A 55827-nucleotide genomic window follows, 5' to 3' on the forward strand; every position below is an offset into this window, starting at 1 on the left:
TGGGCCTCGTCCCGGTCCGGGACAGCAAGGCCCCGTGCGCGCGCCCGCTGGTCTTCGCGGCGGCGTCCTGGTCCGTGTTCGTGGAGCGGGCCAAAGGTGAGCCCGGAGTGAACACCATCGGGTGAAGAAGGCGGGAAACCGGGCCGGGACGGGGAGCGATCCGGTCACGGTGACGTCATGGCAGAGATCACGATCACCAACCCTTTGGCAGCTCAGCAGCTCGCCGAACCGTCCTGGGTGCGTCGACAATCCGCGTGGGGACGGTGAGCGCGGCTAAGGTCGTAGACACGACGCGTCGAAGGAGGACATCGATCATGGTTGCCCACGCTGCGGAAACCGATGCGGTCGTCCCCCCCATGCCCGAGCGGACCCCGAAAGCGCTGCGCGGAGCCATTGCCCAGCACGCTCCCGTGCTTCTCCCTGATTTCGACGCCCACTGGAAGTGGGCGATCGCTGACGCGTACGACCCCGGTCCGGTGCCTGCGTTCCTGGCCCGCTGGTGGTGCGAGTACGCGATCGCCCGTGATCCGCAGCTCGACGCCCACGTGACCGAGCTCCAGCATCGTGCCGCAGAGGCAACCGACATTACTGAGGCCAAAGCCCTGATCGACGAGGTGGCGAAGATTCGCTACGGCACGCGGAAGCTGGAGCCCGGCGAGTGACCGATGAGTTCATGGGGCCGCCTTGGCAGATGGACTGGCGGCTCGATGCCCTCGTCGGCCGTGATGCGCTGCCCGAGAATGCGCGGATTCTGGTTGACGAGGCTCGCGCTGAGCTGGTTACCGCAAAGGACCCGTATTTCCGGGGAGTCGACGCTGACGGCGATCTACCGGAGGGCATGCGCGTTGAGCCGGTGCGGTCCAGCGACCCCAAGGGGCCGCGCATCCTGTACTTCGACATGGGCTACGGCTGGCTGGTCTACAGCTTCGACCGGCGCTGCCAGGATCCGCAGATCCTTGTCTACGAGGTCTTCTGGCAGGAAGCCGACCCGCTTGAGTTCCCTACACCGCCTCCGGCGGCGGAGTAGCCGCCCCAGGCAGCCGTACCGTGGCCACCGTGCCGCCGCCCGCCGCGCGGGCCAACGTGACCTCTCCGCCCGCCTGTTGGACCGTACGGGCGACGATCGACAGGCCCAGGCCGGAACCGGGGAGCGCGCGCGCCGAAGGTGAGCGCCAGAAGCGGTCGAAGACGTGGGCGATCTCGTCGGCCGGGATGCCGGGGCCGTGATCGCGGACCGTGAGTACGCCGGACGCGAGCTGGACCTCGATCGTGCCGCCCTCGGGGCTGAACTTCACCGCGTTGTCGAGGATGTTGACCACCGCCCGCTCCAGGGCCGACGGTTCCCCCCGGACGAACCAGGGTTGGACATCCGCCGTGATCGTCAGCTCGGGGCCTCGCAGACGGGCCCGGCGCAGGGCCGACTCCACCGTGTCCTCCAGAGCGACCACCTGGACGCGCTCACCTCGCTGCCCCTCCGAGCGGGACAGCTCCTGCAAGTCGCCGATCAGGGCGGCCAGTTCGGTCATCTGAGCCTTCACCGACGCGAGCAGCGCCTTTCGGTCCGCCTCGGGGAGGGGGCGGCCTGTCTCCTCGCTGCGGGTGAGGAGTTCGATGTTCGTACGGAGAGAGGTCAGGGGGGTGCGGAGTTCGTGGCCGGCGTCCGCGATCAACTGCTGTTGCAGCTCACGGGCGTTGGCGAGGGCGGATGTCATGGAGTTGAAGGAGCGCGAGAGGCGGGCCACCTCGTCGTCGCTCTCGTCCTCCACCGGGATGCGGACGCTCAGGTCCTCGGTGCGGGCGACGTGTTCGACGGCCTCCGTGAGCTTGTCCACGGGGCGCAGGCCCGCTCGGGCCACCGCCAGACCGGCCGCACCGGCGCCCACGACTCCGATGCCGGAGACGAGGAGGAGGATCAGGGCCAGCTCGTTCAGGGTGGACTCGGTTCCCTTGAGGGAGACCGCGATGACGAGGGCGGCGTGATACGGGTCCGTGCCGGGTTCACTGACCACCACGGGCAGGGCCATCACCCGTACCGAGTCGCCGTCTTTGTCAGTGCCGTTGTGGAGGATGCCGTTGGTGGCGCTGGTGTCCTTGATCAGCTCTTTTTCGGCACTGGTCACTTTGACCGCACCCTCGGAGAACCCGGCGACGCAGATGGTTCCGTCCGGCTTGACCAGCTGGAGGTAGTTGGTCGGGGCCCGGAAGTCATTGCTGTTCTGCTGCGGAGTCTCGCTGCAGTTGGCGACGAGCTGGCGGAGGCCGTTGTCGTCGAACCCGCGCTGGGTCATCTTCTGGAGGTCGTTGTCGACCTGGTCGTACAACTTCCCCTGCACGATGAACCAACAAGTCACCGAAACCGCCGCCACCGCGAACGCCACAGCGGCAGCGACCAGCATCGACAGTCGCGCCCGGATCGGCAGGGTACGGAACCGGCGTCCCACTCTGCTCATTCCGCGCCGCCCTGTCGAAGTACGTACCCCACACCCCGGACCGTGTGGACGAGGCGGGGCTCGCCGCCCGCCTCCGTTTTGCGGCGGAGGTACATGACGTACACGTCGAGGGAGTTGGAGGACGGTTCGAAGTCGAAGCCCCAGACCGCCTTCAGGATCTGCTCACGGGTGAGGACCTGGCGCGGGTGGGCCAGGAACATCTCCAGGAGGGTGAACTCCGTGCGGGTCAGTTCCACCGCCCGGGCGGAGCGTGTCACCTCGCGCGTCGCGAGGTCCATGCGCAGGTCGGCGAAGGTGAGGGCCTCGTCCTCGGGGAGGCTGCCCGCCACCGCCGCTGCCGCGTAGGAGCTGCGGCGCAGCAGGGCCCGTACCCGGGCGAAGAGTTCGTCCAGTTCGAAGGGCTTGACCAGGTAGTCGTCCGCTCCCGCGTCCAGGCCTGTGACCCGGTCGCCGACCGTGTCCCGGGCCGTGAGCATCAGGATGGGCGTGGTCGTGCCCGCGCCGCGCATCCGTCGGGCCGCCGTCAGGCCGTCCATCCTCGGCATCTGGATGTCGAGAACGACCAGGTCGGGCTGGTACGCGGTCGCCTTCTCCAGGGCGTCCGCGCCGTCGACCGCGACCTCCGTGTCGTACCCCTCGAAGGCGAGGCTGCGCTGGAGTGCTTCGCGCACAGCCGGCTCGTCGTCGACGATCAGGATGCGCTGGGTGTCACGGTCGCCTTCGGCGGGGCTCATGGGCGTGGATTCCTCGGGTGCGGTGGGACGTGTCGGGGCTCCTTCAGCCTCGCACGTTTCCGGTCTGCTGCGGAGAGAAAGGATCAGCCGTGCAGAGGATCAGCTGAGTGCGGGACGGCGACTGCGCGTCGTCACCCTGCGGGCGGCGGCCGTATGCGTGACCGTGGCGACCTCTGCGGCCCGGGTCTTCGCCGTCGCCGTCGGCGGGTGCAGGGCGAAGGCCACGCCGAGGGCGAGGTCCAGGGCGGCCGGGCCGGTGGCCGCCGTACCGACGGTCAGCTTGTGCGAAACCTGCTTGATCATGACGTACCCCTGTCTCTGTACTTCTGCTTCGGAAGTTCTCGAAGTTCTCGAACTTCTCCGCGTCAGGTGGTGGAGCCCGAGCGCAGTGTCGCCAGGTCGGACTTGACGGTGTTGATCGGGATGGCGAAGCCGAGGCCCGCGCTGCCCGCGTCCGACGAGGACGAACTCGCCGAGTACATCGCGGAGTTGATGCCGATGATGTTGCCGTTCATGTCGATGAGCGCGCCGCCGGAGTTGCCCGGGTTGAGGGACGCGTCCGTCTGGAGGGCCTTGTACGTCGTGGTGGACGTACCGGTGTCGCCGTTGAACTGCTGGCCGCCGAACTCGAAGGGCCAGCTGCCGCTGCCGCCGCCCTGCTGTTGCTGCTGGCCCTGACTCTGGCTCTCCTCCGTGGCGACGGTGACGTCACGGTTGAGGGCGGACACGATGCCGCTGGTGACCGTGCCGGTCAGGCCCTCGGGAGAGCCGATCGCCACGACCTCGTCGCCGACCTGGACGCCGGCGGAGTCGCCGAGGGTCGCCGTCTTCAGACCGGAGGCGTTCTCCAGCTTGATGAGGGCCAGGTCCTTCTTGCTGTCGGTGCCGACGACCTTCGCGGTGTACGTCTTGCCGTCGCTCGTCGACACCTTGATCGACGAGGCACCGGTGATGACGTGGTTGTTGGTGATGATCTCGCCGTCGGACGTGATGATCACGCCGGAGCCGGTCGACGAACCCGCGTTCGAGGTCGCGTTGATCTCGACGATGCTCGGGCTGACCGCCGCGGCGACCCCGGAGACCGTGCCCTTGGCGCTCGACGGCACCACGTTGGTGCTGGTGCTGCTGGAGGTGACGGCGGAGTTCGAGTTGGTGAGCTCCTGGATGCCGTACGCCGTGCCGCCGCCTATCGCCGCGGCCACGATCGCCACGGCGGCGAGGAGGGCGAAGGGGCCCTTCGCACGCTTCTTGCGCCCGGCGGGAACCTCGTCGGCCGGAGCCTCGGCGAGCAGGGTGGCGGTGGCCGCGGGCTGCTCGTACGGCGCCTGTTGGCCGTACGGAGCCTGCTGGGCCTGCGGAGCCTGGGGCTGGATCTCGGCCGGTTCCCGGTACGCGGGCTGCTGGACCGTCGGCGGCTCGTACGCCGGCGGGGGCGGCCACTCGGGGTTCACCGGAGAGGAAGTCTGGGGGGTGGGGGCGGAAGCGTACTGCTGCTGGGGGTACGCCGACTGCGGCTCGTGGCCCTGGGGGGTCTCGTACTCGCCGCTGCGGCGGAAGCTCTCGGTCATGGAAGAGAGCTTGTCCCGTCAGCATGAGAGCTGGCTGAGTGCTCCCTGAGAAGCCCGACAGAAGCTCGTATGCCCGAAATAAAGAGGTCAGGGACCTGCGACCTGCGTACTGGTGCGTACCGGCTACTCGCAGCCGCAGGAGCGCCGGGTCACCAGCCGTGACGGGAACAGCTTCAGCCGCTCGCGCCGCGCCCCCGCCACCCGTACCCCGTCGTCGAGGACCAGGTCGACGGCCGCGCGGGCCATGCCCGGGCGGTCGGAGGCGACGGTGGTGAGGGGCGGGTCGGCCAGGGCCGCTTCCTTGATGTCGTCGAAGCCGGCCACCGCCAGCTCGCCGGGGACGTCGATGCGCAGCTCGCGCGCCGCGCGCAGCAGGCCGATCGCCTGGTCGTCGGTGGAGCAGAAGATGGCCGGGGGACGGCGGGCCGGGTCGGCGAGGATCTCCAGGGCGGCCTTGTAGGCGTCGTACCGGTTGTAGAGGGCCTCGAAGAGGCGGCCCTCCGTGGAGACACCGGCCTCGTCCATCGCGCGCCGCCAGCCCTGGACGTGGTCCGAGACGGGGTCGCCGACCGCCGGGGTCTCGGCGATGCCGCCCATACAGGCGACGTACTCGTAGCCGTGCTCCAGCAGGTGGCGGACGGCGAGGTGGGCGCCGCCGAGGTCGTCGATGACGACGGCGGCGTCGTCTATCGCCTCGGGGCGTTCGTGCAGGAGGACGACCCGGGCGTCCCAGGCCTCGATCTCCGCCGCCGCGTTGTCGTTCAGGGCGTGGCTGACGAGGATCAGCCCGGAGACCCGCATACCGAGGAAGGCCCGCAGATAGTGGACCTCGCGCTCGGCGATGTAGTCGGAGTTGCCGACCAGCACCATCTTTCCGCGCTCGGACGCCGCCTGTTCGACCGCGTGCGCCATCTCCCCGAAGAAGGGCTGGCGCGCGTCCGGCACGATCAGGCCTATGAGGTCCGTGCGCCGCGACGCCATCGCCTGGGCTACCCGGTCGGGCCGGTAGCTCAGTTCCTTGATCGCGGCGAGGACACGCTCGCGCGTGGCCGGGGCAACCGGCCGGGGTCCGTTGTTGATGACATAGCTGACGACGGCGGTGGAAGTACCCGCCAGCCGAGCCACATCATCCCTAGTCACCTTGGCCACGCGCGGAGTCTACGCGGATGGACCCGCTCTGGGCAGGGCGTAAGGAATTCGTTCCACCCGCCCGGAGCGCGGACCATGCCGTGCGCCGTCACCCGGCCACCGAGGTCACGCCTCGGCGGTGACCTCGGACGACTCCGTGACCGCGTCCAGGGCCGCCGTATCGCCCGTACCGCCCGCATCGTCCGACTTTGCGAGGGCCGCCTTGGCCTTCGCCTCGTCGCTCGTGCGGTCGCCCTTCTCCGGCGTAACGAATCGATAACCGACGTTGCGGACGGTCCCGATCAGCGACTCGTGCTCGACGCCGAGCTTCGCGCGCAGCCGTCGTACGTGCACGTCGACCGTCCGGGTGCCACCGAAGTAGTCGTAGCCCCAGACCTCCTGGAGGAGCTGTGCGCGCGTGAAGACACGGCCCGGGTGCTGGGCGAGGTACTTCAGGAGCTCGAACTCCTTGAAGGTGAGGTCGAGGACCCGGCCCTTCAGCTTCGCGCTGTACGTCGCCTCGTCGACCGAGAGGTCGCCGTTGCGGATCTCCATGGGGGAGTCGTCGTTGACGATCTGCTGCCGGCCCATGGCGAGCCGCAGTCGCGCCTCGACCTCGGCCGGACCGGCCGTGTCGAGGAGCACGTCGTCGATACCCCAGTCGGCGGTGACGGCCGCGAGGCCGCCCTCGGTGACGACGAGGATGAGCGGACAGCCGGGCCCGGTGGAGCGCAGGAGCTGACACAGGCTGCGCACCTGGGGCAGATCCCGCCGGCCGTCGATGAGGATGACGTCGGCACCTGGGGTGTCGACGAGAGCGGGGCCCTCGGCCGGAGCCACGCGCACGTTGTGCAGCAGCAGGCCGAGGGCGGGAAGTACCTCCGTCGACGGCTGGAGGGCATTGGTCAGGAGGAGAAGTGAACTCATCGAGTCCCACCTACCCGGATAGTCGTCGCCATACGGTCGTGCACGTTTAGCTCGCCCATAACGTCTGGTTCCTCCTCGGTCCCTGCGAGGACGTTGCGGCACTGCTGTACTGCTGCGCGATCTGCGTGGCGTACACCTGCGGTTTCCTTCAGCGTTCCGCTTCGTAACCCGCTTCGTATACAGCGCCACCGAAAGCACAAAAGGACTCGGGGGCTGCGCTGCCCGAGTCCTCTGCCCAGCAGAATAGCCCACATGAGCACTGGTTCGGCAGGTCATGTGACGCGATCTTTCACCGTCCCGAACTCTGAGACGGCCGATCGCACCCCTCTGCGGAGGTTTCTGACCACCGACGACGGGGTGACGATCGATGCCGTATACGAGCCGGGAGGCGTTGTATACGACACCTCGACGCCACTTTCCGATCACCTTTCCGATCATCTCGTGTTCGTCGTCGCACACGGTTTCACGGGGGATGTGGACCGGCCGCACGTTCGACGGGTGGCGGAGGCGTTCGCGCAGTACGGGGCCGTGCTGACGTTCTCCTTCCGAGGGCATGGGGCGTCCGGCGGACGCTCGACGGTCGGCGACCGCGAGGTCCTCGATCTGGCCGCCGCGGTCCGCTGGGCACGTGAGCTCGGGCACACCCGGGTGGCCACGGTCGGCTTCTCGATGGGTGGCTCGGTGGTCCTGCGGCACGCGGCGCTGTACGGGAGCTCCGGGGAGCGGAAGCGTGGGGGGCGCACGGGGGCGGCGTCGGACGTGGTGGTTTCGGTGAGTGCGCCGGCCCGTTGGTACTACCGGGGCACGGCCCCCATGCGGCGCGTGCACTGGCTGATCACCCGCCCCGAGGGCCGCCTGGTGAGCCGCTACGGACTCCGTACGCGGATCCACGACCGGGACTGGAACCCCGTACCCCTCTCCCCGGTGGAGGCGGCGGCGCGGATAACACCGACCCCGCTGCTGATCGTGCACGGCGACCGGGACGGTTACTTCCCGGTGGACCACCCGCGGATGCTCGCGGAAGCGGCGGGCGACACGGCCGAACTGTGGCTGGAGCCGGGCATGGGCCACGCGGAGCACGCGGCGGACGACGAACTGCTGCGGCGCATAGGGGACTGGGCTGTCGCACAAGCGGGCTAGCCTTGGCGGCGTCACAGACAACAGCGACAGGCAACAGCAGCAGACAATTGACTGCCGGCCGATCGAGGAAGCAGAGAACAGGCAGATGCCAAAGGTCACGGTGCGCTACTGGGCCGCCGCGAAGGCCGCGGCCGGGATCGCCGAGGAGCCGTACGACGCGGCCACCCTCGCCGAGGCGCTGGACCAGGTCCGCGAGCGGCACCCCGGTGAACTCGTCCGCGTCCTGCGCCGATGCTCGTTCCTCATCGACGGTGACCCCGTGGGCACCCGCGAACATGAGACGGTACGGCTGGCCGAGGGCGGCACGGTCGAGGTGCTCCCGCCGTTCGCAGGAGGGTGAGCGCAGCGCTATGAGCGACCAGCAGCGACATGGGCAGCAGTACGGCGAGTCGTACGAGGGTTACGAGGGGTACGACCCGTATCAGCAGCCCCAGCGACAGCAGCAACAGCAGCAGTACGGGGGACAGCAGCCTCAGGCTCAGCCCCAGACTCCGGCCTGGCCCGGGCAGCAGCAGCCGGCCTACGACGACGGGCAGGCGCAGCAGTACACGCAGCAGTGGCAGGGCCAGACCTGGGAGACGCAGATGCAGGCCCCGGTGACGGCCGCACCGGTCGCCCCGGCCGCGGTGGCGCAGGTGCCGGAGACTCCGTACCTGCCGCCGCAGGGGACGGGGGCCGGGGCAGGTACGGCCGGCGCCGGGTACGGGCCCGCCACGGTCGCGGGCAACACCCGGGTCACCGATGCGCAGCGGGCCCGGCTCGAGGGACGTTCGCCGATCATCGAGCCGGGAATGCAGCCCGCCGCCCTCACGGCACTGCTCGGGCTGCTGCTGTCCGGTACGGCGGCCATCGGTACGTACGCGCTGGTGGTCCCCCTCGTCATCCTCCAGGCGGTCACGGCGGCGGGCTGGTTCCGGCTGAACGGTATGTGGCCCGCCCGGCAGGGCATCGTCCTCGCCTTCGCGGGCGCGGTGACGGCTGACGTGGCGCTGCTGGCGGCGGGGCGCGAGAACGCGCCGGCGGCGATCGTCGGCACGCTCGGGGTCTGGGTCGTGCTGACCCTGTTCCTGCAGCTCCGGTCCCACGCGGACCCGGACACCCGGATGTCCGGCCTGATGGCGACGATCGCCTCGGCGGCGCTGGCGATCATCGCGGCGGGTCACCTCGCGGCGGAGCCGGACGCGGTGAGCGTCGGGGCGGCCGCTGTCGCCGCGGCGGTGCTCGCACGGGCGTTGCCGTTGCCGACGGCGGCGTCGGTGGTCGTTGCCCTGCTGGCGGCTGCGGGGGCCGGGATCGCGGTCGGGGGGATGACCGAGCTGGGAAGCGACGGTGCGTTGCTGGGGCTGTCGGCGGGGGTCTGTGCGCTCGTCGGACACCGGGTGGCGAGCTACGACTACCCGTCGAGGTTCGTCCACTTCACGGCGGGCGTCGCGCTGCCGCTGGCGGCGGCCGCACCGGCGGTGTACCTGGTGGGACGGGCGTTGATCTGAGGGCGGGATCGGCCCGTCCGGCGTTTGAGGACCGGTAGGGGCGGCAGGGGCGGCAGGGGCGAGAAATCGCCCCGCCTGTCACAGACGATCCACAACCACCCCCACCCCGGCCCCTGTCGAAGCCCCGCCGGGTACCGTCGCGAACATGCGTGCACTCCGAATACTCCTCATCGTCGCCGTCATCCTCGGCGGCCTCTTCGTGATCGCCGACCGCGTCGCCGTCGGCTTCGCGGAGGACGAGGTCGCGGACCGACTCAGGGCCAACGAGGGCCTGGCCACCGCACCCGACGTGTCGATCAACGGCTTCCCCTTCCTCACCCAGGTCGTCGGCGGCGAACTCGACGACGTCAAGGTCGGCATCAAGGACTACGAGGCCGCCACCGGAACCTCGGGCCAGAACATCCGCATCGACGACCTCAACGCCCGGATGCGCGACGTCCAGTTCTCCGGCGACTACAGCTCCGCCACCGCGGCCACCGCCACCGGCAGCGCGACCATCACGTACGCCGAACTGCTGAAGGCGGCCAAGTCGGCCGAGTCGGGGCCCACGGAGGTGGTCCCCGGTGTGACCGCCACGGTCGTGGGCCTGTCGGACGGCGGCAACGGCAAGATCAAGGTCGAGGTCGAGGCGACGGTGCTCGGCAAGAAGCTGCCGAAGCCGGTGTCGGTCCTCAGCACGGTCACGATCGACGCCGACACGGTGAAGGTGAAGGCGGACTCCCTGCCCAACCTGGGCATCGACCTCGCCGACGGCAGGCTGCGCACGGTGACGGACTTCCAGCAGAGGATCGACGGTCTGCCCGGCGGTATCCAGCTGGACTCGGTCGAGGCGGCGAAGACGGGTGTGGACATCACGGTGAAGGGTTCGAACGTCAGCCTGGCGGGGTAGGACGCGTCTGGCCGAGGCCCCGCACCGGGCGGGTGTCCAACTGGCGAGACAGCTCCGTCCGTACAGCAGATGTGACGACGGACGCACCCTTCACATCCTCACCCGCACCCCGGCTGTCAGCACCCTTTTCTCACTCGCGTCTCACATTGTGGACGATCGCATCTCATAATGCGACACGCCGGTGACATCCCCGGCAATCCGTCCCTACGATCGACGCTATGCAGCGACAGGCGGATCTCACGAAGCGGCGGGCAGTAGACCTGTGCCGCGTGGCCGCCATGCTCTGTCGCCCTTTCTGAGCGGGAGCGCGCGGCGTCCAGCGGCGCACCACCTCCCGCGGCCCCCGGCGCCCTGCCCCACAGGGCCCCGTGCCCGAGTCGCAGCAGGCCTGACCGCACACGACGGGGTACGACCGACATATACGCACCCCTCTGCTCACGCACTACGCACCACCCCGCCGTAACTGCCCCGGAGGAGAAAAAGCATGAGCCGCAGCGACGTACTGGTAGACGCCGACTGGGTCGAGGCCAACCTCGACAACGCCGACATCGCCATCGTCGAGGTGGACGAGGACACGTCCGCCTACGAGAAGAACCACATCCGCAACGCCATCCGGATCGACTGGACCAAGGACCTCCAGGACCCGGTCCGCCGTGACTTCATCGACGAGGAGGGCTTCGAGAAGCTCCTCTCGGCCAAGGGCATCGGCAACGACACCCTGGTGATCCTCTACGGCGGCAACAACAACTGGTTCGCCTCGTACGCCTACTGGTACTTCAAGCTGTACGGCCACGACAGCGTCAAGCTGCTCGACGGCGGCCGCAAGAAGTGGGAGCTCGACGCCCGCGAGCTGGTCGAGGAGGTCCCCGAGCGGACCGCCACCGCCTACCAGGCCAAGCCGCAGAACAAGTCCATCCGCGCCTTCCGCGACGACGTCGTGGCGGCCATCGGCTCGCAGAACCTGGTCGACGTGCGCTCGCCCGACGAGTTCAGCGGCAAGCTGCTCGCCCCTGCCCACCTCCCGCAGGAGCAGTCGCAGCGTCCGGGCCACGTCCCGTCCGCCCGCAACATCCCGTGGTCGAAGAACGCCAACGACGACGGCACCTTCAAGTCGGACGACGAGCTCAAGGAGCTCTACGCCGACGAGCAGGTCGACCTGGCCAAGGACACCATCGCGTACTGCCGCATCGGCGAGCGCTCGGCCCTGACCTGGTTCGTCCTGCACGAGCTGCTGGGCGTGGAGAACGTCAAGAACTACGACGGCTCCTGGACCGAGTACGGCTCCCTGGTCGGCGTTCCGATCGAGCTCGGCGCCAACAAGTAACCCTCGAAGTCAAGTCAGTCAAGTCAAGGCCTGAAGGACGGAAACGACATGTGTGGAGCGAAGGCCGGCGGCCCGGACGCCTCGACGATCAAGCCCGGTGAGACCACGATCCAGGGTCAGGTGACCCGCGACGGCGAGCCGGTGGTCGGATACGTCCGCCTCCTCGACTCGACCGGCGAGTTCACCGCCGAGGTCCCCACCTCGGCGACCGGGCAGTTCCGCTTCTACGCGGCCGAGGGCACCTGGACCGTCCGCGCCCTCGTCCCGGGCGGCACGGCCGACCGCACGGTCGTCGCCCAGACGGGCGGCCTCTCCGAGGTCGCCATCGCCGTCTGACGGCACCAGCAGCAGTAACCGAAGGGCCGTACTCCTCGATTCGGGGGTACGGCCCTTCGCCGTGCACGGCGAACTACCCTTGACCCATGTACGCGCGACGGCGCCACGCCTACTTCGCCATGATGGGGACGTGCATCGGCCTCTTCGTCCTGGCCTGGTCGGTCGTACGTCTCTGGTCGATGCCGGTGGCGGTCGGTATGTGCGTGGTCGCGATGGTGATCCCGCCCGTGGCGGCGATGGTCGCCAACCGCCGGGGCCCGGACGACCGCTGGTGGGACGACCCGTCCGGCGACACCAGGTCCGACGAGTGGTGGGACGAGCTGGACGGCAAGAAGCGCCGGCAGTAGCCGCGACCAGGAACCCGACTGGGTCCTCGTCGGCCCCCGCCCGGCACGGAGGGCATCTCCCTCGCCTTCCAGACGGAACGCCTGTACGTCCCGCCGGTCTGGCCCGCCCGCGATCCCGGTGTCCAGCAGATGATGCTCCACCTGGAAAAGAGCGGGAAGATACCCGACTCGCCCTCTCGGTATCAGTAGACGAGCGCCTGCGTCCCGTCCGCCATCGCTTCCTGGACGAAGAGCTGAGCTCCCGCGATCCGTACGCCCTCGATGACGTCCTTCTCGGTGATGTCCCGCCGGGCCGCGCACTGGGTGCAGAGGGTGAGGCGGCCTGCCGCGAGGATCGAGTCGATCAGGTCGGGCAGCGGCGCGGCGTGCGGCAGCTCGAACTCGGCGGCCCGTCCCGGCAGTGCGAACCAGGCCGACTCCCCGGTCAGCCACAGGGACACCTCGACCCCGCTGGCCACGGCCACCGCCGCCACCGTGAACGCCTGCGAGCAGCGCTCGGGGGCATCGGCCCCAGCCGTCACCTTGATCACGAGCTTCTTCGCCATGGCGGCATCGTAGGCCGTGGTACGGACCCACGGGGCGGCGCGTGACCGGCGACCGCGAGCCGGGGTCCGGCCGCGGCCGTCATGTAGTCCGAATCGTGATCAACTCTGTTACAACTCTGGGCGTTCGCCATGGGTCTTCTGTGCGCGCGGATAGGGAATCCGTGCGTCACGTTGCATGGGGGACGTCTTGGAAGTGTCGGAAGTACCCGAAGCGCCGAAGACCCTGGAGGCCGTCGAGGGCGTGGAGGAACCGGCTGTGGAGAAACCGGCTGTGGCGGAGGCCGCAGAAGCGCCGCAGGAGCCGCCCACCCCGCCGCGGGCGCGTCGGCGCGGGCGTACGACGCTGCTGATCGCCGGGGCCGCAGTGCTCGGGCTGCTCGCCGGAACCTGCGCCGGTTATCTCGTACAGGCCGATCGCGAGCCCACCAAGCTGCCCTCGCTCTCGCAGCCGGCGCTCGCGCAGGCCAAGGGTGAAGGGCCCGAGCCGCTGTCGGCTGCGCAGGACCGCCGGGTGAAGACCGACGGGGACCTGCGGAAGCTGCTGATCAAGCGGCCGAAGGGGGCGAAGGACTGGGAGTTCCCGCCGGGCGAGGACGGCTGGCTGGACGCCGCCGACTACGCGGATTGGGTCGAGGACTCGAAGACCTTCTTCGGCGACCTCGTCACGGACGAGTTCCGGCGCACGGCCACCACAACCTGGCGGGTGGGCAGCGCGCACAGCGTCGAGATCCGGCTCGTCCAGTACCGCCAGGAGGAGTACCTCGCCGCCGCGGAGGCCGCCGCCGACTGGAACGTGGAGGGCACCCGCAGCTGGCCCATCCCCGGCACGGGCGACGGCATGGTGTTCGTCACCACCAAGCCCGAGACCGAGGCCGGTTATCAGCCGATGTACAGAGCCCAGGCCCACGCCTGGCGCGGTGACATCGCCATGGAGGTCTGGCTCTACGACACCAGGCCGATCTCCAAGGCGAAGATCATGGACCTCGCCAAGCGGCAGATGGAGCGGCTGTGAACGAGAACGAGAACGAGAACGAGAACGCGGACACTCCTGACGTTCAGAAGAGCCCCGAAGTTCCGGCGACGCCCGAAGTTCCGGAGACGTCCGAGCCTCAGAACGGCACATCTGTCACACCTGTCATACCTGCCCCGGACCTCGCATCTCCGAAGAAGCCGGTGCGCCGAGGCCGTATCGCCGCCATCGCCACCTCCGTCCTCCTGGCCGGCGCCGTCGTCGCGGGCACCGGCTACACCGTCGTGACCGTGGACGGCGCCGACCGGGGCGCGGGTGCCCCCGTCTGGAAGTTCTCGGAGGCCACGGCAGACGAGAAGCGGAAGACGACCCCGTCCGGGCTCGCCGGCATGCTCGTGCCGTACGAGACCGATACCTGGGAGCGCGGCCCGGACATCGGGGAGTTCGGCTCCGACTCCCTGCTCAGCGGGGACCAGGCCACCGCCCTGCGCAAGGAGTCGCTGCGCGACCTGCCCCGCACCCAGCGCAGGCGGCTGGAGAAGCAGATCGACAAGCAGGCCATCAAGGGCATGGCGATGCGCAGCTACGTGGGCTGGGGCGCTGCACCCTCCGATTACTCGGAGGAGCCTTTCACGGTGAGCATCGTGCTGTCCCAGATGGCGAACAAGGCGGCTGTCCGGGACACGTCCCGGTTCCAGAGCGAGTTCATGGCCGCCCTGGACGTCTTCCGCAAGGGTCCGAGGATCGAGGGCCACAAGAACGCCAAGTGCTTCCTGCCGCCCAAGACCGACGAGGCGGAGCTCGACGCGATGTACTGCTCCGCGTACGTCGGTGACGTGCTGGTCAGCGCCACGGCGTACGCGGCCGAGCCACTGAACACCAAGGAAGTCGCGGTGCTGCTGCGCGAGCAGCTCGACCGCATCGCGGAGCCGGGGGAGGCGGTATGACCGAGCAGCAGACCGAGGGGCAGCAGACCGAGCCGGAGCAGAAGGACGCGCCGACGACTTCCCTGCCCGAAGCACCGACAGCGCCACCACTCATACCGGCCCCGGCGCCCCCGGCTGACCCCGTGCCGCCGGTCAGGAAGGATCGTCGTGTCCTGCGTGCCGCCCTCCGCTGGACCGCCGTCGTGGCCGTCTTCGCGGCGGTGGGCGCGTCTGCCGCGTACGGCATCACCCGGATGGAGCGGACCGACGTACCAGGACTGGCGACCGAGCCTGACGGACGGTGGGAGTACCCGGTGCTCGTCCGGCCGCCGTTGCCGTCCGGCAGCCCCGCGCCCTTCGCCGACGTGAACCCGGTCGGCGCCCACTACGCGGACCTGCGCGCACTGGTGCTGCCCGCGCCCAAGGGCGCCGAGGCCGACGAGGGGCTGGCCGGTGAGGACGGCTGGCTGGCGAAGAAGGACTTTCTTTCGGAGTACGCGGACGGGGAGGACCGCGACGAGTTCAGCCAGGTACTCACCGACAACGGTCTGCGGCACATCGCCGCCCGCGGCTGGCGGACGCAGGACGGCACGCACACGCGGACCTACCTGCTGCAGTTCGACACAGCGGCCGTCGCCGAAAGGCTGTTCACGGACATCGCCCACTACGACAGCCCCGAATACCCGATCCGCGGCGGCGAGGAGGCCGCCCCGGACGCGGGCTTCTCGACCGCGTCCCTGCTCAGGGACATCAGACGTTCGCTGTACGTCGAGCCCAAGCCGTACGGCGCCGAGCAGGTCCGGCACGCGTACCTGTCCGCCGGGGACACCATCGCCCTGATCGTCCAGTCCAGGAAGGGCGAGGCACTGGCCGTGCCCTTTCAGCAGACGGTGACCCTGCAGAGCCAGCTGCTCGGCTGAGGGCCTCCACGGACCTCGCTGTGAGCACCGGGCCCCACCCGACTAGAGTGGGGCCCGGCCCTTTCGTACCGCGTGCACCGCCCTGTACCGCGTGTACTGCCCAACCGATCGTCCGAGGAGCACCCCGTGCTTGAGGCATTCTTCGAAGCCCTGCTGGTTCTGGTCGCCGTCGGCGTTCTCGCCTTCGCCGGTCTGACGGTCAAGAAGCTGTACCAGGGCCAGCGCTGACCACCGCCACCAGGAATCGCAGGAAACGCAGCTCATGATCGAGATCCCGTCCGACCTCCACAAGGACCTTCTGCCTCTCGTCTTCCTGGTCGGCGAGTGGGCCGGCGCGGGGGTCTACGACTTCCCCGGCGAGGAGAAGTGCAACTTCGGGCAGGAGGTCACCTTCACGCACGACGGACGCGACTTCCTGGAGTACCACTCCCGCTCGTGGGTGCTGGACGCCGATGGCAACAAGGTCAGGCCCCTGGAGTCCGAGTCCGGCTACTGGCGGGTCGACGCCGACCGCAAGGTCGAGGTCGTCATGGTCCGCCAGGACGGTGTCGTCGAGGTCTGGTACGGCGAGCTGGCCGCCAAGAAGCCGCAGATCGACATCGTGACCGACGCCGTGGCCCGGACGGCGGCCTCGGGCCCCTACACCGGCGGCAAGCGGCTCTACGGGTACGTGCACAGCGACCTCATGTGGGTCGGCGAGAAGCAGACCCCGGACGTCGAGCTGCGCCCGTACATGTCGGCGCACCTGAAGAAGGTCGTCACTCCGGAGGACGTCGAACGCTGGGCGAAGGACCTGCCGGACGACATGCCGGACGACGGAATCGCCTTCTTCAAGTAGACCCGGTCAAGCGGACCCAGTAAGTACGCCCAGCCAGTAAGTACTCCCAGCAAGTGGTCCTAGACTCTCTTGTGTGGTGAGCACCGACTGGAAAAGTGATCTGCGGCAGCGCGGTTACCGGCTGACCCCGCAACGCCAGCTTGTCCTCGAAGCCGTGGACACCCTTGAGCACGCGACCCCCGACGACATCCTCGTGGAAGTGAGGAAGACGGCGTCGGGGGTCAACATTTCCACGGTCTACCGGACCCTGGAGCTGCTGGAGGAGCTGGAGCTGGTCAGTCATGCCCACCTCGGGCACGGCGCGCCGACGTACCACCTCGCGGACCGGCACCATCACATCCATCTGGTCTGCCGCGACTGCGAGAACGTGATCGAGACGGATGTCGCCATCGCCGCGGACTTCACCGCCAGGCTGCGCGAGGACTTCGGGTTCGAGACCGACATGAAGCACTTCGCGATCTTCGGCCGCTGCAAGGACTGCGCCCTCAAGGCTTCGGCTGCCAAGGTTTCAACTACCGAGTCGTAGGCTTGTCCCCATGAAGAGCCCTTTGCTGTTCCTGCCCGGCGCCGTCCCCGCCGAGGGGGTGGACGAAGGCGTCGCCGCCCATTACGGCGAGCTGTTCCGCGAACAGCGTGCCCTCGCCGAGGGCATCGGTTTCGTCGACCTCTCCCACCGCGGCGTGGTCACCGTCACCGGCGACGACCGACTGAACTGGCTGCACCTGCTGCTCACCCAGCACGTCAGCGACCTGCCCGTGGGCGAGGCCACCGAGGCGCTGGTGCTGTCCGCCAACGGCCACATCGAGCACGCGCTGTACCTGGTCGACGACGGCACGACCACCTGGGCCCATGTGGAGCCGGGGACCCAGGAGGCGCTGATCGCCTACCTGGAGTCGATGAAGTTCTTCTACCGGGTCGAAGTCGCCGACCGGACAGACGAGTTCGCGCTCGTCCACCTGCCAGCCGGCGCCATCGCGGAGGTCCCCGACGGTGTCGCCGTACGCGAGACGGCGTACGGGCGTGACCTCTTCCTCCCGCGCGCCGAACTGGAGTCGTACGCCGAGAAGGCCGGACCGGCGGCGGGGCTGCTGGCGTACGAGGCGCTGCGGGTCGAGCAGCACCGGCCGCGGGTCGGGTTCGAGACCGACCACCGGACCATCCCGCACGAGCTGGGCTGGATCGGCACGGCGGTGCATCTGCAGAAGGGCTGCTACCGCGGGCAGGAGACGGTCGCCCGGGTCCAGAACCTGGGCAAGCCGCCGCGTCGGCTCGTCTTCCTGCACCTGGACGGCAGCGAGGTCCTCCTGCCGCCGCCCGGCACGGAACTCCGGCTCGCGGACGACGGGCCCGACGGGCGGAAGATCGGCGTCATCACGACGTCCGTACGCCACCACGAGCTGGGGCCGGTCGCGCTCGCGCTGGTGAAGCGGAACGTGGCGGTGGACGCGCGGCTGGTCGCCGACAAGACGGCTGCCGCGCAGGAGGTAGTGGTCGAGCCGTAGGCCCCCGACCGCCCCTCAGGTCTCCCCTCCGACCTCCCCTCAGATCTCCACGAGAACGGTGAACGGGCCGTCGTTCGTCAGGCTCACCCGCATCTGGGCGCCGAAGCGGCCCGTCGCCACCGTCGCGCCCAGGGAACGGAGTTGGGCGACCACCTCGTCGACGAGCGGTTCGGCCACATCGCCGGGGGCTGCCGCGTTCCAGGTGGGGCGGCGGCCCTTGCGGGCGTCTCCGTACAGGGTGAACTGGCTGATGACGAGCAGCGGGGCGTCGATGTCCGAGCACGACCTCTCGTCCGTCAGCATGCGGATCGACCAGAGTTTGCGGGCCAGTTGGGCCGCCTTCTCCTTCGTGTCCTCGTGTGTGACCCCGACGAGGACGCACAGGCCCTCGCCCGCGATCTCGCCGGTCACCTCGCCGTCCACGACGACGCTCGCGCCGTCCACCCTCTGCACCACTGCACGCATGGGCTCATCATGCCGTGCCGTCCCGACCGGTCGCGCAGGGCCTGTGGAGGGATTCTTTTTGATGCTTAAGCCCCCATCTGGGGCCGTTCGGGGGCACTCGGTCACATAGCGGCCGCCGGGGGTGGCACGATGCTACCCATTCGCCTGTCGAGGTCGAGGGGACGGTAGAGGCACTTGACATCCTCCGCCTCCTGAAGGAGGGGGATTCCTACGGCTCGCGCCGTGGGGTTTTCTGCTTCGTCGCCGACTGCCCGCCCGGAGTGCTCCGTTGAGGTCTTACACCGGCTCCACAGACAGACACCGAGAGCCCCTCGGCCAGAATGTTCTTCGCCGCGTTCACGTCCCGGTCGTGGGTCGTCCCGCAGTTGTCGCACGTCCAGGTACGGACGTTCAACGGCATCCTGCCCTGCAAGGTGCCGCAGTGGGAGCACAGCTTGGACGAGGGGAACCACCGGTCCACGGCGATCACCTCACGCCCGTACCAGCCTGCCTTGTACTCCAGCATGGACCGCATCTCGGTCCAGCTCGCGTCCGAGACGGCCCGGGCGAGCGAGTGGTTCTTGACCATGTTGCGTACGGTCAGGTCCTCGATCACGATCGTTTGGTTCTCACGAACGAGTCGGGTGGTCAGCTTGTGCAGGAAGTCGCGTCTGCGGTCGGAGATCCGGGCATGGACCCTGGCAGCCTTGCGCCGGGCCTTGGCCCGGTTGGTCCCGTCACCCTTGGCCTTACGGGCAAGCTCGCGCTGAGCCTTGGCGAGCCGAGCGCGGTCCTTGCGCTCGAACTTCGGGTTGGTGACCTTCTCCCCGGTGGAGAGTGTCACCAGGCTGGTGATTCCGGCGTCGATGCCAACGGCTGCGCTGACCGGCGCGGGCATGGCCGGCCTGTCGTCGCACAGCATCGAGACGAACCAGCGTCCGGTCGCGTCCTGGGACACGGTCACCGTGGACGGCTGCGCGCCCTCGGGAAGGGGGCGCGACCACACGATGTCCAGCGGGTCGGCCATCTTGGCGAGGGTCAGGCTGCCGTTACGGAAGCGGAAGCCGCTGGTGGTGTACTCGGCGGACTTCCGCGACTTCTTCCGGCTCTTGAACGTCGGGTACTTCGCCCGCTTGCCGAAAAAGTTGGTGAACGCACCCTGCAAGTGCCGGAGCGTCTGCTGCAACGGAACCGACGACACCTCGGAGAGGTAGGCCAGCTCCTCGGTCTTCTTCCACGCGGTCAGCAACACCGACGTGGCGTTGTAATTGACCCGTTCCTGACGCTGCGCCCACGCCTCACTACGGGCTGCGAGCGCCAGGTTGTAGACCTTCCGCACACAGCCGAACGTGCGCGACAGCTCAGCTGCCTGCGCATCGGTCGGATAGAAGCGGTACTTGAACGCCCGCTTCACATGGTTCGCGGTCACGCTCACAAACTAACGTGGCCGCGACTTAAGATCAAACCTGCGGGTCGTAGCACTGCGACCCGCCCTGGCGGCGAATCCCAGCCCACCGCCCTGCTCCGCAGGAGCCTCGTTCCCCCCGGCTGAAGCCGGGGGTATCCACGAAGGAGATCTGATGAGTACACCGAGTGCCGGGCGGCCTCATACGGCCGCCCGACCGCCCGAACAGCGCAACGTCGGCCCGGAAGCTCCGACCGCTCCGGTCACTTCGGTCGGTTCGCTGCTGGCCCCCGCTCCGCCCGAGCACGACCTCGCTGTGCTGCGACTGGCCGAGCTGCGCGTCCTGCGCCGGGAGGCCCAGCGGGACGAGGCCGACCTCAGTTACGTACGGCGGCTGCTGCAGGGGCGCATCGACATCCTGCGGGCGGAGCTCGCGCGGCGCGGGCCCACGTCCGTGGTGTCGGTGGGGGAGGGGTCGGTCGTGGAGCGGCTGTCGGAGATCCTGACGGACGCGCCGGCGCGGCACCGGTCGTCGGCGCGGCACGTGACGCTGGGGATGCCGCAGAGCGAGGAGTACGGGCGGCTGGCGGCGGAGATGCTCGCCGAGGTCGAGCTGTCGGACCTGGACGCGCGTACGGACCCGGAGCTGACGGCGGCGATGGGGAGGCTGGTGCGGTACGAGCAGCAGGTCTCGCGTCGACGGCAGGGCTTGCAGCGCACGGCGGACGACTGCAGCGGGGAGATCGCGCGACGCTACCGGGAGGGCGAGGCCCAGGTGGAGGACCTGCTGATCTGAGTGACGGCCCGCACTCTCAGCCTGTCTGGGGGTCCCCCTCTGCGGGAGGGATGGGACGGGTAGGGGCGGCGGGGGCGAGGAAATCCGCGCGACACCCTCCCCACCCTCGCCCTAGCCTGATCCCATGACCCCCCGTGCCGACATCGACATACGCACCGTCAACGAGGACGGGCTCCGGGAGTGGACCAGGGCCCTGAGTACTGGGTTCCTCCGGTCGCCCGAGGTCACGGACGCGGAGCTGGAGGCGCGCCGCGGCGGCTTCCTGCCGGGGCGGACCCTCGGCGCGTACGACGGCGAACGATGCGTAGCGACGTTCCGCTCGTTCCCGCAGGACCTGAGTGTGGGCGCCGGGGCGACCGTCCCCGCCGACGCCGTCTCGAACGTCACCGTCTCCCCCACCCACCGCCGCCGAGGCATCCTCACCCGCATGATGAACCAGGACCTGGCCGCCGCGAAGGAGCGCGGGGACGTCGTCGCCACGCTGATCGCCGCCGAGTATCCGATCTACGGGCGGTACGGCTTCGGGCCCGCCACCTGGACCTCCGAGTGGACCATCGACGTACCGCGCGCGGGCCTCGACCCCCGCTGGGCGGGCCCGGCGGACGGCGGCCGTATCGACCTGGTGGACGCGGCGGACGTACGGAAGCTGGGACCCGAGCTGCACACGCGGCTCGCGCGGCAGCAGCCGGGTGCCGTCAGCCGGGACGAGCGCTGGTGGCAGGTCAACACCGGTGCGGTGCTGTTCGGGGGATCCTGGGACGAGCCCTTCTACGCCGTTTACCGTTCGGCGGACGGCGAGGTCGACGGGCTGGTCTCGTACGAGGCCGAGGACAAGTGGGACGCCAAGCAGCCGCAGGTCACCGCCGAGGTGAACTGGCTGATCGCCGCGATGCCGGCCGCCGAGCGCGCCCTGTGGCAGTACGTCTGCGCGGTCGACTGGATCACGAAGGTCAAGACCGGCTGGCGCGCCCCGGACGACCTGCTCCCCTTCTTCCTGCCGGACCCGCGGGCGGCCAGGCTCACCACGCACGCGGACTGGCTGTGGGTGCGGATCCTGGATGTCGTACGGGCCCTGGAGGCGCGTCCGTACGACGGGGTGGCCGGTGGGACGGCTGACGGCACGGCTGGCGGGACGGTCGGCGAGGCGACCGGCGGCAGTCGCGGTCTTGTCCTGGAGGTCGTCGACTCGGGCGGGTTCGCCGGGGGGCGCTACCGGCTTGAGGTGTCCGCGGAGGGCGCCGGCTCCTGCACGGCCGGTACCCGTGACGCCGCCGAAATCACCCTGGACGTAAGGGAGTTGGCGGCACTGTGGCTCGGTGACGAGTCGGCGGTGCGGCTGGCGGCACTAGGCCGGGTGCGGGAAGAACGAGCGGGCGCCGCCCGTGTGGCCGACGCCCTGCTGCGTACGTCCAGGCGGCCTTGGTGCCCGGACATCTTCTGATCCGACTGGTCCTGTTCCCTTCCTGTTCCGGCCGTCGGCAGGGTTGGGGAACAACTGCCCATGGACGCAGTGAAGTTGTAGCGTCTGGTTGTGACCCAGGAGGACGTGGCAGTGGACGGCAGCAGAAGGACATCACCCCAGGAGATCGCCGCCGTACTGCGTGACCGCATCAGCGCTGGCGAGCTGCAACCGGGCGACCGCGTGCGCACTCAGGCCGAGCTGGCCGAGGAGTTCGGCGTCGAGCGCGGTGCCGTACGCGAGGCGCTGCGCATCCTGCATGCCGAGCAACTGCTCACCAACGTCAGCAAGGGCAGCCCGCCGCGCGTCGCCGAGGTGGCCCCGCCCGGGGAAAGGCCCCAGCCGACAATGGTGGGGCTGGCGCCGCGTATGACGGAGGCGTTCGCCGCTCCGCACGTGAGCATCGATGCGGCCTGCCTCACCGCGGAGACCCTGATGCTCGCCGTCGGTGAGCCGGTCCGGCTGATTCACGAGGGCCGCATCCGGCCCGAGCGGATCGACGTACGCATCCTGCTGCCGTCCCGGGACATCACGCTGGCCTTCCCGGTGCCTGTCGAGGGCCGCAGCGAGGACGACCCGGTCCACCAGCGCTGGCTGGCCCAGCGCAACGCCCAGGGCCATGTCCTCCAGCACAATCTGCGCGCCCTGCGCTCGTCGCACGGCATCGACGTACGGGTGACGTTCAGGGCGCTGCCGTTCACCCCGCCGGTGAAGTTGTACCTGCTCAACGGGACGGAGGCGCTGATCGCGTACTACATGATCGCCCGCCGTGAGGAGCCGATGGAGGGTGGGACGCCGCTGGACATGTACGACGCCCTGGGAACCGAGTCGCTCCTCTTCCCGTTCGCGAAGGGCGCCGGGGAACGGGACACGGCGTTCGTCGAGCAATCCCAGAAGTGGTTCGACGCCCTCTGGGAAACCATCACGACGGACCTGACACTCTCCTAGTGACTTCCGATACGACACAGACCGAACTGGTGACCGAGGACGACTCCGTGACCGACTCCGCGATCGACGGCCTGCGGGAACCGGTCGCGCGCGCACGAGTCGTGCTCTGGGACTTCGACGGACCCATCTGCGCCCTGTTCGCGGGCCACTCGGCGCAACGCGTGGCGATCGACCTCGTCGAGTGGCTCGAAGGGCGGGGCCTGCACGGTCTGTTGACGGAGGTGGAGCGCGAGTCCCTGGATCCGCACGTCGTGTTGCGTGCCGTCGACCGCCGGCATCCGGGGAGCGACCTGGTGGACGAGCTGGAGAATCGTCTCACCCAGATGGAACTCCAGGCCACGAATCTGGCGATGCCCACCCCGTACGCAGACCCGCTGATCCGTACCTGGACGGCGGTCGGCTCCCGGCTCGCGGTCGCCACGAACAGCTCCCCGTCCGTGGTCCGCGAGTATCTGGCGAGCCGTGGTCTGACCTCGTGCTTCGCCCCGCACGTCTACGGCCGCACGCGGGAACTGAGCCATCTCAAGCCCCACCCGCACTGTCTCAACCGCGCGCTGAACGCGATGGGGGCGGCGCCGTCGTCCGCCCTCATGATCGGCGACACCCCCTCGGACTACCTCGCCGCACAGGAGGCCGGTGTTCCGTTCCTCGGCTACGCACGGAACGAGCGCAAGGAGAAGCTGCTGCGGGGCGCGGGTGCCGAGGTGGTCGTGGGCTCGCTGGAGCCTGTACTGAAGCTGCTGCGGGGTCAGGCCTGAGTCGTCAACTCGCTTGCTGCGCCGACCACTTGAAGCAACATCATTCGGCACCCACGATTTTCCTGCCCATGAAGCACTTCTTGCGAAGTACGCAACTGCCACTGGCCGTCCAATCGGGACTGATTGGACCGAACATGGTCTGCCCGGACTGGCTGATCCTTCGACCGGCTTGATGGTTGAGGGGCTAGCTGACTGGCGTTTGTTTGATGGCGGAGCGGAAGCGGTACGTTCGGGATGTGGGACACAGGGAAGGGCAGCAGGCCACTGACGGCGGTGGCAGGGAGTTCGACCGGGTGGCCGACGAGCTGCGGCACCGTATGACGGGCGGGGTGTACCCGCTGGGCTCCCTGATGCCCGCACAGCGCGACCTCGCCCAGGAGTTCGGGGTGTCCCGGGACACCGTGCAGCGTGTCCTGCGGGAACTGCGCAACGAGGGCTGGATCGAGTCCCGGCAGGGCAGCGGATCCCGGGTCGTCAAGACGCAGCGCATCCAGTTCTCGGCGGCCTAGGCCACCCGGTCGCGCCAGGCCGTGACCCTGGGGCCGCTGATCAGCGAGGCGTTCGAACAGCCTGAAGTCACCCTGGACGTCTACACATTGACGTCCGAGACCCTGGACGCGCACATTCGCTTCCAGGCGGAACGGATCAGGGCCAAGGCCATAGTTCCGCAGCGCATCGCACTGTGGATGCTCCTGCCGTCCGACACGGAGTCGCCGCCCTACCCGCGGGGAATCGACGCGAAGGACGACCCGCTCCTGCGCAACCGACTGCGCGACATCACCGGTCGGCACACCGATTCACTGCGCGGTGTGCTGGCGGAGCTGACGGCCGAGGGGCTGGTCCCGGCGATCAGCCTGGAGGTCCGCCACGCACCGTTGACCCCCGCGTTCAAGCTCTATCTGATCAACGGTGTGGAAGCGCTGCACGGCATGTACGAGGTGATCCGGCGGCCGGTCGTGGTGGACAAGGGGAAGACGGTCGAGGCCCTGGATGTCCTGGGCCTGGGTGCCACGCTGACGCACCACGTTCGGGACGGCGACCTGAACTCGCCGGATTCCACCTTTGTTGAGAGCATGCAGAACTGGTTCGACTCGGTCTGGGACCTGCTTTCGGAGTAGTCCGGGACGGTGCGCTAGCGATTCTGCTGCCATCTCGATGACCAGTGCGGGCAAGCGACATGAAAATCGAACTGCGAGCTCTGACGGTGTGCAGCGCTCTGACGAGGAGGCTCGTGTCGGCCGTTTCCTGCTGACTTGGGTCCCCAGGGGCCTGCGGGTCCTGTCCGTCCCCCCGGTTACTAGGGTCGAGTGGGTTCACTGGTGGGGAAACCGCTGGTGCGGGGCCCGACAGGTGCTTCAGACTGCTCTGGACGGAGACATGCGCCTCCCGCGGTTTATCGCTGGCCGCCGCCGCACGTGCGTTGCTGCTTCGGACAGAAGGTCTCCGTGAGGTGTTCGACCAAATCCTCGCCTCTTGGTCGTCCGGTGTCCGTGACGCCGCCGGACTCACCTTGGTTGTGCGGGAGTTAACGGCGTTGTGGCTTGGTGGCGAGCCGGCCAGCTGCGCTGGGGCGAGTGCGGGAGGAACGAGCGGGCGCCGCCCGTTTGGGCGACGCCCTGCTGCGTACGTCCAGGCGGCCGTGGTGCCCGGACATCTCCTGATCCGACCTCTTTTCCGGTCGTGGTGGCTGCCGAGCTCCAGGCTCCCCTCCGGAAGAGAGTCCGGTAGCCAACCTGCGGAAGGTTTGGCCATGTTGTAGAAGTTGGTAGCCAACTTTACTTTTCTTATCTCCACTTGGAAGTGTCTTATAACCACCTTCCGGTGAACTGCCCAAGAATGGCGGGAAGTTGTAGTGTTTGGTTGTGGAGCCCCAGAGGTCACACCGCGAGGTGGCCGACACCCTGCGCACCCGGATTAGGACCGGTGAGCTGCGGCCGGGGCAGCGCATGCCCACCCAGGCCAGGCTGGCCGAGGAGTTCGGCGTCGAGCGGGGTGCCGTACGGGAGGCGTTGCGCATCCTGCAGGCCGAGCGGCTGCTGACCAACGTCAGCAAGGGCAGCCCGGCGACGGTCGCCGCCGATCCCGGACCGGTACTGACCGGACCAGCCGCCCCGCTGCTGCCCACCATCGGGGCCCTCGCGCCCCGCATCGCGGCGGCCTTCGCGGTGCCGCACGTCGCGATCGACGCCCTGTGTCTGACGTCCGTCTCGCTCACCCTCGCCATCGGGGAGCCGCTGCGCCAGATCCACGCCGGACGGCTGAATCCGGCCAGGATCGACGTCCGGGTGCTGCTGCCGAGCCGTGACATCGACCTCGCGTTCCCGGCGCCGGTGGCACTGGCGGACGGTTCCCCGGCCGGGGCCTCGGCCACCGGCCGGCTGCAGCGCCGCTGGCTGACCCACCGCAACGCCCAGGGACAGGTCCTCCGGCACAACCTGCTGGCCCTGCGCGGCACGCACGGTATCGACGTGCGCGTCTCCTTCCGGGCCCTCCCGTTCACGCCACCGGTGCAGTTGTACCTGCTCAACGGGGCGGAGGCGCTCTTCGCGTACTACACGCTGAAGAGAAGCGAGACGGAGGTCGACCACGAGCAGGTGGAGATGTACGACGCCGAGGGCGTCCGGTCGACGCTGTTCGCGTTCGAGCGGGGCGTCGGGCTGCGCGACTCGACGTTCGTGGAGCAGTCGCACCTGTGGTTCAACGCGTTGTGGGAGACGATCAGTTCGGAGCTGGTGCTCACGGACTGAGGTCTCCCACGGCCGATCACCGCGACTGTCACAGGGCGGGTCCCGTGACCAGCAGGGCGAGCACGACCGCTCCGATGGAGCTGAGGGTCGCGTTCCTGGCCTTGATGCCGATGGTGAGCAGCAGCAGGCCGATGATGCCGGAGGTGCCGTACTGCCAGCTGACGAACTGCTGGAAGCCGCTGATGAAGACGGCGGCGAGGAGGGCAATGGCGGGCATGGTGGTTCCTCCTTCAAGGTTCAGCGGTGGTGGGGCGGCGAGGGTGGCGGCAGGGTGGTGAAAGGGAGTGAAAGATTCCGCCAACTTCGGTAAGTTGGTGCCAACTCGGTCAGAGTTGTTCCCACTTGGTTACTATTCATAAACAACTTTCAAACAACTCCCCAAAGATGGACCAGAGTTGTAGCGTCTGGTTGTGACCCAGGAGGACGTGGCAGTGAACGGCAGCAGAAGGCAGACGCCCCAGGAGGTCGCCGCCGCCCTGCGTGGCCGCATCGGCGCCGGCGATCTCCAGCCGGGGGACCGCCTCCCCACCCAGGCCGAGCTGGCCGAGGAGTTCGGCGTCGAGCGCGGTGCCGTACGCGAGGCGCTGCGCATCCTGCATGCCGAGCAACTGCTCACCAACGTCAGCAAGGGCAGCCCGCCGCGCGTCGCCGAGGTGCCCCCGCCCAGGGAATGGCCCCAGCCAGCGATGCTGGGGCTGGCGCCACGTCTGACGGAGGCGTTCTCGGCCCCGCACGTGAGTATCGACGCGGCCTGCCTCACCGCGCGGACCCTGATGCTGGCCGTGGGTGAGCCGGTCCGGCTGATCCACGAGGGTCGCATCCGGCCCGAGTCGATCGACGTACGCATCCTGCTGCCGTCCCGGGCTATCGCGTTGGCCTTCCCGGTGCCTGTCGAGGGCCGCAGTGAGGACGACCCGGTCCACCAGCGCTGGCTGGTCCAGCGCAACGCCCAGGGCTATGTTCTCCGGCACAATCTGCGTGCCCTGCGCTCGTCGCACGGTATCGACGTGCGGGTGACGTTCAGGGCGCTGCCGTTCACCCCGCCGGTGAAGTTGTACCTGCTCAACGGGGCGGAGGCGCTGATCGCGTACTACATGATCGCCCGTCGTGAGGAGGCGGTGGAGAGCGGGGTGACGCTCGACATGTACGACACCCTGGGGACCGAGTCGCTCCTCTTCTCGTTCGCGAAGGGTGCCGGGGAACGGGACACGGCGTTCGTCGAGCAATCCCAGAAGTGGTTCGACGCCCTCTGGGAAACCATCACGACGGACCTGACACTCTCCTAGTGACCTCTGACACGACACAGCCCGAAGCGGTGACCGCCGCCTACGATTCCGTGACCGAGAACCTTTTCGAAGGCGATGACGGTGTCGAGGATCTTGGCTGTGAGGTTGATGAGGCGCACGGTCGAGGCTCCCCAGAGGTGTGAGAGAGGCGTCCTCCCTTCGTCGAGGGGTCGCGCTGGATCTGCCGACATGGGCAGGTTCGGGGTGGAGCCGGGCGGGATCCGGCAGCCTCTGCTCGGCAGCACTCTCGGAGCCGTGGCTGGCCTTTCCTTTCTCGGGAAGAGCGCTTGTGAGCGGATGCCGTCGTAGCGGATGCCGGGCGTAGCGCAGACTTAACCGGTGACATCGCACACGCAGGACCTCCGGGAGCGGATCACCCGCGCGCGTTACGTGCTCTTCGACTTCGACGGGCCCGTCTGTCGTCTCTTCGCCGGGCACGCGGCGGACGGAGTGAGTCGCAAACTTGTCGGCTCGCTCGAAGCCCGGGGGCTGCGGCACCTGTTGAGCGACGAGGAACGGAACGCGACGGACCCCTTGGACGTCCTCAGGGCTGTCCACCGCCGGTGTCCCGGCAGTGATCTGATGGTGGACCTGGAGGAGCTGCTCACCCAAGAGGAGTTGCGGGCTGCGTCTTCCGCCAAGGCCACGGACTTCGCCGACCTGGTCGTCCGTACCTGGGCGGCTCGGGGTGCACGCCTGGCGGTCACGACCAACAACTCCTCGCGTGCGGTGCGCAAGTATCTGGAGAGTCGCGGTCTGGACGTGTACTTCGCCAAGCGCCTCTACGGCCGTACCGCCGATCCGGGTCTCCTCAAGCCCGATCCGTACTGCCTCAAGCAGGCCCTGGCCGCGCTCGACGCGGACCCGGTGGACGCGCTGATGGTCGGTGACGCGCCCTCGGACCTGCTGGCCGCGCAGAAGGCTGGCGTCTCCTTCCTCGGCTATGCGCGCAACGGCAGGAAGGAGAAGCTGCTGCGTGACGCCGGGGCCGAGGACCTGGTGTTGTCCATGGATCGGGTGCTGAGTGCGCTTCGCGACTGAGCGTCGTCGGGTGGCGGGAACGGTCAGGGTCACGGTCGGCCTCCTCTTTCGTCGGCTGTCGATCCGCCAACTTGCCAACCAATTCGATCGATTCGACTGGTTGTCTGATTACGTACTGCCCAATTGGGTAGATCGCTTAACGCTGGATCAGATGAGTTGACGGAATTGGTTGCTGATTGGTCTGCTTGTGGGCTCGAAGGGGTAGGGTCGCGGTGTGAGTGTGGACCGAAGTGATCTTGGTGGCGGCAGCAAGCATGACCGTGTGGTGTCTGTGCTGGTCGGCCGTATGCGTAACGGCGAATATCCGCTCAACAGCCTGCTCCCGCTCTCCGAGGAGCAGCTGGCTCAGGATCAGGATGTCTCGCGGGACACCGTGCGCCGGGCCCTGAAGACGCTGAAGGACGACGGCTGGATCGAGAGTCGGCAGGGCAGCGGGTGGCGGGTGCTCAAGGTGGAGCCGGAGATCCCGTCGTCCGAGGCGAAGGGTGGGCAGAAATCCGGACTCACCTTGCCCCAGCTCATGAAGCGGGCCTTCGCCAAGCCGGTCGTCGTACTGGACGTCTCCTCGCTCACGTCGGAGTCGTTGGCCGACCAGATGAGCATCATCAGCGACGACATCCGCGGGGGCGCGCTGTCCGCACCGGAGCGGATCACCCTGCGCCTGATGCTCCCGTCCGACGAGCTGGACATGGCCTATCCGCGGGCCGTCGATCCCCAAGATTATGAGGTGGTGCGGGAGCGCCAGCGGCTCCTCACCAAGCGCAGTGTGGGTCGGATCAGGGAAAAGCTGCATAGTCTCAAGGCCCACGGGTACGTCGGCTCGGTCGACATCCTCACGTGCCGGGTACCGTTGACGCCTACCAGCAAGCTCTATCTGCTCAACGGCACCGAGGCCGTGCACGGTCCGTACCTGCTGAAGACGCGCAGCGTCTATCTGGAGGAGACGGAATCCGAGGTCGTCGCTCTCGACGCGGTGGGTATCGCCGGACCGATGGAGCACTTCGTCGTGGATGACGGAAACCCGCAGGCCTCCGCTTTCGTGCGGAACCAGCAGGGCTGGTTCAACAGCTTGTGGGAGCAGTACGCCACGTGACGGGTTCTCCGTTCCGCGCGGTGCCGACGTGCTCTCGGTGAGGATCTGCCCCTGAACGGGTGACGGGCGTCGTCGGCCCTCTTCGAACGAGGTCATGCGGATGCGCGCGGTGACGATGCTCGACCTGCGTAGGCTCACCACATGAGTGAGCTCGGCCTGCGTGAGCGCAAGAAGCAGCAGACGTACCGACACGTGTCCGACATCGCGATCGGGCTCTTCCTCGCGAAGGGCTTCGATGCGGTGTCCGTCGCGGAGGTCGCCGCCGCGGCCGGGATCTCCAAGCCGACGCTGTTCCGGTACTTCCCGGCCAAGGAGGACCTCGTCCTGCACCGGTTCGCGGACCACGAGGACGAGGCGGCGCGGGTCGTGCGGGCGGCCGGTACAGGGGCGGAGGCCTCGCCGCTCGACGCGCTGCGTCGGCACTTCCTCGACGGGCTGAGCCGTGAGGACCCGGTCACCGGCCTCAACGGGTCCCCCGCAGTGCTCGCCTTCCATCGTCTGCTCTACGGCACCGCGTCGCTGGTCGCGCGGGCGTACGAGTACCAGCAGCGGTCGGAGGCCGTACTCGCCGTTGCCCTCGGCGACACCCTGGCGGCCCGGCTCGCGGCCGGCCAGATCATCGCCGTACAGCGGATTCTCGCGCAGGAGAACTGGCGGCGGATCGCGGCGGGGGAGACCGTGGAGGTGGTACGGGAGGACGCGGTCGCGGCGGCGGAGGGGGCGTTCGGGCAGCTGGAGGCGGGGCTGCCGTGGCTCGGGTCGGCGGGCGTGGGGAATTGACCAGGTAAATTTTGTAACTCGGTTACGTTATTTCGGTATGGTGGCTGGAATGACGCCACCCGACCCTGACCCCGCCCTTGGCCCCGACCCCGCCCGTGTCCAGGCACTCCTCCATGGCTCCCTGCGTCGCGAGCGCGCCCATCACGACGCCTGTCGTGTCGCCCTCGCCGCGATGATCGACGGCGCCCGGGAACACGTTGTCACCGGCGCGGACGTCTCCGCCTCCGGGGCGGACGCTGAGGTGCTCGGGTACCAGCTGCGCAGCAAGGCGAAGGAACTGGGCGAACTGCCCGAAGGGCCCCTGTTCTTCGGCCGGTTGGACTTCGACAGCGGTGACCGGGGCGGCGAGCACAGCGGCGCGAGCTACCACGTCGGGCGCCTGCGGATCAGCGAGCACCCGACCCGCCCGCCCCTCGTCGTAGACTGGCGGGCCCCCGTCTCCCGGGCCTTCTACCAGGCGAGCGCCCGTGACCCGCAGGGCGTGGCCGTACGGCGCCGGTTCGGCTGGGCACCCGGCAGCATGGGCGACTCCGCCGACCTGACCGGCCTGGAGGACGAGCACCTCACGGAGGCGGGTGCGGGGGAAGCGGACCCGGGGGAAAGGGAGTTGGCGGGCGGTGCGGGCGGGCTGGTCGCACGGGAGATCGCGCGACCCCGGGTCGGGCCCATGCGGGACATCGCCGCGACGATCCAGCCCGAGCAGGACGAGCTCGTACGGGCGGGCCTCGGCGTCTCCGTCTGCGTGCAGGGCGCCCCCGGCACCGGCAAGACGGCCGTCGGCCTGCACCGGGCCGCCTACCTCCTGTACACCCACCCCCAACGCGTCCAGCGCGGCGGCCTGTTGATCCTCGGCCCCAACCGCATGTTCCTCTCGTACATCTCGGAGGTGCTGCCCGCCCTCGGCGAGACGGGCGTCCGGCAGTCGACGGTCACGGACGAGATCGCGGGCCCGGGCCGTCCGGTGCGGGCGGAGGACGACGAGCGGGCCGCCGTCGTGAAGCACGACGCGCGGATGGCGGAGGTGCTGCGCCGGGCGCTGTACGCCCGCGTGGCGACCCAGGAGGTCATGGACCGCGCCAACTCCCTTGAGGTGAAGGACGATTCGTACCGCTGGCGGATCCCGGCGGCGGAACTGGCGCGGATCGTGGCGGGCGTACGGGCCGAGGAGCCGCCGTACGCCGTGGGGCGCGAGCGCGTACGGACCTGGATCGTCAACCGCGTCCAGCGGGAGGCGGAACGGCGGGCGGGGCCGCAGACGAACGCCTGGGTGCGGCGCATCGAGCGGGTGCGGTCGGTCGGGGCGTACGTCGAGGCGGTGTGGCCGAGGGCGCGTCCGGAGGAGGTGGTGGCCGAACTCCTGGGAGACGCCGGGGTGTTGGCGCGGGCCGCCGAGGGGGTGTTGGGGGAGGACGAGCAGCGGTCGGTGCTGTGGGCGCGTCCGCCGAGGTCGTGGAAGTCGGCGCGCTGGTCGGCCGCCGACCTGGTTCTTCTCGACGAGGTCGCCGGTCTGATCGAACACCCCGAGGGATACGGCCATGTCGTGATCGACGAGGCGCAGGACCTCTCCCCGATGGAGTGCCGGGCGATCGCACGCCGGGTGCCCTACGGTTCGCTGACGGTCCTGGGCGACCTGGCCCAGGGCACCACACCGTGGGCGGCACGGGCGTGGGAGCCCTTGCTGGGCCACCTGGGCAAACCGGACGCCACGGTGATCCCGCTGACCACCGGGTTCCGGGTACCGCGGACGGTCGTCGCCTTCGCCAACCGACTGCTTGCCCGCCTGGACGTACCGGTGCCACCTGCCCGATCCCTGCGCGGAGACGGGGAGTTGAGGGTCGTGGAGACGACCGACATCGTCGGGGACGTGGTGGCCGCGGTACGCCGGGCGCTGGACGGGGATGGGTCGGTGGGGGTAGTGGCGGCTGAGGGTGAAGTGGCGGCCGTACAGGAGGTGTTGGGCGCGGCGGGGGTGGTGGTGGACGGGGGCAGGGTCGCGGTGATGTCGGCGAAGGCGGTCAAGGGACTGGAGTGGGACCACGTGGTCGTGGTGGAACCAGCGGCGATCGTGGAGGGGGAGGGGGCGACCGGGCGGGGACTGAATCGGCTGTACGTGGTGCTGACGCGGGCGGTGTCACGGCTGGAGGTCGTGCATGGGCGGGCGTTGCCGTTCTGACTCCGGATGCGGCGGCGGTGAGGGGAGGGTGGGGGTGAGGGTGCGGTATCAAGTGGGGCGATGACGAACTCCTCCTTTCCTCCTGCCGCGCCGCCTCTTCTCTTCCTGGATGTCGACGGACCGCTGATCCCGTTCGGCGGTACCCGGGAGCAGTATCCGGACGGCTATCCGACGTATCGGTCTGCCCGGCGATCGCGCGTCCCGGCATTCGGGGCGAATCCCCTCCTGCCTCGGATCGACCCCGCCCTCGGTCCTCGACTGGCCGCGCTGCCCTGCGAGTTGGTGTGGGCCACGACCTGGATGGACGAGGCGAACGAGTGCGTCGCCCCGTGGCTGGGTCTGCCGGACCTCCCGGTGGTGAACTGGCCGGAGCCGGACCCCGACGACCTGCTCGACCTGCTCGGCGTGCACTGGAAGACCCGTCCGCTCGTCGGTCTGGCGGCCGGGCGGGCCTTCGTCTGGCTCGATGACGAGGTGACCGACACCGACCGTCGATGGGTTGCCGAACACCACCCGGGCCGGGCCCTGTTGCACCGGGTCGATCCTCATCACGGCCTGCGGGACACGGACTTCGCGGCCGTCGAGGAGTGGCTCCAGCCATAGGTCACAGGGCGTAGGGCGTACGACATAGGGCGGCGACAGTGGTCGTGGTCCCGGCGCTCAGGCCCCCACATACCCCGCCAAGTGCTCCCCCGTGAGAGTGCTGCGGGCCGCCACCAGGTCCGCCGGGGTGCCCTCGAAGACGATTCGGCCGCCGTCGTGGCCCGCGCCGGGACCCAGGTCGATGATCCAGTCGGCGTGGGCCATGACCGCCTGGTGGTGCTCGACGACGATGACCGACTTGCCGGCGTCGACGAGCCGGTCGAGCAGGCCGAGGAGGTGTTCGACGTCGGCGAGGTGGAGGCCGGTCGTCGGCTCGTCGAGGACGTACACGCCGCCCTTGTCGCCCATGTGCGTGGCCAGCTTGAGGCGTTGGCGTTCGCCGCCGGACAGGGTGGTGAGGGGCTGGCCCAGGCTGAGGTAGCCGAGGCCGACGTCCGCGAGCCGGTCGAGGACGCGGTGCGCGGCCGGCGTACGAGCCTCGCCCGTGCCGAAGAACTCCTCCGCCTCCGTCACCGACATCGCGAGCACCTCGCTGATGTCCCGGCCGCCGAGCCGGTACTCCAGCACCGCCGCCTGGAACCGCTTGCCCTCGCAGTCCTCGCAGGTCGTGGCCACACCGGCCATCATCGCCAGGTCGGTGTAGATGACGCCGGCGCCGTTGCAGGTGGGGCAGGCGCCCTCGGAGTTGGCGCTGAACAAGGCCGGCTTGACCCCGTTGGCCTTGGCGAACGCCGTACGGATCGGGTCGAGCAGTCCGGAGTACGTCGCCGGGTTGCTCCGCCGGGAGCCGCGGATCGGCGTCTGGTCGACCGACACCACACCCCCGTCGACGGCACCCCTCGTCTCGACCAGCGACCCGTGGATGAGCGAGCTCTTGCCGGACCCGGCGACACCGGTCACGACGCACAGCACCCCGAGCGGGATGTCGACGTCGACGCCCTGGAGGTTGTGCCTCGTCGCGCCGCGGATCGGCAGCGTGCCGGTGGCCTTGCGTACCGTCTCCGGCGCCTTGAGGGTGGCCCGGTCGTCGAAGTGGCGGCCGGTGACCGTGCCGCCGGTCCGCAGCCCCTCGACGGTGCCCTCGAAGCAGACGGAGCCGCCCGCCGTACCCGCGCCGGGACCGAGGTCGACGACGTGGTCGGCGATCGCGATCACCTCGGGCTTGTGCTCCACGACGAGCACGGTGTTGCCCTTGTCGCGCAGGCGCAGCAGCAGGTCGTTCATGCGCTGGATGTCGTGCGGGTGCAGCCCGATCGTCGGCTCGTCGAACACGTACGTGATGTCGGTGAGGGCGGAGCCGAGGTGGCGGATCATCTTGACGCGCTGCGCCTCGCCGCCCGAGAGGGTGCCCGAGGCGCGGTCGAGCGCGAGATAGCCGAGGCCGATCTCCACGAACGAGTCCAGCGTGTGCTGGAGCGCGGTGAGCAGCGGCGTCACCGAGGGTTCCGTCAGACCGCGGACCCACTCGGCCAGGTCACGGATCTCCATCGAGCAGGCGTCGCCGATGCCGATCTTGCCGATCTTCGACGACCGGGCCCCCTCGCTGAGCCGGGTCCCCTCGCAGTCGGGGCAGGTGGCGAAGGTGACCGCCCGCTCCACGAACGCCCTGATGTGCGGCTGCAGCGCCTCCTTGTCCTTGGACAGGAACGACTTCTGGATCTTGGGGATCAGTCCCTCGTAGGTGAGGTTGACGCCGTTGACCTTGATCTTCGTCGGCTCGCCGTAGAGGAAGTCCCGCATCTCCTTCTTGGTGAAGCTGCGGATCGGCTTGTCCGGGTCGAGGAAGCCCGACTGGGCGTAGAGCTGCACGGTCCACTGGCTGTCCGACTTCCAGCCGGGGATGGTGAACGCGCCCTCGGCGATCGACTTGGAGTCGTCGTAGAGCTGGGTGAGGTCGATGTCGGAGACCGCGCCCCGGCCCTCGCAGCGTGTGCACATTCCGCCGGTGCGGTTGAAGGTCGCCTTGACGGTCTTCGTCTTCTCGGCACCGCGTTCGACGGTGATCCCACCGCTCGCCCGGACCGAGGCCGTGTTGAAGGAGTACGCGCTCGGCGGCCCGATGTGCGGCTGCCCCAGCCGGCTGAACAGGATGCGCAGCATCGCGTTGGCGTCGGTGGCGGTGCCGACCGTGGAGCGCGGGTCGGCACCGAGCCGCTGCTGGTCGACGATGATCGCGGTCGTCAGCCCTTCGAGTACGTCGACCTCGGGTCGCGCCAGCGTCGGCATGAACCCCTGGACGAACGCGCTGTACGTCTCGTTGATCAGCCGCTGCGACTCCGCGGCGATCGTGTCGAACACCAGCGAACTCTTGCCCGAACCGGAGACACCGGTGAACACCGTCAGCCGACGCTTCGGCAGCTCGATGCTGACGTCCTTGAGGTTGTTCTCGCGTGCGCCGTACACACGGATCAGATCGTGACTGTCGGCACCGTGCGGCGCGTCGGCGGGCTGCGAGTCCGTCCTCGGGGTCCTGCTCATCGGGTCTCCGTCTCGTCTGGCTCGTCTGGCTCGTCCGGTTTTCCTACAGGCTGGCGCGGGCTGCTCCCGAGGGCCTGGACAGAGCCTGGCCGGCTCTAGCCCTTCGGCTTCTGCGAGATTCGTACCAGGTTGCCCGAGGGGTCGCGGAACGCGCAGTCGCGCGGGCCCCAACCCTGGTCCATGGGCTCCTGGAGGACTTCGGCGCCGGACGCCCGTACCTTCTCGAACATGGCGTCGAGATCGTCGGTCCGGAAGACGAACATCGGCATGACGCCCTTGGTGAGCAGTTCCTGCAGGGTGTCGCCGTCGGCCGGGGAGCGGCCCGCGTGCGGTTCGGAGAGGACGATTTCGAGGTCCGGCTGTGTGGAGCTGCCGAGGGTGACCCAGCGGTGTTCGCCGGATGCGACGTCGTTGCGGACCTCGAAGCCGAGTGCGTCGCGGTAGAAGGCGAGCGCCTCGTCGGGGTCGTTGACGGTGATGTGGCAGTACTGCAGTGCGATGTCCATGCCGTCAAAGCTAGGCGGCGGCCGTACGGCCCGCTTCTCGAATCCTGCTCGGTACGTTCCCGATGTCCCCGGCGGGTGTGCCGGCGGCTGGAGCGTCCTTGCGCGGACCTTCCAGGCTCGACACGTCCGGGCTCGACACGTCCGCGCTCGGACCGTCCGGGCCCGGCGCGTTTCTGCTCGGCCGGGTGGTCACCTTGGCCACACAGGCGGGCATCGCCGTCACCGCGTCGTGCTCCCGGCCGCGGTACGCGCTAGGCGTCTCCCCGACGACCTCGGTGAACCGTGAGCTGAACGAGCCCAGCGACGTACAGCCGACGGTCATGCAGGCGTCGGTCACACTCATGCCGGCGCGGAGCAGCGTCATCGCCCGCTCGATGCGGCGGGTCATGAGATAGGTGTACGGCGTCTCGCCATAGGCCGCCCGGAACCGACGCGAGAAGTGTGCCGGCGACATCAGCGCGTGCTTGGCCATCGTCGGGACGTCGAGCGGACGCGCGTACTCCCGGTCGATCAGATCCCGTGCCCGGCGCAGATGCGCGAGGTTGGCCAGCTCCTGCGGGTCCATTCGGCGACGGTACCACCGGGTCGCGGGGGCCGGTCCGGGTCTGCGCGAGCGCTCGGGCGGTGGAGAGCGTCCACTCCCCTCCACTCTCAAGCTATAGCCCACAGGGGGGCTTGCGGCAAGACCCCCGTCGTGCCGCACAATCGTCGGCCGAGGCAGTCCGGACCTGCGGAAATCGCGGAGATCATGGCAATCGAGGCTGCCGAAATGGGGGTTTTCATGATGGACGTGGACGCGGACATGGACATGGACATGGACATGGACGTGACCGTGGTCGGCGGCGGACCCACCGGCCTGATGCTGGCCGCCGAGCTGCGGCTGCACGGCGTGCGCGTGGTCGTGCTGGAGAAGGACGCGGAGCCGACCCCGGTCGTCCGCTCACTCGGTCTGCACGTGCGCAGCATCGAGGTGATGGACCAGCGCGGCCTGCTGGAGCGGTTCCTCGCGCACGGCAAGCAGTACCCGGTCGCCGGCGGCTTCTTCGCCGCCATGGACAAGCCCGCGCCCGCCCGGCTGGACACCGCGCATCCCTACGTACTCGGCATCCCGCAGACCGTCACCGACCGCCTACTGCTCGAACACGCCACCGAACTCGGCGCCGAGATCCGGCGCTCCTGCGAGCTGGTCGGGCTGAGCCAGGACGGGCAGGGGGTGACCGCCGAGCTGGCCGACGGCACCCGGCTGCGCTCGCGCTACCTCGTCGGCTGCGACGGCGGCCGCAGCACGGTACGCAAACTGCTCGGCGTCCGCTTCCCCGGCGAGCCCACCCGGCTCCAGGCGCTGCTGGGCGAGATGAAGGTGGGCGTGGAGCAGGCGACGGTGGCCGCCGTGGTGGCGGAAGTCCGCAAGACGCAGAAGTGGTTCGGCCTCGGGCCCATGGGGGACGAGGGGGTGTACCGCGTCGTCGTGCCCGCCGACGGGGTGACCGAGGACCGCTCGGCGCCGACCCTCGACGAGGTCAGGAAGCAGTTGCGGGCATACGCCGGTACCGACTTCGGCGTGCACTCCCCGCGCTGGCTCTCCCGCTTCGGCGACGCCACCCGGCAGGCCGAGCGCTACCGGGTCGGCCGGGTGCTGCTGGCCGGCGACGCGGCGCACATCCACCCGCCGGTCGGCGGACAGGGGCTCAACCTCGGCATCCAGGACGCGTTCAACCTCGGCTGGAAACTGGCCGCCGAGATCGCCGGCCGGGCGCCGGAGGGGCTGCTGGACAGCTACCACTCCGAACGGCACCGGGTGGCCGCCGACGTACTGGACAGCACCCGCGCGCAGACGCATCTGATGTCCACCGAGCCGGGCCCCCAGTCCGTGCGCCGACTGCTGTCGGAGCTGATGGACTTCGAGGACGTGAACCGTTTCCTGATCGAGAAACTCACCGCCATCGGCATCCGCTACGACTTCGGCGAGGGCCACCCCTTGCTCGGCCGGCGCATGCGGGACCTCACGCTCGAGCAAGGCCGCCTCTACGAGCTGACGCACGAGGGCCGGGGCCTCCTCCTCGACCGCACCGGCCGGCTCTCGGTGGCCGGCTGGACGGACCGGGTCGACCACGTCATCGACACCGACACCGACACCGACGAACTGGATGGACTCGGCGAACTCGACGTACCCGCGGCTCTGTTGAGGCCGGACGGGTACGTGGCGTGGGTCGGTGAGGACCAGGGGGAGCTGGCCGTCCCGTTGGCCAAGTGGTTCGGTCCCGCGGCCGGTTGACGTCCTGTCTCAACTGCCTTTTGCCAGACCGAGGTTCCCGCCCGCGGTGCGTACGGTCGAGCGGGACGGGTCGACGGCTACCGGGCTCGATGCTGGCCCGACCAGACCGTTCCCCAGCAGCTTCACATCTGCTTCAAGGTCGACGAGGACTTGGAGGAGGCCGAGGCCCGGCTGCTGGAGCTGGGTGCGGGCAAGCCGGATCACCAGCCTCATGGGGCCCGGCGCCCCCTACTACAGACAGGGGTCCTGCGCCGACCCTGCGACCTGACGCTGAGCAGGTCGGCACGATGATCCGCTTCGGGCGCGGACGGGCTCCGCGTCGGGGACTCCGCTCGGCTTCCTCCCCCGCCGGGGCCGGCCTCCTTCAGCTGATCGGCCGCCGAAGCTCGGACCGGATCCGGAGGGTCCGCTCGGCGAGGCCCGCCAGGTCCACGTCCTTGGCGTCCCCGGAGGAAACCGCGGGGTCGATCTCGCCGATCAGTGCGCCGGTGTTGCCGTCGTTCCAGGTACACATCGGCATGATGATCCGCATGTTCAGGTCCTCCCTGGCGACTACCTGGCAGGTGACGGTGACGTCCGAGCCGGAGGGGCGGAAGTCCTTGGGCGCCAGGGCGACCGACATGCCGTCCGGCTCGGCGGCGCCCTTCAGCATGGTTTCCCGGGCGTCGTCGGCGTCCTTGAACCGGCCGTACATACCGCTGACGTTCAGCTGGCCACCACGGTTCGCGGGCTTGTAGATCGCGACGGCCGCCCGGACGTCACGGCCGCCCAGGGCACTCTCGGCGTTCTGCACGAAACCGCCGTCCGGGGAGTCGGAGAAGTCCCGCTCCAGCTCGTACTCACCGCTCAGCAGGGTCTTGGGCAGGGTCAACCGGTACCGCGCCTCGGGAAAGTCCTTGTCGGTGTCGACCTTGCTGACCACGACCGCGGCCACGGCGACGGTCAACAGGGCCATGACCCCGCCCGCGACCCCCAGGACGACACCGGCCCGGCTCTTCTTCGGCGGCGGCGGCGGCGGAGGCGGCAGGAGGTACGGCTCGGACGCGGGCGACCGCTGCGGCGACGGAGTCGTGGACACGCCATGAAGCTACTGCACAGCTTCGCAGTGAAGGTGGCGGTTTCCGGACCGGTCCCGGCCCGACCTGGGTCTGAGCAAGGCCGAAACGGCGTGTTGCCTCTGCGGGCGGTTGGGGATGGTCGCGCCAGTGCGGGGAGGTGAACAGGCCGGTGAGCACGATGACTTCGGGTTAGGTGGCCACTTCGATTCGGGGCTCGGAGGGACGGTGGGGATCACCGAACGGGTCCTCGCCCAGCACTTCGAGTCGGCGGTTCCACCTCTGCCGAAGAGGCTCTCCGCTCTGCTCACCGGTGAACCACCAGGCTGCACCCGCGCGACCGGGCGCACGCCGTGGTCCATGCCCTCCGGGAGGGCCGCATCTGACCGAACGGGCAATCGCACACGGCGTGCGGGCAGCAACTTCTGCCCGCCTGCTGTCCCTTGCGCGCCTGCGAGGGCGGGTGCGGCGCGAGGCACGATCGGAACCCAGTGGTGACGGCAGGGGCAGGGCGAGGAGCACGACGGTGATCCACGAGGTGGACGAGGTCCTCAAACGGTTGCTCAGTGGCGGTGCCCTGGCCGGTTCCGGCATCGACGTCTTCTTCGACGCCCCGACCCGCGACTGGGCGGTCCGGCGCAACGGCCCCGCCGTCAACGCCTACTTGTACGACATCCGGGAGGACACCGTCCGCCGCCAGCGGGGCACGGTCGCCGTCCGTGACGAGCAGGACGCCGTCGTCAAGCGCCGCCAGCCGCCCCGCTGGTTCCGGCTGTCGTACCTCGTCACCGCCTGGACCAAACAGCCCCAGGACGAACACCGGCTGCTGTCCGCGGTGTTGGCGACGCTGCTGCCCCGCGAGATGCTGTCGGCCGACGAACTGCCCCCCTCGCTGGCCGTGCTGGGCCTGTCCATCCCGCTGTCGGTCGCCGGGATCCAGTCGGAGGCCCGCTCCATGGCCGAGATCTGGTCGGCCCTCGGCGGCGAACTCAAGCCGTCCCTGGACCTCGTGGTCACCGTCCCCTTCCCGGCCTATCCCGAGTACGACGTCGGACCGCCGGTCACCGAGGGTGCGGTGGTCCGCGTACGCGGCATCGACGGTTCCCTGGAAGGGTCCGAGGAACGGATGCACCAGGCACGGCATCTGACGCCCGAGGACAACGAACGGCGGTCGAGGGGTGCCCGGCCAGGCGGGGATGACCGGTCCGAATGACCACCCACACCCGGCCCGAGCACGACGAGACGACGGCGACGGCGGCCGTCGCCCATCCGTCCCCGGCCGCCGAACTGCTGGTCCGGCTCGATCTGTTGCGCGCCCGCGCCGCCCTGCTGGTCGACCACCGCGGCGCCGGCGACCCGACGGCCGGCGATCCGCTGCGCGGCCTGTATCTGTCCGAGGAGGCCGTACAGCACGTCCTGCGCACCGCGGGCCGCCCTGCGGCGGCGCCGGCCGACCAGGAACCGGCGGGCTCCGACTCCGCACGGATGGCCGGCCGCGACCGTCTCGCCGACCTGGCCGCCCGCCTGGGCCTCACCGAACTCGACGTCCGTATCCTCCTCACCGCCCTCGCCCCGGACGTCGACCGCTCCTTCGAGCCGCTGTACGGCTATCTCAACGACGACGTCAGCAGACGGCGGGCCACTGTGGGGCTCGCCCTCGACCTGTGCGGACTGCCCCCGCACCTCGCCGAGGCCCGCGCCCGGTTCCATCGCGCGGCGCCACTGGCCGCACTCGGGCTCATGACCGTCGACGAACCCGAACGCCCCTTCCTGGGCCGCGGGTTGACAGTTCCCGACCGGCTCGTCGCCCATCTCCTGGGCGACGACACCCCGGACGCCGCGCTCGCCGGCCACCTGCGCCCGCTCGTCGCGCCCGCCGCCGCCCGCGACCCGTCGTACGGTCTCTCGTACGACTCCTCCCAGGACTCCGAGTTCACCCGCAGACTCGCCGCCCGCCTGGCCGACGGCCCGCTCACCGTCCATCTTCGCGAACACCGCGAGGGCGACGGGCTCGGCTGCGCCTCGGCGGCCCTGCACGCGGCCGGCCTCGACGCCCTGCACTACTCCGGCCCCGAGGACCGGATCCCCGACCTGCTGCGCGAGGCCAGGCTGCGCGGCTCGGCGATCCTCATCTCCCCGCTGCCGGACCAACCCGCCACGCTGGTCCGGGCGTTGGCCGCGGCGGACGTACCCGTGCTGCTGATCGGGACCCACCCCTACGACCCGCAGTGGTGCGACCGCGACCCCCTGGTCCTGGACGCGCCCCGGCAGCGTGCGGGCGCGGTCTCCGACTGGGCGGCGGCGCTGGACACGAACCCGAACCCTGATCCGGATGCGGCCCCGGACGGCGGATCCGGCCTCGGCTTCGACCTCGCCGCCACCGTCGCCCCGTACCGCCTCGGCAGCGACCGCATCAGGCGGGCCGCCCGGGCCGCCCACCGCCTCGCCGTCTTCGACGGGACTCCGGTGACCGCAGCGCACCTGCGGGTCGCCGCGCGGCAGCAGTCGGCCTCCGGGCTGGAGCGGCACGCCCGCCGCATCCGGCCCGACGTCGGCTGGGACGATCTCGTGCTGCCCGCCAGTCCCCTCGCGCGACTGCACGAACTCGCCCTGCGCGCCCGCCACCGCGACCGCGTTCTGGGCGACTGGCGGCTCAGCGCGGGCGGCGGCCGAGGCCGGGGCGTCCTCGGACTGTTCGCCGGCGAGTCCGGCACCGGCAAGACGCTCTCCGCCGAGGTCGTCGCCGCCGACCTGGGCCTCGACCTCTACGTCGTTCAGCTTTCCTCGATCGTCGACAAGTACGTCGGCGAGACCGAGAAGAACCTGGAGCGCATCTTCACCGAGGCCGACCGCACCGACGCCGTGCTCCTCTTCGACGAGGCCGACGCCGTCTTCGGCAAGCGCTCCGAGGTCAAGGACTCCCACGACAAGCACGCCAACATGGAGAGCGCCTACCTGCTCCAGCGCCTCGAATCCTTCGACGGCATCGCGCTGCTCACCACCAACCTGCGCGCCAACATCGACGAGGCGTTCACCCGTCGTCTCGACCTGGTGGTCGACTTCCCGTTCCCGGATGCCGGCCAGCGGCTCGCCCTGTGGCGGCACAGCCTGGCCCGGGTGCCGTGCGCGCCGGACACCGACCCGGCGCGGGTCGCCGACGCCTTCGAGCTGGCCGGCGGCTCCATCCGCAGCGCCGTCGTCACCGCGGCCTACTCGGCCGCCGGGCGCGGCACGCCGGTGACGACGGCCGACCTGCTGGACGGCGCCGAACGGGAGTACCGCAAGGCCGGCCGCCTGGTGCCCGGCGAAGGCAACTGGTAGCGCCGACCGCGTGGCCCCGCCTCACCCCACCGGGCACTCGACGCCATCACACGGTGAACGTGACGGCTTCGAGCCAGAGGTCGTTGCTGAGAGTCCCGCCGAAGATCAGGTTCTCCCCGCCGGGAGTGTCGCAGCCCGTGCCGTGCCAGCCGTCGTTGTGGACGTGCGTGGTCTGGCAGACGACCTGTTTGCTGTTGTCGACGTTGATGGAGAAGCCCAGCATGTTCGGGGCGTCGTTCTTGGTGCTGCCGATGTAGTTGTCGACGCCGTCGACCGCGCCTTTCCACGGCGCGTTGTAGTGACCCTTGCCGTTGGTCGAGGCGGGGTCGTGGACGAAGGCGGTGGCAGCCGTGCCGTTGGTGCCGGTCACCGCGATGTTCAGGGCCTTGATCGGCTTCTCCAGGCCCGTTGTGCCGGCGATGGCGCCGTCGCACGCGGGGTTCGTCCAGCCCATGCCCGTCACATACGCGCGGTAGCAGATGTGCTTCCGCTCCGGGGCGTCCGCGGCCGCCTGCTGGACGGCGGTCGCCGCAGTCACCTCCGGAGCCTTCGCCTCCTTCGTCTCCTTCTTCTCCTCCGTCTCCTTCTTCTTCTCGGTTCCGCCCGTCGATTCGTCGCCGTTGCCGTTGCCGTTCGTGCTCTGCGTCGGGGTGACCTGCGGGGCCGGCGGCTCGACCACCGGGGAAACGGTGGTCGAGGGTGGCGGCGGGGCCACCACCGATGCCGGGGCGCTGCTCGGGGGCAGGGTGCTGACGCCGGCTTCCTGGAGTTGTTCGGTGGCGGCGCTGCGGAAGTTGGGTTTGTAGGCGAACCAGATCATGACGAAGGTGATGGTGAGGGCGAGTGCGACGCCGAGGACGGTGGCGAGCCAGCCGGGGAGGAACCCGCGTTGTACGTAGGTGCCTTCGACGTCGACCGGTCTGACGCCCGATCGCTGTACGGCGAGGGTGTAGGGGCGTTGTTCCTTGGACCCGAACCAGATGATGTCGCGCGGTTTGAGGGTTGTTTTGACGAACGCGGCGCGCCCGGGTTCGATCTGCACGCTGCCGGGGTGGATGTCGTACGACAGTTGGTCGCCGTTGTCGCTTCCGGTGATGGAGGCGGTGAGTCTGGTGTTGCCGAGGTTGTCGATGGCGAGCTTGGGCCGTCCCCGGAAGCGCCCCTTCACGGTGGGCGGGACGAGTTCGGCCCGGACTTCCGTGAAGGGGGTGATCGTGAGGTTGCCCTCGGGGACGGTGGTCGCCTCCGGGTGCTCGGTGGGCGTGATGCGTACGGCGAACGGGTTCGCGCCCGCTCTGGCGTCCGGGGTGCGCGGTGGTGCGAAGGTCAGCTCGACCGTCCCCGTCGTCCCTGGGAACAGCCGGAGCGTCTGCGGCTCGACGGTGGTCCAGGGTGAGATGTCACCGACCGGCTCGAAGCGGTACTCGTCGACGATGTCACCGGTGTTGCGCAGGCGCAGCCGCACGGTCGTACTGCCACCCGGGTCCACGGTCGCGGAGGCGGGTTCCAGGGATGTCCAAAGGCTCACCAGTCGACGTTACGGTGGCGAGCCGCGCCCGGTCAGGAAGCTTCCGGGCACGATCAGTGCCCGAAGAGACAGTGCGGGCTGCCCTGCACTCTCGGCGCCGCCCGCCGCTCGGCCCTCCGAGGGCTGGACGATCCGCCACTTCTGCTGCCGTTCCTGGTCGCCGGTGTCGGAGCAGTCGTAGATCGTGAGGTTGCCCTCGGGGACGGTGGTCGCCTCCGGGTGCTCGGTGGGCGTGATGCGTACGGCGAACGGGTTCGCGCCCGCTCTGGCGTCCGGGGCGGCGCGAAGGTCAGCTCGACCGTGCCGGAGGTCTCTGGGTACAGCCGGAGCGTCTGTGGCTCGACGGTGGTCCAGGGTGCGATGTCGCCCACCGGTTCTAGGCGGTACCCGTCATCGGTGGCATCGGTGGCATCGGTGTTGCGCAGGCGCAGCCGCACGGTCGTACTGCCACCCGGGTCCACGGTCGCGGAGGCGGGTGGCAGGGGAGTCCACACCTGCCGTACCGGTCAGTCCACCTCTTCGGTCGATTCGGACGAGCTGCTCTGGGACTGCCGTGCGAGGGCGTACTGTTCGGCGACCTCTTCCGGGGTGCCGGCGACGGGCATCAGAGCGCGCACAGGGCCTTGCGCGAGAGGGAGCATACGTTTCGTCCGGTCCTGCTTCCGCTGCTCCTGGTGGTCCTTCAGGCCCTTGTCGGCGGCCAGGGGGGTCGAGATGCCCAGACTGAGCAGACCCAACGCGCTGAAGAAGTTCGTGGGGATGTCTTTACGGGTCATGGCCTTCCACACGTCAATCGCGAAGGTCGTGCAGTTGCGCAGGCCGAAGTTGTAATTGTCCTGAACCTTGCCGTGGACGAGCTGATACCCCTTGATGACGTCTCGCAGAGTCGCCCTCTTCGACTCATGGTGTGTGGGACTGCCCTTGGCGGCGATCGGGTCGGGGCAACGAACGCCGCCCGGCACACTGAGGAGCGTCGCGTACCCCCGATCGGTCGGGAAGAAGCCGAAGGAGACCCGCTGCCCCCCGGTCCCCGTGACTTCCATCCAGGCATGACCGTCGGTCAGGTTGCCCTCCCCGGCCGCCACGTTGAACGTGACCTTCAGCTTCCTGTCGAGATCACCCTCCTGCATGTCCTCCATCAGCAACTCGCGCAGCGGGGCCAGAGCGCTGTTCTCGGGCAGCGTGGGCATTGGCTCACGGGCCGGAACCCGCCCGCGCGCCGGGGCCTCCTCCGCGCTCTCCGACGATTCGGAGTCGGACTCCCGGGGTATCGGCCTGACCCGGCGGAAGGACGGCTCCTGTCCGATCCTGCCCAATCGGGCGTCAATGTCGCCCATGTCGCCAATGTCCCCCAATCGGCGGCGGATCTCTTCCTCGAGTCGTTCCCGGTCCGGAGAGCTGTTGTCGCTTTCCCGGCCGCTTTCCCGCTCGGGGTCGGAGTTGTCGGCTTCGTAGGCTCCGTCGTCCCGACGGTGCGGGTCTTCCATGCGTTGGACGGACGGTTCCGCAGCGGCGCGTTGCACGCTTGCGCCATGGTCGTGCGATCCGGGCAGTGCGAGGTCGGGTGCCTCACCCCGGGCCACTCGTTTACCGTTGGCAGAGGAGGAGACCTCGAAGGGATCTCGCGGGCTCGAGACCTTGGCGCCCGTTCCGTTGTCCGTGCCCGCCACCGGTCCCAGGGCCTGCTGCCGGACATGGTCGAGCTCGTGGTACATCGTCTCGTCGTCCATGCCCTGCGGACCGATGTAGATGTCCGGGCCGCTGGTGTAGGCGCTGGCGCCCAGTTCCTCCGCCGACTGCTGGGACACGGGGTCGTCGTGTACCCGTACATGACCGAAGGGCATGCCGTAGGCCTGCTCCGCCGTCCTCTGGATGTGGGGCGCCAGCGGGCGGCCGGGGGTGCGCTGGGCGTCGAAGAAGGTAGTACGCGGTTGGACGGCCGGCTGGTCCTCCACACGCCGCTGCACGTCCGCCTGGTCATGAGTGCAGTTGGGGCCGTGCTCGGGCAGCGAGCGTTGGATCGCCCGCCTCAGCTCCGTGTTGCCCACCGTGTCCTGCTGGACCCCCATGGAACGCTGGATCGCCTGCGTCGCCACCGCGTTCCCCGCCGTCGCTTGCAGGGCCAGCAGAGAGGACAGCGGGGTGGCCGCCGGCAGGGAGGAGGAACGCCTGCCCGTGCGCTCGGTCCCTGACGAGTCCTTGCGTTTGTCCAGGTACATGTGGGCTTTCTACCGAGCTCATCTGCCCGGTCACAAGGACCTTCAGGGCAGAACTCGCACAGAGCAAGGACCAAACGGGCACACTTCTGGTCGATCACAGTCGCCGGGCCGCCTGTCGACCGTGCGGGAGGAAGTGTCCCGGGGCTCGGTCTTCCTGGTGGGGGTGCTGACCACGCACATCAGCGGCCCGCCGGTCGGCGGGGAGGCGCGGCCCTGGGCCGAGCAGACGGCAACTACCACCTCGCCACCGACAACTGCGCGAGCTGCGCGAGTCGTTCAACCCCGGCGAGATGCGCGCTGAGATGGAGGACCTGATCGAGATGATCAGCTCCGGCCGCATGCCGCCGGCTTTCTGAGAACCGGACCGCCCCGAGACATGCCGACTGCCCCTTGAGGCAACGGAACTGCCCTCAAGGCGGGGCGGGAGGACCTTCCCGGGCTGTGGCCGCGGGACAAGAGTCAAGTCTGCCTCTCCCCTGTCCCCTCATACCCCGAGGAGTGCGAGCGTATGCCGTCCTACCTGTCGCCCGGCGTTTACGTCGAGGAGGTGGCCAGCGGTTCGCGCCCCATCGAGGGAGTGGGTACCTCGGTGGCGGCCTTCGTGGGCCTGGCCCCGACCGGTCCGCTCAACGAGCCGACCCTGGTGACCAACTGGACGCAGTACGTAGCGGCCTTCGGCGCCTTCAGCGACGGGTACTACCTCGCGCACTCCGTCTACGGCTTCTTCAACAACGGCGGCTCGGCCGCGTACGTCGTCCGCGTGGGCGGCGACGCCGACGCGGCGGCCGCCAACGGATCCCGGTCCGCGCTGGCCGGCTCTGCCGCTCCCGCCGCGCTGCCGCCGGGCGCGCCCCAGCAGCTCGGCACCTTCAGCGTGACGGCCGTCGCGGGCGGCTCGCTGAGCGTCGAGGTCGCGGACGCGGAGGGCGAGGGCCCGGCCGAGCGCTTCAAGCTGATCGTCAAGGACGGCGACAAGACCGCCGAGACGTTCGACGTGACCGCCAAGAAGGGCGGCCGCAACTACGTCGTCACGCAGGTGAAGGAGCGCTCCAAGCTCATCGCCGTGCAGGAGGCGGCGCCCGCGGCGCAGCTGGCGCGCCCCGACAACCAGACGGTGGCCCTCGTGGCCCCCGCGGCCCCGGCCGCCGTACCCGCCGCGACGGACGACTCGCACCCCGGCCCGGCCCAGTACCTCGGCGACTCCGCCGACCGCACCGGCTTCGGCGGCCTGGAGGCCGTGGACGAGATCTCCATGGTCGCGGTCCCCGACCTGATGGCCGCCTACCAGCGCGGCACGATCGACCTGGAGGCGGTGAAGGCGGTCCAGCTCGGCCTGATCGCCCACTGCGAGCTGATGGGCGACCGGGTCGCCGTCATCGACCCGCCCCCCGGCCTCAACGCCCGTCAGGTCAGGGTCTGGCGACAGGAGACGGCAGGCTACGACTCGAAGTACGCGGCCCTGTACTACCCCTGGATCAAGGTCTTCGACCCGGCCAGCGGCCAGTCCCAGCTGATTCCGCCGAGCGGTCATGTCTCCGGCATCTGGGCCCGCAACGACTTCGAGCGCGGTGTGCACAAGGCGCCGGCCAACGAGGTCGTCCGCGGAGCGGTGGACCTGGAGATCCAGATCACCCGCGGCGAGCAGGATCTGCTCAACCCGATCGGCGTCAACTGCATCCGTTCGTTCCCGGGCCGCGGCATCCGCGTCTGGGGCGCCCGCACGCTGTCCTCCGACCCGGCCTGGCGCTATGTGAACGTGCGCCGGTACTTCAACTACCTGGAGGAGTCGATCCTCCTGGGTACCCAGTGGGTGGTGTTCGAGCCGAACGACCACAACCTGTGGGCCCGGATCCGGCGCAATGTCTCCTCCTTCCTCGTGAACGAGTGGCGCAGCGGCGCCCTTTTCGGCCAGCGGCCCGAGGAGGCGTACTACGTCAAGTGCGACGCGGAGACCAACACCCCGGAGTCGGTCGACCTCGGGCGGGTCATCTGCGAGATCGGCGTCGCGCCGGTCAAGCCCGCGGAGTTCGTGATCTTCCGGCTGGCCCAGTTCTCCAGCGGAAGTGGGGAGCTGGAGGAGTAGCAGGCCGCCTGCCTGCGCTCCGGCGTCCGCACGCACACGTCAAGCCCCCTAGAAAAACCCTCAGAAGGACAGAGAACTGATGAGTCTTGGCCAGGGTGACTCCCTTACCTCACACAATTTCGGCCTGCAGATCGACAGCGTGATGGTCGAGTACCTCGCGGAGGTCAGCGGTCTCAGCATCGAGCAGGACGTCATCAAGAGCCCGCAGAACTCCGCGTCGGGCAAGCCCGAGATAGCTCTGCTGCCGGGCACGCAGAAGGACGGGAGTTGCACCGTCGTGCGCGGTATGACCCAGTCCGCGGCCTTCACGAAGTGGATCAACGACTCGATCGCCGGCCGGATGAGCGTCGCCCGCGTGGACGCCTCCATCATCATGATGGACTACGAGAACAACCCGGTGAAGCGGTACAACATGCGCAAGGCCTGGTGCAGCAAGATCGACGCCAGCACCCTGAAGGCCGGCGAGGCCGCTCCGCTCCAGGAGACCGTGACCATCGTCTTCGAAGAACTGGTCATCGAGTAATGCGGCGTGCGACGGCAAGAGCGGGTGCGGGCTCGGGCTCGGTCGTGGATGTACCGGACGCCGTGCCGGAGGACCCCGCGGCGGGCATGCCGGAGCCGGCCCCCGCCGCCCCCGTCCGGCAACGGCTGCGTACCGAGTTCGAGTTCGAGCTGCCGCGCGGGTACGTCGACGACGCCGGCACCGTCCACCGCGACGGCGTGATGCGCCTGGCCACGGCCCGGGACGAACTGATCCCGCTGCGGGACGTCCGCGTCCAGGAGAACCCGGCCTATCTGTCGGTGGTGCTGCTCGGCCGGGTGATCACCCGGCTCGGCTCGCTGCCGATGGTGCACGACGGCGTGGTGGAGAACATGTTCGCCTCCGACCTGGCCTTCCTGCAGGACTTCTACCGCCAGATCAACGCAGAGGGGAACACCCGCGCCGGGGTCACCTGCCCGCACTGCGAGCAGCCATTCGAAGTCGAACTCGGCGGGAGCCGCCTGGGGGAATCGTGACGTACGCGACCGGTCGTCTGCACGAGGAGATCGCGTACGTCGCCTATCACTTCCACTGGAGCCTGGAGGAGATCCTGGACCTCGAACACCACGATCGGCGCCGCTTCACCGAGCAGATCGCGGTCCTCGTCACGCGTGCCGCGGGAGAGGGGTGAGGTCATGGGGCTCGTCGACCGGTTGAGAGGTGGACTGGGGCGCGGTAAGGGCCTTTCTGTTTCTTCCGTTCCTTCGGTTCCTTCTGCTCCTTCGGATGCGGCTCCGGCCGCTGTCGCGGCGGGCGAGGGTTTGCCCGACGTGCCCGGGACCGGCGCCGGAGCAGGGACCCGGGCGTCGTCGGCCGGCTGGTCCGCGCTGCCGCCGATGCAGCGCGCGACCGCTGGCCGTACGGGTGTCGCCGACGCGGGATTCGGTGGCCGGCTCAGCACCTGGCAGAACCCCTCCTTCATGGGAACCCTGTCCCACGCGGTCCTCGACGCAGCGCCGAGCGGCCTGGTGCGAGGCGTCCTCACGGAGTCGACGGGACCCGCCTCGGGACTCGAACGGCCTTCGCTGTCCCTGCCGTTGGCTCGCGGCGAGGACGCGGGGCCGGTTGCCGGTACGGGCGGTGACGTCGGCGGGATGCCGGTGCAGCGGGCGGTGTTCCCGGGCGCGGCCGCGCGGGCGGCGGGGCCGCGGGTGGCGGCTGTGCCGGTGTTGGGGGCGGGGGTGTTCGCGGGGGCTGTGGCCTCCTCGCCGGCTCCGTCGTCGCCGCCTTCGGAGGGTATGTCGGCCCCTGTCGCGATGCCTGCTACGGGGCCTCCGGCTGCCGTGCGGTCGACCGGTTCGCGTCCGGCCACCGTGTCGTCGGCGGCCAGGCCACCGCTGACCAGGGCGTCGGCGGTCGCGCCGGTGGTGCAGCGGCGGACCCTGCCGGTGGCTCGTCGGACGGCGGGCACGGGTGGTGGGGCTGCGGCTTCTGCCGGGCCGGGTGTCTCCAACGGCCCGGACACGCCTGTCCCTTCGGGTCCCTCGGCGTCAGCGTCAGCGTCGGCATCGGTTTCGGTTTCGGCGAGTCCGGCCGCCGACAGGCCGGTCGCTTCTTCCGCCGGGCAGGGCTCAGAAGGTTCCGCGACGAGGGAGGGCGGGCTGCGGTCCACCCCGGCGCGTTCTCCGGGGCGGCCGCCCGCCGGGCTCGCGGCACCGGTTCAGCGGAGCGTTTCCGATGGATCCGGGCGTACGGGGGCGCGCCCGGCCGCAGTCGGTGACACGAGTTCGAGCGCGCCCCTGGCAGGCGAACGCCGGTCCGCCCCGCCCGCCGTACCGGCCGCACCTCCGGCGTCGCCGAGTTCGGCTGAGCCCTCGGCTTCGCCCCACGGTCCGGCGGCCGGCCCGTCCGAGCGGCGGCGTCCGCTGCTGGGGGCGCCGATGTCCGCGCCGCCCGAGGGGACGACCTCCCTTACGGGGAGGAGCTCTGCCTCAACGGCACCGGTACAGCGCGCGATGCCGGGTTCCGGTTCCGGTTCCGGCGCCGACGTCTCCGCGACGCCGGGTGCCGGCGGTCCGGTGGCACCCGGATCCGCTGGGTCCCGTCCGCCGCGCGCGGGCAACCCAACGCCGGGTGCGGTGCCGGGTGTTGGCCGTCCGGTGGCGCCGCCAGGTGTGGTGCCGGGTTCCGGTGGGTCCCGTAGGCCGGGTACGGGTGGCTCCGCGCCATCGGGCGCCCGTAGTGCCGGGACACCAGGCGCGGTGCCGGGTTCCGACACGCCCCGCACGCCCGGCGCGGGCAGTTCCACAACGCCGGGTGCCGTGCCGCCGACGCGGACCGGAGACCGTACGACGGTTCAGCGTGCCGCCGCCTCGCCTCCCGGTGCCTCGACACGGGCTCCCGGCCCACGGAACCCTGCTGCCTCAACGTCCGTCCCAGGTACGGTAGATGGCGGCACGGGCGGGTCCGCGAGCCCACCCCGGAGCACGGATCACCGCTCGGTCACGGCGCCTTCGGCCACGCCGACACCGTCATCGCCCGCGTCAGCGCCGGTCGGCGCAGCCGCTGTTGCCCCAGGTGCCGCCCACCGCGCGGTGACGCCCCCGTCGACTCCCGCGGGCGGCGACCCCGTCCCGCCCTCAGTGACTTCCGCCGACGGCAACACCGTTCCGCACGTGATCCAGCGCAGGACGGCGAACGCGTCGTCGACCTCGGGCGACTCAACTCCCCGAACTGCACAGCCGGGTTCTTCGACGCCGACACCTTCGACCCCAGCACCCTCGGCCCCGCGACCCGGGTCGCCGCGTACCGCGCCCGCAGGGCTTGGGGCTCCGGTTCCGTCAACTTCGCGTCCTGGGCTGTCGGGTTCGTCGTCCTCCGGGCCTGTGGTTCAGCGATCCGCGGCGTTGCCCGCCGCGCCCGCAGGGCTTGGGGCTCCGGTTCCGTCAACTTCGCGTCCTGGGCTGTCGGGTTCGTCGTCCCCCGGGCCTGTGGTCCAGCGCTCGGCGTCGTCGCGTACCTCGCCCCCAGGACATCCGGCCCCGGTCCCCTCAGCCCCGCACTCCTCGCCTCCGCCCTCCGCGATTCCGGGATCCCCTGCCCAGGCCCCCACGGCTCCAGGCCTCTTGGCCTCGGGATCCACACCCCCCGGCCACGCACCCCCCGGCCCCGCAACCCGGGGACTCCCACTCCTGGGATCCGCACCCAGGGGACTCCCCGCCCAAACCCCCACACCCCCGCACTCCACCACCTCACACCTCCCCGCCCAAACCCCCACACCCCCGCACTCCACCACCTCACACCTCACCACCCCACCACCCCTCACGACGCCCTCCCACCGCCCGCTCGCCTCCAGGCGTCCGCTGGCGCCTGTCCTCCCCGCGCCGCCCGCAGGCGCGGGCTCGCAGCGGGTCGTACCCAAGGCCGTACAACTGCGGCGTACGGCGGCGCCCGGTGGGCAACCGGGCGGCGCCCCCGGCCGGTCCGAGCGTGGTGGGTCTTCGGTGCGGCGCACGGACGCCGATCCGATGCCACCACGATCGGGCGGCGGTACGGTCATGCCGCCGCGTGGCGGGACCTCGGCCAGTGGCATGCCGATCCCGATCCCGATTCCGGGGCCGTCCGCCGGCGGCAGCCCCGCGGTACAGCGACTCACCGCCGCCCCCGCCGGGCAGGCGGTGCCAGGCGTACCGGTGGTGCAGCGCTCTGGTTCAGCCGGACCGACGCCGTCAGCAGGCGTCGGCCCTGCCCGACTGCCTTCGCACGCCGCCGGGCCCGCAGGCAGCCGCCCCGCCCAGCCGATCCGGCCGACCGCCCCCAACGTGCAGCGCTACGCCGCACCGCCCCAGCGCTCCCCCCGCCCCGCGACTTCCGGCGTCGTCCTCAGCCCCGTACAACCGGTACGGCCGGTTCGACCGAGGGCATCCCCCTCCCCGCCGCCCGGCCCCCTGCCCGTGCAGCGGACCCGGGCCACGCCCCCTGTACCCCCCACCGGCACACCCGCATCCGCTTCCTCACCCCCCGCACCGATCCGTGTCCAGCGGCGGCGCAGCGAGGCGCCCCCGGCCCATGCCCAGCCCGCGTCCTCGCCGCGCCCGCGCAACACTCCGTCGGCCTCGGCCTCCGGTCCGTCGGCGACCGCCGAGTTCAGGCCGCGTGAGCTGGACGACCGTCAGCTCGACGAACTGGCGGGCCGACTGGTCGGCCGGATCGGCCAACTCATGGACGTCACTGCCAAGTTCGACCCCAGAAAGCTGAGCAGCCACCAGCTCGACGAGTTGACCCACCGCCTGATCGGCCGGGTCACCCGCCTGCTGCGGACCGAACTGCGCATGGACCGGGAGCGGATCGGCAAACTCCGCGACCCACGCCGCTGAACCCCCAGAGCCCCGGGGGGACCGAGCTCCTTATCCACCCCGCTCCTCCCCGATGCACAGGCCCACAGACCCACAGCCGTACCGCTGAACCCAGAACGTCCCAAGAAAGGCCGACCCCCGATGCCCAGCGACCTCGACCCGGGCTCCACCGTCTTCTTCAACCTGACCATCGACGGCGAGAGCCTCGGGTACTTCAACGGGTGTGAAGGACTCTCGTCCACGGTGGAGATCGAGCAGCACCAGGAGGGCGGGCACAACGGGTTCGTCTGGCAGTTCCCGTCCCGGGTGACCTTCTCCAACATCCGGCTGACCCGCCCGCTGACCCCGGACACCTCGAAGGTCGCCGCCTGGATCTCGTCCGTGGCCACAGGGATCACCCGGCCGACCGCCCAGATCGCGGCGCTGCGCGCGGACGGTTCGGAGGTGGCGAGCTGGGGCCTGATCGACGTACTGCCGGTCAGCTGGCAGGGGCCTTCGCTGGACCCGTCCAGTCCCGCCGTGGCCACGGAGGTCCTGGAGATCACCCACCACGGGTTCACGGACTGAGGGGCGGAACACCACCATGGCAAAGGGAAGCAAGGGCGGCGCGGGCAAGAGCCTCGTGCGCGCCACGCTCGCCATCCACGAGCCGCCGATCGGTGTCAGCACCACCCCCGGCGCGCTGATCAAGAACTTCAGCTTCGACTTCAACCCCTCCCAGCTCGCGCTCAGCCGCGGCACCGAGTGGAAGACCACTCCCACCGCGGCGCTGCGCGACGGCTCGCTCCCGGAGTTCATGGGGCCGAGGCCGAGGGAGATGACCGTCGAGATCTTCCTCGACTGTTCCACCAAGCCGACCAGCAACAGCGTGCTCAAGAAGGTGGAGGCCCTTTTCTCCTGCTGCGAGGTGACGACGAAGAGCATCGCCGCCAAGCAGCCCTCCACGCCGTGGGTGGTGTTCCAGTGGGGTGCTTTCTCCACGGCACGCTTCACGGCGTACGTCGGCTCCGTGGACGCCACCTACTCCCTGTTCGGGACGACGGGTGTGCCGATCCGGGCCACCTGCCAGGTGCGGCTGCACGAGATCCCCAGCAAGACCAAGGGGCAGAACCCGACCTCGGGCGCGCTCACCGTGCAGCGCGTGCACCGGGTCGTGGCGGGCGACTCGCTCCAGTCGCTCGCCTGGCGGGAGTACGGCGACGCCGCCGCCTGGCGGGCCATCGCCGAGGCCAACGGCATCGACGACCCGTCCCGGCTGTCGAACGGCGTCGAACTGATGCTGCCGGCCGCCGAGGAGGTGGGTTTCTGATGGTGAAGCCGTCCTTCTCCAACGTCATCCACGTCACCATCGACAGCAAGAAACTCCCGCCCGACTACGCGAGCCTGCTCGTCGGCGGCTGGGCCGAACTCGGGGCCGGCGTGCCCGGTGCGTTCCGGCTCACCTTCCGGGACCCGGGCAGGCAGCTGCTCGGCAAGCTGAACGTCAGGTTCGGCTCCGAGGTGGTCCTGGCCCCCGTCGCCGACGGCCAGGGGGCGGCGTCCCCGCTGCTCACCGGCGAGGTCACCGGTATGGAGACCGACTACGACGGCACCGGGTCCTTCACCGTCATCCGCGGCTACGACATGGGCCACCGCCTGCTGCGCGCGCGCCGGGTGGCCGCGTACCGCAACCAGACCGCCTCCGACATCGCCCGCAAGCTCGCCACGATGAACGGCATCCCGGTCGGCACGGTCCAGGGCACCACGACCGTCTACGACTTCATCAGCCAGTCCAATGTGACCGACTGGGACTTCCTGGCGCGGCTCGCCGACGAGAACGAGATGGTGATGTCCCTGGACGCCAAGGGGAAGTTCCAGTTCGTGAAGCCGAAGCCGGCGTCCGGCGCGCCCTCGACCAGCACCCCGGGCGAGAAGAGCCCGGTCGTGCTCCAGGCCCGCCACGACATCCTGAGCTGCCGG

Annotated in this window: 57 protein-coding genes and 3 pseudogenes (2 of these 60 running past the window's edge); 43 read left to right on the plus strand and 17 right to left on the minus strand. The window is 69.8% G+C overall.

What is annotated here, in order from left to right:
• The 3 genes from G3I71_RS35345 to G3I71_RS35355 all read left to right on the plus strand — a co-directional run.
• A protein-coding gene (locus G3I71_RS35345) for a DUF397 domain-containing protein (protein WP_164321276.1) crosses the window boundary here: on the plus strand, positions 1-125 show its 3' portion. Its footprint begins 97 nt before the window's first position; only the last 125 of its 222 coding nucleotides appear in the window; its start codon lies off the left edge, out of view; the stop codon is at positions 123-125.
• Positions 126-314: 189 nt separating this feature from the next.
• The gene (locus G3I71_RS35350) at positions 315-662 is read left to right on the plus strand and encodes a hypothetical protein (RefSeq protein ID WP_164321279.1); all 348 of its coding nucleotides are present in this window, start codon (positions 315-317) and stop codon (positions 660-662) included.
• Complete coding sequence (locus G3I71_RS35355) at positions 659-1027, plus strand: hypothetical protein (RefSeq protein ID WP_164321280.1); 369 nt, start codon at positions 659-661, stop codon at positions 1025-1027. Before G3I71_RS35350 ends, G3I71_RS35355 begins: the two co-directional genes overlap by 4 nt.
• Here G3I71_RS35355 and G3I71_RS35360 read toward each other — a convergent pair.
• The 6 genes from G3I71_RS35360 to G3I71_RS35385 form a co-directional block, all read right to left on the minus strand.
• Positions 1002-2450: a HAMP domain-containing sensor histidine kinase gene (locus tag G3I71_RS35360; protein WP_164321282.1), complete on the minus strand. Its 1449-nt coding sequence runs from the start codon at positions 2448-2450 to the stop codon at positions 1002-1004. The genes G3I71_RS35355 and G3I71_RS35360 overlap by 26 nt on opposite strands.
• Positions 2447-3184, minus strand: a complete 738-nt coding sequence (locus tag G3I71_RS35365; protein WP_164321284.1) for a response regulator transcription factor — start codon at positions 3182-3184, stop codon at positions 2447-2449. The genes G3I71_RS35360 and G3I71_RS35365 overlap by 4 nt, the downstream gene beginning before the upstream one ends.
• 99 nt (positions 3185-3283) lie before the next feature.
• Positions 3284-3487, minus strand: a complete 204-nt coding sequence (locus tag G3I71_RS35370) for a hypothetical protein (protein ID WP_164321286.1) — start codon at positions 3485-3487, stop codon at positions 3284-3286.
• Between the two features lie 62 nt (positions 3488-3549).
• Positions 3550-4752, minus strand: a complete 1203-nt coding sequence (locus G3I71_RS35375) for a S1C family serine protease (RefSeq protein ID WP_164321288.1) — start codon at positions 4750-4752, stop codon at positions 3550-3552.
• Between the two features lie 123 nt (positions 4753-4875).
• Entirely contained in the window at positions 4876-5901 is a 1026-nt protein-coding gene (locus tag G3I71_RS35380; RefSeq protein WP_164321290.1) for a LacI family DNA-binding transcriptional regulator, read from the minus strand.
• A gap of 105 nt (positions 5902-6006) precedes the next feature.
• A complete protein-coding gene (locus G3I71_RS35385; protein WP_164321292.1) occupies positions 6007-6807 on the minus strand; it encodes a response regulator transcription factor in 801 nt (266 codons plus the stop codon).
• Positions 6808-7059: 252 nt separating this feature from the next.
• Between G3I71_RS35385 and G3I71_RS35390 the strand changes: the two genes are divergently transcribed.
• From G3I71_RS35390 to G3I71_RS35420, 8 genes are all read left to right on the plus strand, one after another.
• Positions 7060-7947 carry an alpha/beta hydrolase gene (locus G3I71_RS35390; protein ID WP_164321294.1) on the plus strand — a complete coding sequence of 296 codons (888 nt, stop codon included), beginning with the start codon at positions 7060-7062 and terminating at the stop codon, positions 7945-7947.
• 85 nt (positions 7948-8032) lie between these two features.
• On the plus strand, positions 8033-8287 hold the full coding sequence (locus G3I71_RS35395) for a MoaD/ThiS family protein (RefSeq protein ID WP_164321296.1): 255 nt from the start codon (positions 8033-8035) through the stop codon (positions 8285-8287).
• 10 nt (positions 8288-8297) lie between these two features.
• Entirely contained in the window at positions 8298-9437 is a 1140-nt protein-coding gene (locus tag G3I71_RS35400) for a hypothetical protein (protein ID WP_164321297.1), read from the plus strand.
• Between the two features lie 145 nt (positions 9438-9582).
• Positions 9583-10326, plus strand: coding sequence for a DUF2993 domain-containing protein (locus tag G3I71_RS35405; RefSeq protein WP_164321299.1), 744 nt, complete (start codon positions 9583-9585; stop codon positions 10324-10326).
• A 218-nt stretch (positions 10327-10544) separates the two neighbouring features.
• Positions 10545-10625 (plus strand): Ms5788A family Cys-rich leader peptide, encoded by an 81-nt coding sequence (locus G3I71_RS52985; RefSeq protein ID WP_351335063.1) that lies wholly within the window; start codon positions 10545-10547, stop codon positions 10623-10625.
• Positions 10626-10810: 185 nt separating this feature from the next.
• Complete coding sequence (locus G3I71_RS35410) at positions 10811-11650, plus strand: sulfurtransferase (protein WP_164321301.1); 840 nt, start codon at positions 10811-10813, stop codon at positions 11648-11650.
• 48 nt (positions 11651-11698) lie between these two features.
• On the plus strand, positions 11699-11986 hold the full coding sequence (locus G3I71_RS35415; RefSeq protein ID WP_055524959.1) for a DUF1416 domain-containing protein: 288 nt from the start codon (positions 11699-11701) through the stop codon (positions 11984-11986).
• A gap of 86 nt (positions 11987-12072) precedes the next feature.
• On the plus strand, positions 12073-12333 hold the full coding sequence (locus G3I71_RS35420) for a DUF3099 domain-containing protein (RefSeq protein WP_164321303.1): 261 nt from the start codon (positions 12073-12075) through the stop codon (positions 12331-12333).
• A 182-nt stretch (positions 12334-12515) separates the two neighbouring features.
• On the opposite strand, the gene G3I71_RS35425 is transcribed toward G3I71_RS35420, so the two are convergent.
• Positions 12516-12878: a DsrE family protein gene (locus G3I71_RS35425; protein ID WP_164321305.1), complete on the minus strand. Its 363-nt coding sequence runs from the start codon at positions 12876-12878 to the stop codon at positions 12516-12518.
• Positions 12879-13071: 193 nt separating this feature from the next.
• On the opposite strand from G3I71_RS35425, the gene G3I71_RS35430 reads away from it, so the two are divergent.
• The 6 genes from G3I71_RS35430 to G3I71_RS35455 all read left to right on the plus strand — a co-directional run bounded on the left by G3I71_RS35430 (position 13072) and on the right by G3I71_RS35455 (position 18034).
• The gene (locus G3I71_RS35430; RefSeq protein WP_343243159.1) at positions 13072-13890 is read left to right on the plus strand and encodes a hypothetical protein; all 819 of its coding nucleotides are present in this window, start codon (positions 13072-13074) and stop codon (positions 13888-13890) included.
• On the plus strand, positions 13887-14795 hold the full coding sequence (locus tag G3I71_RS35435) for a hypothetical protein (RefSeq protein WP_164321309.1): 909 nt from the start codon (positions 13887-13889) through the stop codon (positions 14793-14795). Before G3I71_RS35430 ends, G3I71_RS35435 begins: the two co-directional genes overlap by 4 nt.
• A complete protein-coding gene (locus G3I71_RS35440; protein WP_164321311.1) occupies positions 14792-15694 on the plus strand; it encodes a hypothetical protein in 903 nt (300 codons plus the stop codon). Before G3I71_RS35435 ends, G3I71_RS35440 begins: the two co-directional genes overlap by 4 nt.
• A gap of 262 nt (positions 15695-15956) precedes the next feature.
• Positions 15957-16532, plus strand: coding sequence for an FABP family protein (locus G3I71_RS35445; RefSeq protein WP_164321313.1), 576 nt, complete (start codon positions 15957-15959; stop codon positions 16530-16532).
• Positions 16533-16605: 73 nt separating this feature from the next.
• On the plus strand, positions 16606-17058 hold the full coding sequence (locus G3I71_RS35450) for a transcriptional repressor (protein ID WP_164321315.1): 453 nt from the start codon (positions 16606-16608) through the stop codon (positions 17056-17058).
• A 10-nt stretch (positions 17059-17068) separates the two neighbouring features.
• Positions 17069-18034 (plus strand): folate-binding protein YgfZ, encoded by a 966-nt coding sequence (locus tag G3I71_RS35455; RefSeq protein WP_164321317.1) that lies wholly within the window; start codon positions 17069-17071, stop codon positions 18032-18034.
• Between the two features lie 39 nt (positions 18035-18073).
• On the opposite strand, the gene dtd is transcribed toward G3I71_RS35455, so the two are convergent.
• Positions 18074-18499: a D-aminoacyl-tRNA deacylase gene (dtd, locus tag G3I71_RS35460; RefSeq protein WP_164321319.1), complete on the minus strand. Its 426-nt coding sequence runs from the start codon at positions 18497-18499 to the stop codon at positions 18074-18076.
• Positions 18500-18707: 208 nt separating this feature from the next.
• Positions 18708-19913 (minus strand): RNA-guided endonuclease TnpB family protein, encoded by a 1206-nt coding sequence (locus tag G3I71_RS35465; RefSeq protein ID WP_164321322.1) that lies wholly within the window; start codon positions 19911-19913, stop codon positions 18708-18710.
• Positions 19914-20058: 145 nt separating this feature from the next.
• Between G3I71_RS35465 and G3I71_RS35470 the strand changes: the two genes are divergently transcribed.
• The 8 genes and pseudogenes from G3I71_RS35470 to G3I71_RS35495 all read left to right on the plus strand — a co-directional run bounded on the left by G3I71_RS35470 (position 20059) and on the right by G3I71_RS35495 (position 26591).
• On the plus strand, positions 20059-20679 hold the full coding sequence (locus G3I71_RS35470) for an aerial mycelium formation protein (RefSeq protein ID WP_164321324.1): 621 nt from the start codon (positions 20059-20061) through the stop codon (positions 20677-20679).
• A gap of 124 nt (positions 20680-20803) precedes the next feature.
• Positions 20804-22120 (plus strand): GNAT family N-acetyltransferase, encoded by a 1317-nt coding sequence (locus G3I71_RS35475; RefSeq protein ID WP_164321326.1) that lies wholly within the window; start codon positions 20804-20806, stop codon positions 22118-22120.
• An 84-nt stretch (positions 22121-22204) separates the two neighbouring features.
• A complete protein-coding gene (locus G3I71_RS35480) occupies positions 22205-23086 on the plus strand; it encodes a GntR family transcriptional regulator (RefSeq protein WP_164321383.1) in 882 nt (293 codons plus the stop codon).
• A complete protein-coding gene (locus G3I71_RS35485; protein WP_164321328.1) occupies positions 23035-23844 on the plus strand; it encodes an HAD family hydrolase in 810 nt (269 codons plus the stop codon). Before G3I71_RS35480 ends, G3I71_RS35485 begins: the two co-directional genes overlap by 52 nt.
• Positions 23845-24080: 236 nt before the next feature.
• A complete protein-coding gene (locus G3I71_RS52775; protein ID WP_343243161.1) occupies positions 24081-24353 on the plus strand; it encodes a winged helix-turn-helix domain-containing protein in 273 nt (90 codons plus the stop codon).
• A 21-nt stretch (positions 24354-24374) separates the two neighbouring features.
• Positions 24375-24962: a hypothetical protein gene (locus tag G3I71_RS52780; protein ID WP_343243162.1), complete on the plus strand. Its 588-nt coding sequence runs from the start codon at positions 24375-24377 to the stop codon at positions 24960-24962.
• Between the two features lie 377 nt (positions 24963-25339).
• Positions 25340-25505: pseudogene (locus tag G3I71_RS51570) on the plus strand (sterol carrier protein domain-containing protein); the annotation flags it as partial.
• A 201-nt stretch (positions 25506-25706) separates the two neighbouring features.
• A complete protein-coding gene (locus tag G3I71_RS35495) occupies positions 25707-26591 on the plus strand; it encodes a GntR family transcriptional regulator (protein WP_164321330.1) in 885 nt (294 codons plus the stop codon).
• 28 nt (positions 26592-26619) lie between these two features.
• On the opposite strand, the gene G3I71_RS35500 is transcribed toward G3I71_RS35495, so the two are convergent.
• On the minus strand, positions 26620-26808 hold the full coding sequence (locus tag G3I71_RS35500; RefSeq protein ID WP_164321332.1) for a hypothetical protein: 189 nt from the start codon (positions 26806-26808) through the stop codon (positions 26620-26622).
• 187 nt (positions 26809-26995) lie between these two features.
• On the opposite strand from G3I71_RS35500, the gene G3I71_RS35505 reads away from it, so the two are divergent.
• The 6 genes from G3I71_RS35505 (at position 26996) to G3I71_RS35530 (ending at position 33567) form a co-directional block, all read left to right on the plus strand.
• On the plus strand, positions 26996-27877 hold the full coding sequence (locus G3I71_RS35505) for a FadR/GntR family transcriptional regulator (protein WP_164321384.1): 882 nt from the start codon (positions 26996-26998) through the stop codon (positions 27875-27877).
• Between the two features lie 339 nt (positions 27878-28216).
• A complete protein-coding gene (locus tag G3I71_RS35510) occupies positions 28217-28918 on the plus strand; it encodes an HAD-IA family hydrolase (protein ID WP_164321334.1) in 702 nt (233 codons plus the stop codon).
• Positions 28919-29132: 214 nt separating this feature from the next.
• Positions 29133-30011: a GntR family transcriptional regulator gene (locus G3I71_RS35515; RefSeq protein ID WP_164321336.1), complete on the plus strand. Its 879-nt coding sequence runs from the start codon at positions 29133-29135 to the stop codon at positions 30009-30011.
• A gap of 141 nt (positions 30012-30152) precedes the next feature.
• The gene (locus tag G3I71_RS35520; RefSeq protein ID WP_164321339.1) at positions 30153-30791 is read left to right on the plus strand and encodes a TetR family transcriptional regulator; all 639 of its coding nucleotides are present in this window, start codon (positions 30153-30155) and stop codon (positions 30789-30791) included.
• Between the two features lie 49 nt (positions 30792-30840).
• Positions 30841-32964, plus strand: a complete 2124-nt coding sequence (locus G3I71_RS35525; RefSeq protein WP_203732216.1) for an AAA family ATPase — start codon at positions 30841-30843, stop codon at positions 32962-32964.
• A 60-nt stretch (positions 32965-33024) separates the two neighbouring features.
• Positions 33025-33567, plus strand: a complete 543-nt coding sequence (locus G3I71_RS35530) for an HAD domain-containing protein (protein ID WP_164321340.1) — start codon at positions 33025-33027, stop codon at positions 33565-33567.
• A 57-nt stretch (positions 33568-33624) separates the two neighbouring features.
• On the opposite strand, the gene G3I71_RS35535 is transcribed toward G3I71_RS35530, so the two are convergent.
• The 3 genes from G3I71_RS35535 to G3I71_RS35545 form a co-directional block, all read right to left on the minus strand.
• Complete coding sequence (locus tag G3I71_RS35535; RefSeq protein WP_164321342.1) at positions 33625-36045, minus strand: excinuclease ABC subunit UvrA; 2421 nt, start codon at positions 36043-36045, stop codon at positions 33625-33627.
• Between the two features lie 95 nt (positions 36046-36140).
• Positions 36141-36551: a VOC family protein gene (locus G3I71_RS35540; RefSeq protein WP_164321344.1), complete on the minus strand. Its 411-nt coding sequence runs from the start codon at positions 36549-36551 to the stop codon at positions 36141-36143.
• A gap of 10 nt (positions 36552-36561) precedes the next feature.
• The gene (locus G3I71_RS35545; protein WP_164321346.1) at positions 36562-37116 is read right to left on the minus strand and encodes a helix-turn-helix transcriptional regulator; all 555 of its coding nucleotides are present in this window, start codon (positions 37114-37116) and stop codon (positions 36562-36564) included.
• A gap of 204 nt (positions 37117-37320) precedes the next feature.
• Here G3I71_RS35545 and rox point away from each other — a divergent pair, with 204 nt between their 5' ends.
• Both rox and G3I71_RS35555 read left to right on the plus strand, forming a co-directional pair.
• Positions 37321-38826, plus strand: a complete 1506-nt coding sequence (rox, locus tag G3I71_RS35550) for a rifampin monooxygenase (RefSeq protein ID WP_239149524.1) — start codon at positions 37321-37323, stop codon at positions 38824-38826.
• 66 nt (positions 38827-38892) lie between these two features.
• Positions 38893-39117, plus strand: a pseudogene (locus G3I71_RS35555) (VOC family protein); the annotation flags it as partial.
• 73 nt (positions 39118-39190) lie between these two features.
• Here G3I71_RS35555 and G3I71_RS35560 read toward each other — a convergent pair.
• Positions 39191-39904, minus strand: a complete 714-nt coding sequence (locus G3I71_RS35560; RefSeq protein ID WP_164321348.1) for a hypothetical protein — start codon at positions 39902-39904, stop codon at positions 39191-39193.
• A 503-nt stretch (positions 39905-40407) separates the two neighbouring features.
• Here G3I71_RS35560 and G3I71_RS35565 point away from each other — a divergent pair.
• Positions 40408-41094: a DUF4255 domain-containing protein gene (locus tag G3I71_RS35565; protein WP_164321350.1), complete on the plus strand. Its 687-nt coding sequence runs from the start codon at positions 40408-40410 to the stop codon at positions 41092-41094.
• The gene (locus tag G3I71_RS35570) at positions 41091-43202 is read left to right on the plus strand and encodes an ATP-binding protein (protein WP_164321352.1); all 2112 of its coding nucleotides are present in this window, start codon (positions 41091-41093) and stop codon (positions 43200-43202) included. The genes G3I71_RS35565 and G3I71_RS35570 overlap by 4 nt, the downstream gene beginning before the upstream one ends.
• Positions 43203-43248: 46 nt before the next feature.
• Here the strand turns inward: G3I71_RS35570 and G3I71_RS35575 are convergent, their stop codons facing one another.
• The 3 genes and pseudogenes from G3I71_RS35575 to G3I71_RS35585 all read right to left on the minus strand — a co-directional run bounded on the left by G3I71_RS35575 (position 43249) and on the right by G3I71_RS35585 (position 46949).
• Complete coding sequence (locus G3I71_RS35575) at positions 43249-44730, minus strand: hydrolase (RefSeq protein ID WP_164321354.1); 1482 nt, start codon at positions 44728-44730, stop codon at positions 43249-43251.
• 180 nt (positions 44731-44910) lie between these two features.
• Positions 44911-45224, minus strand: a pseudogene (locus tag G3I71_RS51575) (hypothetical protein); the annotation flags it as partial.
• A 12-nt stretch (positions 45225-45236) separates the two neighbouring features.
• Positions 45237-46949 carry a DUF4157 domain-containing protein gene (locus tag G3I71_RS35585; RefSeq protein ID WP_164321357.1) on the minus strand — a complete coding sequence of 571 codons (1713 nt, stop codon included), beginning with the start codon at positions 46947-46949 and terminating at the stop codon, positions 45237-45239.
• A 508-nt stretch (positions 46950-47457) separates the two neighbouring features.
• On the opposite strand from G3I71_RS35585, the gene G3I71_RS35590 reads away from it, so the two are divergent.
• The 8 genes from G3I71_RS35590 to G3I71_RS35620 form a co-directional block, all read left to right on the plus strand.
• Complete coding sequence (locus tag G3I71_RS35590; protein WP_164321359.1) at positions 47458-49032, plus strand: phage tail sheath subtilisin-like domain-containing protein; 1575 nt, start codon at positions 47458-47460, stop codon at positions 49030-49032.
• A gap of 79 nt (positions 49033-49111) precedes the next feature.
• Positions 49112-49555, plus strand: a complete 444-nt coding sequence (locus G3I71_RS35595; protein WP_164321361.1) for a phage tail protein — start codon at positions 49112-49114, stop codon at positions 49553-49555.
• Positions 49555-50049, plus strand: a complete 495-nt coding sequence (locus tag G3I71_RS35600; protein WP_164321363.1) for a hypothetical protein — start codon at positions 49555-49557, stop codon at positions 50047-50049. The genes G3I71_RS35595 and G3I71_RS35600 overlap by 1 nt, the downstream gene beginning before the upstream one ends.
• Positions 50046-50204, plus strand: coding sequence for a DUF6760 family protein (locus G3I71_RS50440; RefSeq protein WP_239149533.1), 159 nt, complete (start codon positions 50046-50048; stop codon positions 50202-50204). The genes G3I71_RS35600 and G3I71_RS50440 overlap by 4 nt, the downstream gene beginning before the upstream one ends.
• A 2836-nt stretch (positions 50205-53040) precedes the next feature.
• Positions 53041-53889 (plus strand): hypothetical protein, encoded by an 849-nt coding sequence (locus G3I71_RS35605; protein WP_164321365.1) that lies wholly within the window; start codon positions 53041-53043, stop codon positions 53887-53889.
• Positions 53890-54009: 120 nt separating this feature from the next.
• The gene (locus G3I71_RS35610) at positions 54010-54435 is read left to right on the plus strand and encodes a phage tail protein (protein ID WP_164321367.1); all 426 of its coding nucleotides are present in this window, start codon (positions 54010-54012) and stop codon (positions 54433-54435) included.
• Between the two features lie 16 nt (positions 54436-54451).
• A complete protein-coding gene (locus G3I71_RS35615) occupies positions 54452-55177 on the plus strand; it encodes a LysM peptidoglycan-binding domain-containing protein (RefSeq protein ID WP_164321369.1) in 726 nt (241 codons plus the stop codon).
• Positions 55177-55827, plus strand: partial view of a VgrG-related protein gene (locus G3I71_RS35620; protein ID WP_164321371.1) — the 5' end (the start) only. Its footprint extends 1248 nt past the window's final position; the window shows 651 of its 1899 coding nt (coding positions 1-651); the start codon lies at positions 55177-55179; the stop codon falls past the right edge of the window. Before G3I71_RS35615 ends, G3I71_RS35620 begins: the two co-directional genes overlap by 1 nt.

Origin of the sequence: Streptomyces sp. SID12501, assembly GCF_010550245.1 — a bacterium.
Lineage (GTDB): Bacteria > Actinomycetota > Actinomycetes > Streptomycetales > Streptomycetaceae > Streptomyces.

Coding starts and splice junctions, on each gene's coding strand:
- G3I71_RS35350 (WP_164321279.1), top strand. CDS start 315: ATGGTTGCCCACGCTGCGGAAACCGATGCGGTCGTCCCCCCCATGCCC.
- G3I71_RS35360 (WP_164321282.1), bottom strand. CDS start 2,450: ATGAGCAGAGTGGGACGCCGGTTCCGTACCCTGCCGATCCGGGCGCGA.
- G3I71_RS35365 (WP_164321284.1), bottom strand. CDS start 3,184: ATGAGCCCCGCCGAAGGCGACCGTGACACCCAGCGCATCCTGATCGTC.
- G3I71_RS35370 (WP_164321286.1), bottom strand. CDS start 3,487: ATGATCAAGCAGGTTTCGCACAAGCTGACCGTCGGTACGGCGGCCACC.
- G3I71_RS35375 (WP_164321288.1), bottom strand. CDS start 4,752: ATGACCGAGAGCTTCCGCCGCAGCGGCGAGTACGAGACCCCCCAGGGC.
- G3I71_RS35385 (WP_164321292.1), bottom strand. CDS start 6,807: ATGAGTTCACTTCTCCTCCTGACCAATGCCCTCCAGCCGTCGACGGAG.
- G3I71_RS35390 (WP_164321294.1), top strand. CDS start 7,060: ATGAGCACTGGTTCGGCAGGTCATGTGACGCGATCTTTCACCGTCCCG.
- G3I71_RS35395 (WP_164321296.1), top strand. CDS start 8,033: ATGCCAAAGGTCACGGTGCGCTACTGGGCCGCCGCGAAGGCCGCGGCC.
- G3I71_RS35400 (WP_164321297.1), top strand. CDS start 8,298: ATGAGCGACCAGCAGCGACATGGGCAGCAGTACGGCGAGTCGTACGAG.
- G3I71_RS35405 (WP_164321299.1), top strand. CDS start 9,583: ATGCGTGCACTCCGAATACTCCTCATCGTCGCCGTCATCCTCGGCGGC.
- G3I71_RS52985 (WP_351335063.1), top strand. CDS start 10,545: ATGCAGCGACAGGCGGATCTCACGAAGCGGCGGGCAGTAGACCTGTGC.
- G3I71_RS35410 (WP_164321301.1), top strand. CDS start 10,811: ATGAGCCGCAGCGACGTACTGGTAGACGCCGACTGGGTCGAGGCCAAC.
- G3I71_RS35415 (WP_055524959.1), top strand. CDS start 11,699: ATGTGTGGAGCGAAGGCCGGCGGCCCGGACGCCTCGACGATCAAGCCC.
- G3I71_RS35420 (WP_164321303.1), top strand. CDS start 12,073: ATGTACGCGCGACGGCGCCACGCCTACTTCGCCATGATGGGGACGTGC.
- G3I71_RS35425 (WP_164321305.1), bottom strand. CDS start 12,878: ATGGCGAAGAAGCTCGTGATCAAGGTGACGGCTGGGGCCGATGCCCCC.
- G3I71_RS35440 (WP_164321311.1), top strand. CDS start 14,792: ATGACCGAGCAGCAGACCGAGGGGCAGCAGACCGAGCCGGAGCAGAAG.
- G3I71_RS35445 (WP_164321313.1), top strand. CDS start 15,957: ATGATCGAGATCCCGTCCGACCTCCACAAGGACCTTCTGCCTCTCGTC.
- G3I71_RS35455 (WP_164321317.1), top strand. CDS start 17,069: ATGAAGAGCCCTTTGCTGTTCCTGCCCGGCGCCGTCCCCGCCGAGGGG.
- dtd (WP_164321319.1), bottom strand. CDS start 18,499: ATGCGTGCAGTGGTGCAGAGGGTGGACGGCGCGAGCGTCGTCGTGGAC.
- G3I71_RS35470 (WP_164321324.1), top strand. CDS start 20,059: ATGAGTACACCGAGTGCCGGGCGGCCTCATACGGCCGCCCGACCGCCC.
- G3I71_RS35475 (WP_164321326.1), top strand. CDS start 20,804: ATGACCCCCCGTGCCGACATCGACATACGCACCGTCAACGAGGACGGG.
- G3I71_RS35500 (WP_164321332.1), bottom strand. CDS start 26,808: ATGCCCGCCATTGCCCTCCTCGCCGCCGTCTTCATCAGCGGCTTCCAG.
- G3I71_RS35520 (WP_164321339.1), top strand. CDS start 30,153: ATGAGTGAGCTCGGCCTGCGTGAGCGCAAGAAGCAGCAGACGTACCGA.
- G3I71_RS35525 (WP_203732216.1), top strand. CDS start 30,841: ATGACGCCACCCGACCCTGACCCCGCCCTTGGCCCCGACCCCGCCCGT.
- G3I71_RS35530 (WP_164321340.1), top strand. CDS start 33,025: ATGACGAACTCCTCCTTTCCTCCTGCCGCGCCGCCTCTTCTCTTCCTG.
- G3I71_RS35535 (WP_164321342.1), bottom strand. CDS start 36,045: ATGAGCAGGACCCCGAGGACGGACTCGCAGCCCGCCGACGCGCCGCAC.
- G3I71_RS35540 (WP_164321344.1), bottom strand. CDS start 36,551: ATGGACATCGCACTGCAGTACTGCCACATCACCGTCAACGACCCCGAC.
- G3I71_RS35545 (WP_164321346.1), bottom strand. CDS start 37,116: ATGGACCCGCAGGAGCTGGCCAACCTCGCGCATCTGCGCCGGGCACGG.
- rox (WP_239149524.1), top strand. CDS start 37,321: ATGGGGGTTTTCATGATGGACGTGGACGCGGACATGGACATGGACATG.
- G3I71_RS35570 (WP_164321352.1), top strand. CDS start 41,091: ATGACCACCCACACCCGGCCCGAGCACGACGAGACGACGGCGACGGCG.
- G3I71_RS35585 (WP_164321357.1), bottom strand. CDS start 46,949: ATGTACCTGGACAAACGCAAGGACTCGTCAGGGACCGAGCGCACGGGC.
- G3I71_RS35590 (WP_164321359.1), top strand. CDS start 47,458: ATGCCGTCCTACCTGTCGCCCGGCGTTTACGTCGAGGAGGTGGCCAGC.
- G3I71_RS35595 (WP_164321361.1), top strand. CDS start 49,112: ATGAGTCTTGGCCAGGGTGACTCCCTTACCTCACACAATTTCGGCCTG.
- G3I71_RS35600 (WP_164321363.1), top strand. CDS start 49,555: ATGCGGCGTGCGACGGCAAGAGCGGGTGCGGGCTCGGGCTCGGTCGTG.
- G3I71_RS35605 (WP_164321365.1), top strand. CDS start 53,041: ATGCCACCACGATCGGGCGGCGGTACGGTCATGCCGCCGCGTGGCGGG.
- G3I71_RS35610 (WP_164321367.1), top strand. CDS start 54,010: ATGCCCAGCGACCTCGACCCGGGCTCCACCGTCTTCTTCAACCTGACC.
- G3I71_RS35615 (WP_164321369.1), top strand. CDS start 54,452: ATGGCAAAGGGAAGCAAGGGCGGCGCGGGCAAGAGCCTCGTGCGCGCC.